Raw genomic sequence first — 57,671 nt, 5'->3', positions numbered from 1 at the left:
TTTACCCTGCTACTGACCGCCGACAGCCAGAGTGCCGAACGGCTGGAACAGGAGCTGAGTTTCTTCGCCCCGGATTTGCCTGTCCTGCATTTCCCTGACTGGGAAACCCTGCCCTACGACCTGTTCTCGCCACATCAGGACATCATCTCTCAGCGCATCTCCAGCCTGTATCGGTTGCCAGAACTGAGTCATGGTGTGTTGGTCGTGCCGATCACCACGGCCCTGCACCGCCTGGCGCCGACCAAATTCCTGCTCGGCAGCAGCCTGGTGCTGGATGTCGGCCAGAAGCTCGACGTCGAGCAAATGCGCACCCGACTTGAGGCCAGCGGCTATCGTTACGTCGATACAGTCTATGAGCACGGCGAATTCACCGTGCGCGGCTCGCTGATCGATCTGTTCCCGATGGGCAGCAAACTGCCCTTCCGCATCGATCTGTTCGACGACGAAATCGAAACCCTGCGTACCTTCGATCCGGAAAACCAGCGTTCCATCGACAAGGTGGACACTGTTCGCCTGCTGCCGGCACGGGAATTCCCGCTGCAAAAGGACGCAGTCACCCGCTTCAAGGCGCGCTTTCGCGAGCGTTTCGATGTCGATTTCCGTCGCTGCCCGATCTTTCAGGATTTGAGCAGCGGGATTACACCGGCCGGTATCGAGTACTACTTGCCACTGTTCTTCGATGAAACCTCCACCCTGTTCGATTACCTGCCCCAGGACACGCAAGTGTTCTCTTTGCCGGGCATCGAACAGGCGGCGGAAAATTTCTGGAACGACGTGCGCAATCGTTACGAAGAGCGCCGCGTCGACCCATCCCGTCCTTTATTGCCACCGGCCGAGCTGTTCTTGCCCGTGGAAGACTGCTTTGCCCGCCTCAAGAGCTGGCCCCGCGTGGTTGCCAGTCAACAGGACGTGGAAACCGGTGTCGGTCGCGAGCGCTTCCCGGCCCAGTCGCTGCCGAACCTGGCCATCGAAGCCAAGGCCACTCAGCCGTTGGCGGCGCTGGCCGGTTTCCTCGACGAATTCCCTGGCCGCGTGCTGTTTACCGCCGAGTCCGCGGGCCGTCGTGAAGTGCTGCTGGAATTGCTGGAACGCCTGAAGCTGCGGCCGAAAACCGTCGACAGCTGGCCAGACTTTGTTGCGAGCAAGGAGCGCTTGGCGATCACCATCGCACCGCTCGACGAAGGTCTGTTGCTGGACGACCCAGCCCTGGCCCTGGTCGCTGAAAGCCCGTTGTTCGGGCAGCGCGTGATGCAGCGCCGTCGCCGCGAGAAACGCGCCGACGCCAATAACGATGCGGTGATCAAGAACCTCACCGAGCTGCGCGAAAACGCGCCGGTGGTGCACATCGATCATGGTGTCGGCCGCTATCTGGGGCTGACGATCCTGGAAATCGACAATCAAGCCGCCGAATTCCTGACCCTTGAATATGCCGAGAACGCCAAGCTGTACGTTCCGGTAGCCAACCTGCATTTGATCGCCCGCTACACCGGCAGCGACGATGCCCTGGCGCCGCTGCACCGCCTCGGTTCCGAGACCTGGCAGAAAGCCAAACGCAAAGCCGCCGAACAGGTGCGCGACGTGGCCGCCGAGTTGCTCGACATCTATGCCCGCCGCGCCGCTCGCGAGGGTTATGCCTTCGCCGACCCGAAAGCCGATTACGCGACCTTCAGCGCCGGTTTCCCGTTCGAAGAAACCCCGGACCAGCAAACCACCATCGAAGCGGTGCGCGCCGACATGCTCGCGCCGAAACCGATGGATCGACTGGTCTGCGGCGACGTCGGTTTCGGCAAGACCGAAGTGGCGATGCGTGCGGCGTTCATTGCGGTGCATGGCGGTCGTCAGGTGGCGATTCTGGTGCCGACCACCCTGCTCGCCCAGCAACACTACAACAGCTTCCGCGACCGCTTCGCCGACTGGCCGGTGAGCGTGGAAGTGATGAGCCGCTTCAAGTCGACCAAAGAAGTGAACGCTGCGGTCGCGGACCTGGCCGAAGGCAAGATCGACATCGTCATCGGCACACACAAGCTGCTGCAAGACGACGTGAAGATCAAGAACCTCGGGCTGGTGATCATCGATGAAGAGCACCGTTTCGGTGTCCGTCAGAAAGAACAGCTCAAAGCACTGCGCAGTGAAGTCGACATCCTGACGCTGACCGCTACGCCGATTCCGCGCACGCTGAACATGGCGGTGTCGGGCATGCGTGATCTGTCGATCATCGCCACGCCACCGGCCCGTCGCCTGTCGGTGCGCACGTTCGTCATGGAGCAGAACAAGAGCACGGTCAAAGAAGCCCTGCTGCGTGAGTTACTGCGTGGCGGTCAGGTCTACTACCTGCACAACGACGTGAAGACCATCGAGAAATGCGCCGCCGACCTCGCCGAACTGGTGCCGGAAGCACGGATCGGCATCGGCCACGGGCAGATGCGTGAACGCGATCTCGAACAAGTGATGAGCGACTTCTACCACAAGCGCTTCAACGTACTGATCGCCTCGACCATCATCGAGACCGGCATCGACGTGCCGAGCGCCAACACCATCATCATCGAGCGTGCCGACAAGTTCGGTCTGGCTCAGCTGCACCAATTGCGCGGCCGCGTCGGTCGCAGCCACCACCAGGCGTATGCTTACCTGCTGACACCGCCGCGCCAGCAAATCACTCCCGACGCGGAAAAGCGCCTCGAAGCGATTGCCAATACCCAGGACCTCGGCGCGGGCTTCGTACTCGCCACCAACGACCTGGAAATCCGTGGTGCCGGCGAACTACTGGGCGACGGTCAGAGCGGGCAGATCCAGGCCGTCGGTTTCACGCTGTACATGGAAATGCTCGAGCGTGCGGTGAAGTCGATCCGCAAGGGCGAACAGCCGAACCTCGATCAGCCACTGGGTGGCGGCCCCGAAGTCAATCTGCGTGTGCCGGCGTTGATTCCAGAGGACTACCTGCCGGACGTGCATGCTCGACTGATACTCTACAAACGCATTGCCTCGGCCACCGATGAGGAAGGCCTCAAGGACCTGCAAGTGGAGATGATCGACCGTTTCGGTCTGCTGCCGGAGCCGACCAAGAACCTGGTGCGGATCACGGCGTTGAAATTGCAGGCCGAACAACTGGGCATCAAGAAAGTCGACGGCGGCCCGCAAGGCGGTCGTATCGAGTTCGCGGCACAGACACCGGTCGACCCGCTGACACTGATCAAACTGATCCAGAGCCAGCCCAAACGCTACAAATTCGAAGGCGCCACGATGTTCAAATTCCAGGTGCCGATGGAAAGCCCGCAAGAGCGTTTTAATACTGTAGAGGCGCTGTTCGAGCGCCTCATTCCGACCACTGCTTAAGGACGCCGCATGCGCCTGTTTCGCTCACTGACCTTGTTGATGTCGTTGTTTTCGCCGTTCGCCTCGACGGCGTTTGCTGATGATCTGTATCAGGTTGAAATGATTCTGGTGCGGCAAAACGCCGTGCCCGCCATCGTCAGTCGCGCCGCGCCGGAAGACTGGGATGCCGGCGCCCAGCGCATCAACCCCGACAGCTTTCGCACGCCAAGCCTTAATCCCGAAGTGGAAAAACTCACCGCCAGCAACGAATACACGGTGTTGCTGCACAAGGCCTGGCAACAGAACCTCGGCGAAGAAGCCAGCAAAGTGGCGATCAGCGAGGGCAAGGAACAGTTTGGCCAGTTCCCGATCGAAGGCACTCTGAGTCTGAAACTGGGGCGCTTCACCGACGTCGACGCCGACTTCTGGGTTAATCAGATTGACGCCAACGGCCTGGTCACCGCCAGCGAACGCCTGAAGCAGGACAGCCACACCAAAAATGGCCAGTTGAACTTCCTCGACAACGGCCACCTCGGCCTGCTGATCAAGATCACCTCCCTGACAGCGCCCGCACCACGGGAAGCTCCAGAAGTCGTTCCGGACTAATTGACGTGCCCCCGACCCTGAGCAAACCCCTGGCAACATCCTGGGTCAGCCGATTCAAGGAACAGAGCCTGGAGCGTGGCCGTCGCTACGCGCTGGAGAACCGCGTCAGGATCGTCGAAGTCGGCGACGCCACCATCACCGCCAGTTGCGAAGGCTCTGGCGGTAACGTTTACCGTCAGACCATTCGCCTGCGCGAGTCGGCCAAAGGCACCTTGCTGATGATCGACGCCACGTGCACCTGCCCGGTTCATAGCAACTGCAAACATTGCGCGGCGGTGTTGCTGCAAGTGCAGGAAACCCTCGCTTATCCGGCGGCCGCCAAAGACGCTGAACTGCTGGAAAAACTTCAGGCCGTACTGGAAAACCGTAGCCCGAAAGCGCCGCCGCAAATCCTGGTGGACAACGTGCAACCGGTGCCGCGCCTGTGGCTGGCGAGCATCGAGTTCAGCGCCTTCGAACCGCGCAACGGCAAGATGCAGCGGTACATCCAGCATCGCGCGGCGCTGTCCTTCAGCTATCTGGATGAATACGTCAGCGGACAGAAAAACACTGACATCCTGATCCGCCAGGAGACGCAGACGTTGCGGATAAAACGTCACCCGGAAGTCGAACAGGCCTACAGGGAACAGCTGCGAATCCTCGGTTTCAAGATCGCCACCCGACAAAGCAAGGCCTTGCCCGAAAGTGCCGGCGAACTCTATGAGATGGTCAACGACAGCGCCTGGCTGACCTTCACCCTCAACGAGCTGCCGAAGCTGCGCACCCAGGGCTGGGAGTTGCAGATCGACGAGGATTTCGGCTTCGACCTGACTGCTGTGGACGACTGGTACGCCACTGTCGAGCAGGCACCTGAGCGCGACTGGTTCGACCTGGAATTGGGGATCATCGTCAACGGCGAACGGCTGAGCCTGTTGCCGATCCTGTTGAACCTGATGCGCTCCCACACCGAGATCCTCAACCCGGAACGGCTCGCCCGACGTCGCGATGACGAATTGATTCTGGTGAATATCCCGCAGCGCCGCAGCACCGACCAAGGCCCGTTGCAGGTCGCCCTGCCCTTCGGCCGCTTGAAACCGGTGCTGGCCACCCTCGGCGAGTTTTATCTGCAAGAACCCGGCGAAACCACGCTGCGCCTGAGCAAGGCCGACGCCACGCGACTGAATCCGCTGGAAGGCCTGCCGTTGCTCTGGGAAGGTGGCGAGCAGATCCGCACCTTTGCCCAACGCCTGCGCGACATCAAGGAACATACCGCGGTGGCACCCGAAGGCTTGAATGCCACCTTGCGCCCGTATCAGCTGGAAGGCCTGAGCTGGATGCAGTCGTTGCGGCAACTGGAAGTCGGCGGGATTCTCGCGGATGACATGGGTCTGGGCAAAACCCTACAGACCCTGGCACACATTCTCAGCGAGAAGAACGCCGGGCGCCTCGATCGGCCGTGCATGGTGGTCATGCCCACCAGCCTGATCCCCAACTGGCTCGACGAAGCCGCGCACTTCACCCCACAGCTCAAAGTGCTGGCGCTGTACGGTGCCAGTCGCAAAAAGCATTTCGAGCACCTGGCCGATTACGACCTGATTCTGACCACCTATGCGCTGCTGCCCAAGGATGTCGAGCGCCTGGCCGCGCAACCGTTTCATGTATTGGTGCTGGATGAAGCCCAGTACATCAAGAATCCCAACAGCAAGGCCGCCCATGCAGCCCGTGAGCTGAATGCTCGCCAGCGTCTGTGCCTGAGCGGCACCCCGCTGGAAAACCATCTGGGCGAGTTGTGGTCACTGTTCCACTTCCTGCTGCCCGGCTGGCTCGGTGACGTGAAAAGCTTCAACCGCGATTACCGCGTACCAATAGAAAAGCGTGCCAGCGAAGTAAGACTCCAGCACCTCAACGGTCGGATAAAACCGTTCCTGCTGCGCAGGACCAAGGAACAGGTGGCCACCGAACTGCCGCCGAAAACCGAGATCATCCATTGGGTCGAACTCAACGAAGCCCAGCGCGACGTATACGAAACCATGCGCCTGGCCATGGACAAGAAAGTCCGCGACGAAATCACCCGCAAGGGCGTGGCGCGTAGCCAGATCATCATTCTTGAAGCCCTGCTGAAGCTGCGTCAGGTGTGCTGTGATTTACGCCTGGTCAACGATGCTGCCCTGCCCGCGCGCGGCAGCACCTCCGGCAAGCTCGATAGCCTGATGGAAATGCTGGAGGAGTTGTTCGAAGAAGGTCGGCGGATTCTGCTGTTTTCGCAGTTCACCTCAATGTTGTCGTTGATCGAGGACGAGCTGAAAAAACGCGGCGTGGCGTATGCGATCCTGACCGGACAAACCCGCGACCGACGCACGCCGGTGAAGGAATTCCAGAGCGGCAAGCGTCAGATCTTTCTGATCAGCCTGAAGGCTGGCGGCGTAGGACTGAACCTGACCGAAGCGGATACGGTGATTCACTATGACCCCTGGTGGAACCCGGCGACAGAAAACCAGGCGACGGATCGTGCCTATCGCATTGGTCAGGAGAAGCCGGTATTCGTCTACAAGATGATTGCCAGGGGCACGGTGGAAGAGAAGATTCAGCATCTGCAGAAGGAAAAATCCGACCTGGCCGCAGGCGTGCTGGATGGGCGCAAGACCGGGGACTGGAAGTTGCAGAGCGATGATATCGAGGCGCTGTTTGCGCCGTTGCCGGAAAAAATTGATAGGTAGCGGCGATAGGTAGGTCGCCTTCGCGGGCAAGCCTCGCTCCTACAGACTTGAGTCGTTCGCATTGTCGGCGAACGACCAAAATCCGTAGGAGCGAGGCTTGCCCGCGAAGGGGTCGGTTCGGTTTAACGATCGATCAGCTCTTGAGCACCCGCGCCAACGTCGACCTCACCTTGCCCATCCCGTCACGCAATGCCTGCTCGATCTCGGCCATGGTAATCACCGCCGTCGACTTGCCCGCCGCCGGGTTCACCACCAGCGCCAGACAGGCGTAATCCAGTTCCAACTCACGTGCCAATGCTGCTTCAGGCATGCCAGTCATGCCGACGATGTCACAACCATCACGTTCCAGCCGTGCAATTTCAGCCACTGTTTCCAGACGCGGGCCCTGGGTGCAGGCGTACACGCCATGGCTGCTATAGCCAACCCCTTCAGCCGCCAACGCCGCGATCAATTGCTGACGCAGGGGTTCGCTGTAGGGATAGCTGAAGTCGATGTGCGTGACCTGTTCCAGGTCATCGGCGAAATAGGTGTGTTCGCGGCCGCTGGTGTAGTCGATCAGTTGATGTGGCACGCAGAGATGTCCGGTGCCCATCGCAGTATGAATCCCGCCCACGGCGTTGACCGCGAGAATCGCTTCGGCACCGGCCTGCTTCAAGGCCCACAGGTTGGCGCGGTAGTTCACCTGATGCGGCGGGAAACGGTGTGGATGCCCATGACGCGCGAGAAACAGCACTTCCTTGCCAGCGTACTCACCGATCTGCACTTCGGCCGAAGGCGTACCGTAAGGAGTGTCCACCGCCAATGACTGACGAATGCTCAGACCTTCGAGTTGTGTCAGGCCGGTGCCGCCGATAATCGCGTAAACCGTCATCACGAAAATCCTTAATCAATCAACTGAGCTTCTCTGAGCGCGCCGATGGCCGCTAGCCAGCGCGGGTCTTGACGGTATTCGGTGCTGGCGTACGCCTGCCCGCGCATCCGCGCAATACGCGCCGAAGGTTTGACCTTCAAACGCTGGGCGGCGCTCAAGGCCAGCTCGGCAGCTGCGCGATCGTTGCACACCAGGCCCATGTCGCAACCGGCGGTCAATGCCGCTTCGATGCGACTGGCAGCATCGCCAACCACGTGGGCACCGGCCATCGACAGGTCATCACTGAAGATCACCCCATCGAACTGCAGCTCGCCGCGCAGGATGTCCTGCAACCAGCGACGGGAGAAACCTGCAGGCTGGGAATCGACTTGTGGATAAATTACGTGGGCCGGCATGACGGCGGCCAGTTGCTTGCTCAATCGTGCAAACGGCACAAGATCGTTGGCGCGGATTTCGTCGAGGCTGCGCTCGTCGTTGGGAATCGCGACGTGGGAATCGGCTTCGGCCCAGCCATGCCCCGGGAAATGCTTGCCGGTGGCGGCCATTCCCGCGCTATTCATGCCACGGATAAATGCACCGGCGAGCAAGGCAGCACGCTCGGGATCACCTTCGAACGAACGGGTGCCGACCACCGCACTGCGCTGGTAATCCAGGTCCAGCACCGGGGCGAAGCTCAAGTCGAGACCGACCGCGAGCACTTCAGTCGCCATGATCCAGCCACACTGCTCGGCCAGCTCCTCGGCATTCGGGTTATCGGCGATGGCACGCATGGCTGGCAATCGCACGAAGCCTTGGCGCAGCCGCTGAACCCGACCGCCCTCTTGATCCACCGCCAGCAGCAGATCGGGACGAATGGCGCGGATCGAAGCGCTCAATTCGCGCACTTGACGCGGATGCTCGATGTTGCGGGCAAAAATGATCAGGCCGCCCACTTCGGGCTGGCGCAACAATTGGCGATCTTCAGCCGTCAGCCAGGTACCGGCGACGTCCACCATCAACGAGCCTTGCAGGCCAGCAGTCATAGAGATTCCTTGATTACGATAAACCCGACTCGCACGAATTCGCCGCCATGGGCTGTGCCCGGCGGGTCGGCGATTTCAATGAGGAGCGGGTTCAGAACGAGAGTCGGCATGGGCGGCTAGCTTAGCGGATGTCAGCTGCCGCGCCCACCCGTGTGCGGTTAAACCTTGGCGGCGACCGGAGCCGATTTGCTGCGTGGACGCAACTGCGCGGTGGCCATGGCAGTGTCGGTGACGCCGGTTTCGGCCCGCATGCCTGCGGCCAGGAACGGCACCATCAGACGCATCACTTGTTCGATGGAGGTGTTGACGCCGAAGTCGGTCTCGGCAATCGCACGCAAGGCCTTGATCCCCGACATGCTGAACGCCGCGGCACCCAGCATGAAGTGCACACGCCAGAACAGTTCGATCGGGGGAATGCGCGGCGCGGCCTCGTTGACCAGCATCATGTAGCGGCGGAACACCTTGCCGTACATATCTTCCAGATAACGACGCAAGTGCCCTTGGCTCTGACTGAACGCCAGCCCCAGCAAACGCATGAAAATGGACAGGTCATTGCCGCTGCGTGGTTGCACCACCAAGGCTTGCTCGACAAGAATTTCCAGCAGCTCTTCAAGGGTCGGCTTGTTCTCGGGCTTGGCCTGGCGGCGCTCCAGCTCTTTATCAAGACTGAGACAGAATGGTCCGAGAAAACGCGAGAAGACCGCCTGAATCAGCGCCTTCTTCGACCCGAAGTGATAATTCACCGCCGCCAGATTGACACCGGCCTTGCTGGTGATCAGACGCAATGAGGTTTCAGCAAAACCTTTTTCCGCGAACAACTGCTCGGCAGCATCGAGAATGCGTTCAACGGTTTCCGACTGGGCCATGGCTACTCCGCCTGACAAACACTTGTTTGAAACATACGTTTCAGCCCTGGCCTTGTCAAGTCTGGCGGTTCGTTTTGGGAATGGTCGGTCAGGTATTTAACCATACAACAGTGCCGCTTCAATCGGCGAGCGAAATGACCGTCCAGCGCCGGGCAAAAAAAGGGGCATTGCCAAGACCGGTTCACTGTATATAATCCCAGTCACTGTATAAAAAGACAGAGCGATCAATATGCTAAAGCTGACGCCACGCCAAGCAGAGATTCTGGCCTTCATCAAACGTTGCCTCGAAGACAACGGCTACCCGCCGACCCGCGCGGAAATCGCTCAGGAACTGGGGTTCAAGTCGCCCAATGCGGCGGAAGAACACCTCAAGGCGCTGGCCCGCAAGGGAGCGATCGAGATGACCCCGGGCGCCTCCCGCGGCATCCGCATCCCTGGCTTCGAAGCCAAGGCCGACGAGTCCAGCTTGCCGATCATTGGCCGGGTGGCTGCCGGTGCGCCGATCCTCGCCCAGCAGCACATCGAGGAATCCTGCAACATCAACCCTTCGTTCTTCCATCCTCGCGCGGACTATCTGCTGCGGGTCCATGGCATGAGCATGAAGGACGTCGGCATTTTCGACGGCGACCTGCTGGCCGTCCACACCACCCGTGAAGCCCGTAACGGTCAGATCGTGGTGGCGCGGATCGGCGACGAAGTGACCGTCAAGCGCTTCAAGCGCGACGGCAGCAAGGTTTGGTTGATTGCCGAAAACCCTGAATTCGCCCCTATCGAAGTCAACCTGAAAGATCAGGAACTGGTTATCGAAGGCTTGAGTGTCGGCGTGATTCGCCGCTAAAGGAGGCTTTATGCAGTTCCCACATACCTCACAGCAAGCCCAACTGCCGTTGTTCGAGGCGTTCATGGCGCAGCCATTGGCGCCGATCCTGAAAGACGTGGTCGAGTCGCCCTGGAGCGCCGAGCCCGAAGTCTTCAGCGAGCTATCACTGCGCGGCGCGGCCGGGAACTGCCTGAACCTTTTGGCACCGATTCTCAGGGAACTGAGTCAGGATCAGGATGCACGCTGGCTGACACTGATCGCCCCACCCGCCAGCCTGACACAAGCCTGGTTACGGGACGCCGGCCTGAACCGTGAACGCATTCTGCTCCTGCAACCGCGCGGCACGCAGAGCGCTCAGCAGTTGACTTGCGAAGCCTTGCGACTTGGCCGCAGCCATACGGTCGTCAGTTGGCTTAACCCGCTAAGCACATCGTCGCGGCAACAGCTAATCAGTGCCGCCCGTATCGGGGATGCGCAAAGTCTGAATATTCGACTGGGTTAACTGACAAACACGGTGCGCGCTGAACAGCGCAGGGCTTCTCCAGGGATAGAGAAGCCGATCTGTAGAGGTATCCGAAGAATCCGACGGGCGGGATCAATGAAGAACCCGTGACCCCTCTTCCTTATCAAATTCGCCTTCAACCAGGCGTCCTGCCATCTGAACACCGACGCTCAACATCGCCTTGGCGACTTCCACATGCTGGCCTTGCAGGAAAACCTTGGCATCCTCGGAGAAATCCAAAGTAACCAGAGAACCCTCGTCCTCAGCCCTGCGCAGCTCGATTCGGCCGTCTGGTAACTCGACAATTTCTAGAAAGGACGTTGGCATAAAGGTCTGTTCTCCACGAAAGGCGGGGATTATATAGGCATCAGCCAAGCTTCGCTCGGGATCTTGACCAGATGCCATCACGAAGAGAAATTTCTGACAACACGCTTCCTTGAGCGGACCCTTCCCTAAACACTCAATCTTTCAGCACTCGTTCAACCCTTCGCGAAACCGAATAGCCAAGCCTTTGAGGTTCTGACGCCAGCTCTCCAGCTCTTGCCGACTCAGCTCTTCCGGCGCCTCCTCTTCATCCAGATTAACGGCCAGAATGAGCGGCTGCGTCACATCACCCTTGGGCTTGTGCGGCGCGCGAGGCGGCTGAAACAGTGCGGCATGGGCCGACAGCAGCTTGGCCAGCCAGGTTTCAGGGTTTTGCGCCAATTCAACCATCTCGGCCATTTCCGGTATAGCGATGGTTTCCAGCACTTCGCGGATCAGCAGCATCTCTGCCCGCGGCGCATTGGCCTGAGGCAGGCGATAGAAACCGGCGATTTCATGGCACAGCCCCAACAGCGCACCGTACAGGTGAAACAACGCTGATTCGCGCCCGGCCTGAATCAGCGCGAGGGAGTTCATCGCCCGCCCCTCTTCGGCTTTGGCGAGCGCTTCCAGCGACAGGCCGGCGAAATAAATTTTCTGGTTGGTACGGGTATAGAGTTCGTGGGCCATGACGGCAGCCTCCACAACGAAATAATTGCTTCACGCAGGTCAGACAGTGTCGTGGATCACCTGAGCTTCCCGCAAGCCCAAAACAAAAGGCCGCATGAAAACCCGAGGGTTGTCATGCGGCCTTTTGTGTACAGCCTTTTAAGCCTTGGCTGCTGGACGCTTGTCTTCAACCGTCCACTTGCCGCCATCGTAGTACGCCTTCCAGCCAGTCGGCTTACCGTCGACTTCTGTCTGCACGTACTGCTCTTTGGTCTTGCGGCTATAACGGATCACTGCCGGGAGACCGTCCGGGTCTTTCTTTGGCGCTTCGCAGAGGAAGTGGTACTTCGGATCGATCTCATCCTTGTGCGGCACGATCTCCATGACCAATGGAGCACGGGTCTCGCGGTTTTTCGGGAACTGGCTGGCCGCCAGGAACAAGCCGGAAGCACCGTCGCGCAAGATATAGGTGTCGTTGACCTTTTCGCATTTGAGCTCAGGCATCTTCACCGGATCCATCTTCGGCGGCGCCGCGTCACCGCTTTTCAGCAGCTTGCGGGTGTTCTTGCAGGTGGCGTTGGTGCAACCGAAGAACTTGCCGAAACGGCCGGTCTTGAGCTGCATCTCGCTGCCGCACTTGTCGCACTCCAGGCTCGGACCTTCGTAGCCCTTGATGCGATAGGTGCCCTCTTCGATTTCGTAGCCAGAACAATCCGGGTTGTTACCGCAGATGTGCAGCTTGCGCTTCTCGTCGAGCAGGTAGGCGTCCATGGCCGTGCTGCAGATCGGGCAGCGATGCTTGCCACGCAGGACCAGCGACTCGGACTCACCCTCGTCGTCCGCGGCGATTTCATCGCCCGGCACCAGGTTGACGGTGGCTTTGCAGCGCTCTTTCGGCGGCAGGCTGTAGCCCGAGCAACCGAGGAATACGCCTGTCGAAGCAGTACGGATCTGCATCGGACGACCGCACAACACGCACGGAATGTCAGTCATTACCGGCTGGTTGGCGCGCATGCCGCCTTCGGCGCTTTCAGCCACTTCGAGTTTCTTCTTGAAGTCGCCGTAGAACTCGTCGAGGACGTTTTTCCAGTCGCGTTCGCCCTGAGCCACGTCATCGAGGTTCTCTTCCATGCCGGCGGTGAAGCCGTAGTCCATGAGATTGGAGAAGCTCTCGGCCAGACGCTCGGTGACGATGTCGCCCATCTTTTCCGAATAGAAACGACGGTTGTGCAGCGCCACGTAGCCGCGGTCCTGGATGGTCGAAATGATCGCCGCGTAGGTCGAAGGACGACCGATGCCGCGCTTTTCCATTTCTTTAACCAGACTCGCTTCCGAGTAACGCGCCGGTGGCTTGGTGAAGTGCTGGGTCGGATCAAGCTTGATCAGCTTCATCGCGTCGCCCTGGGCCATGTCCGGCAGCACGTCGTCATCGCCAGGCTTGGCAATTTGCGGCATGACGCGGGTGTAACCGTCGAACTTCAGGATGCGGCCCTTGGCACGCAGCTCGAAGTCGCCGGCACCGACGGTGACCGTGGTCGACAGGTATTGCGCCGGCAGCATCTGGCAGGCCAGGAACTGGCGCCAGATCAGCTCGTAAAGCCGCTCGGCATCACGCTCCATGCCCGACAGCTTGCTTGGCTCGGTATTGGCGTCGGACGGACGAATCGCTTCGTGAGCCTCTTGTGCGCCTTCCTTGCTGCTGTAGACGTTCGGGTTTTCCGGCAGGTACTTCTTGCCGAACTCACCTTCAATATAAGTACGCGCCATCGCCACGGCATCGACCGAGAGGTTGGTGGAGTCGGTACGCATATAGGTGATGTAGCCGGCTTCGTACAAACGCTGGGCCATCATCATGGTTTTCTTCACACCAAAGCCCAGGCGGTTACTTGCGGCCTGCTGCAGGGTGGAAGTGATGAACGGTGCCGACGGCTTGCTGCTGGTCGGTTTGTCCTCGCGCTTGACGATGCTGTAGCTGGAAGCCTTGAGCTTTTCCAGCGCGGCCATGGCCTGGGCTTCGTTGAGCGGCTTGAAGGCTTCGCCTTTCTCGCGGGCCACGTCGAAACGCACAGTCGCGCCCTTGGCGGTGCCGAGGTCGGCATGAACTTCCCAGTACTCTTCCGGGTTGAACGCGCGGATTTCACGCTCACGCTCGACCACCAGCTTCACGGCAACCGATTGCACGCGACCGGCGGACAGGCCGCGGGCGACCTTGGCCCACAGCAGTGGCGAAACCATATAACCCACCACGCGGTCGAGGAAGCGACGCGCTTGCTGGGCGTTTACACGGTCAATATCCAACTCGCCCGGCTTGGAGAAGGCTTCCTGGATGGCTTTCTTGGTGATTTCGTTGAACACCACGCGCTTGTAGCGGCTGTCGTCCCCACCGATGGCTTCGCGCAGGTGCCAGGCAATGGCTTCCCCCTCACGATCCAAGTCGGTTGCGAGATAGATGGTGTCAGCATCTTTGGCGAGCCGGCGCAGCTCTTCAATGACTTTTTCCTTGCCCGGGAGGATCTCATACTTGGCTTTCCAGCCATGATCGGGATCGACACCCATGCGCGAGACCAGCTGCTTGCGCGCTTTCTCTTTCGGCGTGAGCACCGGACCTTCACCTGCGGCGGCCTTGCCGCGCTTGGCGGCTGGCTCTTTGCTGGCGCTAGCCGAACCGCTGGTGGGCAGGTCTCGGATATGGCCGATACTCGACTTCACCACGTATTGGTTACCCAGATACTTGTTGATGGTCTTGGCCTTAGCCGGGGATTCCACAATGACCAGCGATTTGCCCATGGATCAGAAAATTCCTGAATTCTAGAAGTGAAAGGCGGTTGGCGCCTGACGCGGCACCGCTATATATAGTGGCTACAAGGTGAGGTCAAGCGCAGGGTTCTGCGCGCACTCCCCTTATGACTGCGGAAAAACGCTCGGTTCGGCTTGCACCAAAGCAAAGCGTGGCACCTGTTCGCCGTCAACCTCGACCGACTCCAGGAACATGCTCAAGGGGCGCACCCAAAAGCCGTAATCGCCATACAGGGCTTGGTAGAAGACCACTTCTTCTTCGGTTTCCGAATGCCGCGCAACAGCGAATACACGGTACTGCGGACCTTTGTAATGTTCGTAGAGCCCAGGTTGTATCGGCATGGTTTGGCCCTCACTCAAATTTTTTCAAAATAAAAACAAAATAAATCCGGAAAAACAAAAACCGGGGCACTTGGCCCCGGCTTCCATCAGCGAAACGCTTAAACGCGTTCGAAGACGGTGGAGATGCCTTGGCCAAGACCAATGCACATGGTGGCTACCCCGAAGGTGCCGCCATTCTGCTTCATCACGTTCAGCAAAGTGCCGGAGATACGGGCACCGGAGCAACCGAACGGGTGACCCAGGGCGATTGCGCCGCCGTGCAGGTTAACCTTCTCGTTCATCTTGTCGAGCACTTTCAAATCTTTCAGCACTGGCAGCGCCTGTGCGGCGAAAGCTTCGTTGAGCTCAAAGAAGTCGATATCGTTGATACCAAGACCCGCGCGCTTCAGTGCTTTCTGCGTTGCCGGTACTGGACCATAGCCCATGATCGCCGGGTCCACACCCGCCACTGCCATCGAACGAATCACCGCCATCGGCTGGATGCCCAGGTCCTGGGCACGCTGCGCCGACATCACGATCATGCACGAAGCACCGTCGGTGATCTGCGACGAAGTACCGGCTGTCACGGTGCCGCCCTTCGGGTTAAACGCTGGCTTCAGAGCCGCCAGGCTTTCCAGGGTAGTTTCCGGACGAATGGTTTCGTCGTAGTCGAACAGTTTCAGGAAACCGTTCTCGTCGTAGCCCTGCATCGGGATGATTTCGTCTTTGAACTTGCCTTCCAGAGTCGCCTTGTGGGCGAGCTGGTGGGAGCGCACGCCAAAGGCGTCCTGTTGTTCGCGAGTAATGCCGTGCATTTTGCCGAGCATTTCCGCGGTCAGGCCCATCATGCCCGAGGCTTTCGCCGCATACAGGGACATGTGCGGGTTCGGATCGACACCGTGCATCATGCTCACGTGCCCCATATGCTCGACGCCACCAACCACGAACACGTCACCGTTACCGGTCATGATCGCTTGCGCAGCGGTGTGCAGGGCACTCATCGACGAACCACACAGACGGCTGACGGTCTGGCCGGCCGCGGTGTGCGGGATCTGCGTCATCAAGGACGCCATGCGAGCGATGTTCCAGCCCTGCTCCAGGGTCTGGTTCACACAGCCCCAGATCACGTCTTCAACTTCGCTCGGGTCGACCTTGACGTTGCGTTCCAGCAATTTGCTGATCAGGTGCGCCGACATGTCTTCGGCACGGGTGTTGCGGTGCATGCCGCCCTTGGAGCGGCCCATCGGCGTACGACCGAAGTCGACAATCACGACGTCTCTAGGATTCAAGCTCATATACTTTCACTCTCGCTCTAGTGTGGGCGCTTAACCGAAGAAGCTCTGACCGTTTTTGGCCATTGCACGCAGCTTCGTGGTCGGGTGGTACAGCGCGCCCAAATCAGCGTACTGGTCAGCCAGGGCAACGAACTCTGCAACACCGATCGAGTCGATGTAGCGCAGCGCACCGCCACGGAATGGAGGGAAACCAATACCGTAGACCAGACCCATGTCGGCTTCGGCGGCGGTTTCGACGATGCCGTCTTCCAGGCAACGCACGGTTTCCAGGCACAGCGGGATCATCATCCAGTTGATGATGTCTTCGTCGGTGACGTCGCGCTGTTCGAACACGATTGGCTTGAGCACTTCCAGTACCGAAGGATCGGCGACTTTCTTCTGCTTGCCGCGCTTGTCGGTCTCGTAGGCGTAGAAACCCTTGCCATTCTTCTGGCCCAGGCGCTTGGCTTCGTAGAGCACGTCGACGGCCGAACGGCGATCGTCCTGCATGCGGTCCGGGAAGCCTTCAGCCATGACGTCACGACCGTGGTGACCGGTGTCGATGCCGACCACGTCCATCAGGTACGCCGGGCCCATCGGCCAGCCGAATTTTTCCATGACCTTGTCGATGCGGACGAAGTCCACGCCGGCGCTGACCAGTTTGGCGAAACCGCCGAAGTACGGGAACAGCACGCGATTGACCAGGAAGCCCGGGCAGTCGTTGACGACAATCGGGTTCTTGCCCATTTTCTTGGCGTAGGCAACGGTGGTGGCAACGGCCACTTCGCTGGACTTCTCGCCACGAATCACTTCAACCAGCGGCATCATGTGTACCGGGTTGAAGAAGTGCATGCCGACGAAGTTTTCCGGACGCTTGAGGGCTTTGGCCAGCAAGGTGATGGAAATGGTCGAGGTGTTGGACGCGAGGATGGTGTCCTCTTTGACCTTGCCTTCGACTTCGGCCAGAACGGCTTGCTTGACCTTCGGGTTCTCGACAACGGCTTCGACGACCAGGTCGACGTGGCCGAAATCACCGTAGGACAGGGTCGGACGAATGCCATTGAGCACTTCGGCCATTTTCGCCGGAGTCATGCGACCTTTATCAACGCGGCCCACCAGCAGCTTGGCGGCTTCGGCCAGGCCTTGCTCGATGCCGTGCTCGTTGATGTCTTTCATCAGGATCGGCGTACCTTTGGAGGCCGACTGATAGGCGATACCGCCACCCATGATGCCGGCGCCCAATACGGCGGCCTGCTTCACCTCTTTGGCGATTTCGTCGTAGGCCTTGGCCTTTTTCTTCAGCTCCTGATCGTTCAGGAACAGACCGATCAAGCTCTGCGCGGCAGAGGTCTTGGCCAGTTTGACGAAACCGGTGGCTTCGACTTCCAGTGCCTTGTCGCGACCGAAGTTCGCGGCTTTCTGGATAGTCTTGATCGCTTCAACCGGTGCCGGGTAGTTCGGGCCCGCTTGACCGGCCACGAAACCCTTGGCGGTTTCGAACGACATCATTTGTTCGATGGCGTTGAGCTTGAGCTTTTCGAGTTTCGGCTGACGCTTGGCCTTGTAGTCAAATTCACCGGAAATGGCGCCCTTGACCAGGTTCAGAGCCGCTTCCAGCAGTTTCTCCGGGGCGACCACGGCGTCGACAGCACCGACTTTCAGCGCGTCTTCAGCGCGGTTTTCCTTACCGGCAGCAATCCACTCGATGGCGTTGTCGGCACCGATGATACGCGGCAAACGCACGGTACCGCCGAAGCCTGGGTAGATGCCCAGCTTGACTTCCGGCAGACCGATTTTGGCGGTATTGGCCATGACGCGGAAATCTGCCGCCAGGCACATTTCCAGACCGCCACCCAGTGCGATGCCATTGATAGCGGCGACAGTCGGGACGTTGAGGTCTTCGAAATCGCTGAAAATCTTGTTGGCTTCGAGGTTACCAGCGACAAGCTCTGCATCCGGCAGCTTGAAGTTGTCGACGAATTCGGTGATGTCGGCGCCGACGATGAATACGTCCTTGCCACTGCTGACGATCACACCCTTGATCGAAGCATCTGCCTTGATGGTGTCTACGGCCTGACGCAGTTCGTTCAGGGTAAGACGGTTGAACTTGTTGACGGACTCACCCTTGAGGTCGAATTTCAATTCGACGATGCCACTTTCAAGAGCCTTAACCGTGATGGCTTTACCTTCGTAAATCATCAACTGATCTCCACGATATGGAAGCTGAACAGTACACGTCGGACGCAGGCGACTGGCTCGGCAAGGACGCTTATCGTCGATGCTACGCCAATTCACCCGGCACACCCGCCAACGCGATAGTCGGGATTCTGTAGGAGCGCTCTGTAATACAAACGCTCAATTCATACGCCCGTTTGATTTGGGTATGTCACCTTCACGGAATTTCCGGCAATTGTCAATCGCCCAAAATGCTGGTTGAAACGCGACTTTCCGGTCACTTCCGTACCACGAAGCCCTGCAACACGCTCATGCATGTGGGGCCATTCATAGAATCAATAGTTAGAAAAGTCGCCCTAATTACCGGCAGCCTGTGTTTAACAAGCTACGCTGGCGGTACCCTGAAGAAAAAATTTGAACGCTTTGACGAATGCCCAGCGTAAGATCAGCCACACAGAATTACCGGCCTGCCTGGCCAACCTCAGCCCGATGATGATATCGGGCTTTTTATTGCCTGCCTGTCAGGCGCTGGCGCTTGCTTTTGTAGGAGCTGCCGCAGGTGCGATCTTTTGATCTTTTGATCTTTTGATCTTTTGATCTTTTTCAAAGGCAAGATCAAAAGATCGCAGCCTGCGGCAGCTCCTACGGGATCGGGCTCAGGCGAGTGCTTTCAGCGTGGCATCGATCTGCTGCAGAACCTCGGCCTCGCCCTTCTCGCCCCAATACAGTGCAATCATTTGCTTGTCTGCTTCGACCTTGTAGACGTTGGCAGGCAATTTCTCGAAATGATTCAGCAGCATTCCATCCTCACAGACCTCCTGCCACTGATTGACCCACACGCCCGGCGCCTTCTGCCAGTAACTCCAGCACGCCGGTCGCGTGCCACGGCGCGGCCGATGGTACTGGGCGCAAGGGCTCGGCGGCTCCTCGCTCAGCCAGTGCGGCCATTCCTGGGGCGCCAGTTGCATGGCCAGGCCAATGCGCCGCGCCTCCATGCGCAGGGCCATGCGCCCGCTCTGGGTGCGAGAGGGTCGCAACCAGGCCAGCGGGCTCAAGACCACCAGCAGGATTGACACCACTATCCAGACCGTCATATCTGTACTCCCGATTCTTGATGAGCCCATTGAGTCACTTTGAAACCAATGCGCTTGAAACCAGCCATACTTACCAATATTGCAATCCTCAGGAGGAGCACCTCATGCCCTACAACCACATTCTGGTCGCTGTAGATCTAACCGAAGAGTGCGATCCTGTAATCCACCGAGCTCGCGAACTCTCTGTGAGCAATGGCGCGAAGCTGTCCCTGGTGCATATCGTCGAACCGATGGCCATGGCCTTTGGCGGCGACGTGCCGATGGACCTTTCCCAGTTGCAACAGCAACAATTCGATCAGGCCAAAGAGCGCCTTGAGCGATTGATCGTGAAATACCCGGAACTCTCCAAGGAATACAGTCACTTGACCTACGGCCAGCCGCGCCAGGAGATTCACCACCTCGCCAAGGAGCAAACGTGCGACCTGATCGTGGTGGGCAGTCATGGCCGACATGGCCTGGCACTGTTGCTCGGCTCCACCGCCAATGACGTACTGCACGGCGCGCCTTGTGATGTGCTTGCGGTACGCCTGATCAAAAGCTGATAACACGGAACAATGTGGGAGCGGGCTTGCTCGCGAAAGCGGCGTGACAGTCGACATCTTTATTGAATGTTAAGCAGCTTTCGCGAGCAAGCCCGCTCCCACAGTGAATCCATGTCGGCGAGTAGATCGTTTTCCATACGAAAAGCCCGGCGCTCATCACTGAACGCCGGGCTTTTTTATCGCCGGATCAATCAGGCATCCAGCTCGGCCCAGCGCTCGACCATCACGTCGAGTTCAGCCTGCAACTGCTCCAGCTGAGCGATCACCGCCGCAGTCTCGGCAGCAGGGCGCTGATAGAAACCGGCATCCGCCATCTGCGCTTCAACCACCACGATCTGCTGCTCCATGGCTTCGATCTGACTCGGCAACATTTCCAGCTCACGCTGCAACTTGTAGCTGAGCTTCTTCTTTGCCACCGGCGCCTCTACTGCCGCAGCGACTGGCGCTGGTTCAGCAGTGACGACAGCCGAATTCAGGTCGGCCTTGCCGGACTTGCTCTCGGTCACGCCCAACAGGCGCGGCGAGCCGCCCTGACGCAGCCAGTCCTGATAACCACCGACGTATTCGCGAACCTTGCCTTCACCTTCGAAGACCAGGGTGCTGGTGACCACGTTGTCGAGGAATGCCCGGTCGTGGCTGACCATCAGCACAGTACCGTTGAAGGTCAGCAGAACCTCTTCCAGCAGCTCGAGGGTTTCCACGTCCAGGTCGTTGGTCGGCTCGTCGAGTACCAGCAGGTTCGCCGGCTTGCTGAACAGCTTGGCCAGCAACAGACGGGCACGCTCACCACCGGACAGCGCCTTGACCGGCGTGCGGGCACGCTGCGGGCTGAACAGGAAGTCGCCGAGGTAGCTCAGCACGTGACGGCTCTGACCGTCGATATCGATGAAGTCGCGACCTTCGGCCACGTTGTCGATCACGGTCTTTTCCAGGTCCAGCTGATGGCGCAACTGGTCGAAGTAGGCCACGTCGATGCGCGTGCCCTCTTCCACTTTGCCGCTGGTCGGTTGCAGACCGCTGAGCATCAGTTTCAGCAGCGTGGTCTTGCCGGTACCGTTGGCGCCAAGCAGACCGATACGGTCGCCGCGCGTCAGGACCATCGAGAAATCCTTGATCAGGAACGGGCCACCCGGGTGAGCGAAGCTCACGTTCTCGAGGACCATCACCTGCTTGCCGGACTTGTCAGCAGTGTCCAGCTGAATGTTGGCCTTGCCGGTGCGCTCACGACGCTCGCTACGCTCAACGCGCAATGCTTTCAATGCGCGAACACGGCCTTCGTTACGGGTGCGGCGAGCCTTGATGCCCTGACGGATCCAGACTTCTTCCTGGGCCAGTTTCTTGTCGAACAGCGCATTGGCGGTTTCTTCAGCCGCCAGAGTCGCCTCTTTGTGCACGAGGAAACTGGCGTAGTCGCCGTTCCAGTCGATCAGACCGCCACGATCCAGTTCCAGGATGCGGGTCGCGAGGTTTTGCAGGAAGGAACGGTCGTGCGTGATGAACAGCACGGCGCCCTGGAAATCCTTCAGCGCTTCTTCGAGCCAGGCAATGGCACCGATGTCCAAGTGGTTGGTCGGTTCGTCGAGCAGCAGCAGATCCGGCTCGGAAACCAGGGCCTGAGCCAGCAGGACGCGGCGACGCCAGCCGCCGGACAATTCGGCGAGGGTCTTGTCGGCCGGCAGTTGCAAGCGGCTCAAGGTGCTGTCGACCAGTTGCTGCAAACGCCAGCCGTCGCGGGCCTCGAGGTCGTGCTGGACATGCATCAGCTTGTCCAGATCGGCGTCGGTGACGATGTTCTGGCTCAGGTGGTGATACTGCGCGAGCAGCTCGCCAACACCGTCCAGGCCTTCGGCAACCACGTCGAACACGGTCCGCTCGTCGGCTACCGGCAATTCTTGCGGCAATTCGCCAATTTTCAGGCCAGGTGCGCGCCAAACAGAGCCCTCATCAGGCTTCTGGTCGCCCTTGACGAGCTTCATCATGCTGGACTTGCCAGTGCCGTTGCGGCCGATGATGCACACCCGCTCACCACGGGCGATCTGCCAGGACACCTTGTCCAACAACGGCATAGCGCCGAAAGCAAGGGACACATCGCTGAATTTGAGCAGGGTCATGAGCTTCTCCAAAAACCGGGCGCGCATTCTACCTGACTTGAGGCTTCAGAAGGCCGGCAATTTCAATGTCGAAGCACTCTGCACAACAATTGTTGCGAACTTGTGCCGACAGCTCGGCAAAGCTTTCGCCCGCTGCTGGCAAAAGGCTAAGCTACAGACAATTCAGTGCCGCTCTTGCCGGCACTTGTCATGATTTCTCTGCCCGGACGTCTCATGCGCAGTCGCCTTTTCAATCTTTTTTCGTGTTTGCTTCTTACAGCCGCTGCCGCTCAATCCGCCCAGGCGGTGGACCTGTCCACCCAACGCCAGTACTACGATGAAGCCAAGCGCGCCTTGGCCAAAGGCGATTCCGGCCCTTATTTCCGTTACAGCCAGGCTCTGAGCGATTATCCGCTGGAGCCCTATCTGGCTTATGACGAACTGACCGCGCGCCTGAAAACCGCGAGCAATGCCGAAATCGAGAAATTCCTCGCCGAACACGGTGACCTGCCCCAAGCCAACTGGATGAAATTGCGCTGGCTGCGCTGGCTGACCGAACGCGGCGATTGGGCAACCTTCGTTAAATATTATGACCCCAAGCTCAATTTCACCGAGCTGGACTGCCTGAACGCGCAGTACCAGATCAGCCATAACCGCAAGGCTGAAGGCTACGCCAACGCCGATAAACTCTGGCTGACCGGCAAAACCCAACCCGACGCTTGCGATGCTGTGTTCGGCATGTGGGCCGCCGATGGTCAACTGACTGAACAGAAACGCTGGGAACGCACCAAGCTCGCCGCCCAGGCACGCAACTATCCGCTGGCCAACAGCCTGATCAATGGCCTGACGACACTTGCCCCGCGCGGTCGACTGCTGGTGGATGTGGCGCAGAAACCCGAGCTGCTCAATCAGCCGTCGCGCTTCACCCCGGCGGATGAACCGATGTCCGACATCGTCAGCCTCGGCCTGCGCCGCCTGGCCCGTCAGGACCCGGACAAGGCCATGGACCTGCTCGACGGTTACGCCAGCAGCATGCACTTCTCCCGCGACGAAAAAGTCGCGATTGCCCGGGAAATCGGGCTGACCCTCGCTCGCCGTTTCGACAGCCGCGCGCTGGACGTAATGACCAAATACGACCCGGAACTGCGGGACAACACCGTTTCCGAATGGCGTTTGCGCCTGCTGTTGCGCCTGGCCCGTTGGGACGATGCCTATGAGCTGACCCGTCGCCTGCCTCAGGACCTGGCCACCACCAACCGTTGGCGTTACTGGCAGGCTCGCAGCCTGGAGCTGGCGCAACCACAGAATCCGCAAGCGCAGACGCTTTACAAGGGCCTGGCTCGTGAGCGCGACTTCTACGGTTTCCTGGCGGCCGATCGCTCGCAGTCCCCTTATTCGCTGAGCAACAAACCGCTGGTGCTCAGTCAGGCGCTGATCAACAAGGTGCGCAATACCCCGGGCGTGCGACGCGCCCTGGAATTCCATGCCCGCGGGCAGATCGTCGACGGTCGTCGCGAGTGGTACCACGTCAGCCGGCACTTCAGCCGTGACGAAATGGTCGCCCAGGCGAAACTGGCTTACGACCTGAAATGGTATTTCCCGGCAATCCGCACCATCAGTCAGGCGAAGTACTGGGACGACCTGGATATTCGCTTCCCGATGGCCCACCGCGAAACCCTGGTCCGTGAAGCCAAGGTCCGTGGCCTGCATTCGAGTTGGGTATTCGCGATCACCCGCCAGGAAAGCGCCTTCATGGCCGATGCACGCTCCGGCGTCGGTGCCAGCGGCCTGATGCAACTGATGCCCGGTACCGCCAAGGAAACCGCACGCAAGTTCAGCATTCCCCTCGCTTCGCCGCAGCAAGTATTCGATCCGGACAAGAACATTCAGCTCGGTGCCGCTTACCTGAGCCAGGTCCACAGCCAGTTCAACGGCAACCGCGTCCTCGCCTCCGCCGCCTACAACGCCGGCCCCGGCCGCGTACGTCAATGGCTGCGTGGCGCCGACCACCTGAGCTTCGATGTGTGGGTGGAAAGCATCCCGTTCGACGAAACCCGGCAGTACGTGCAAAACGTGCTGTCATACTCGGTGATCTACGGCCAGAAGCTCAACTCACCACAACCGTTGGTGGATTGGCATGAACGGTATTTCGACGATCAATAAGCGGTAATACCGGATATGTAGGAGCCATGTAGGAGCTCCTACACAGATCTTGATCGTGCCGCGATCTGCTTGCCAAGTTCGGTCAAACGATACCGTTGAGCCGGACTATTGGGCGACTCGGGGTTTGTCATTTCAATCAAATCCGCAGCCAATGCCGGTTTGAGATAGTTAGCCCGGAAAGTCGCCTTGTGAGCCAATCCGACCTCTCCCATCAACTCATTGACCTTTAACGGACCGGTTCCATGGAGAGCCGAAAGCAGTTTCGCTACTTGGTCGGTTACTTGGTCGGTTACTTGGTCGGTTACTGGTTCGCTCCGGGCTGCCTCTTCAAGCGCAAGGCTCAGCGCTTGCAGCATGAACTCGACAAAAGGTGTTGATTCGGCCAATTGGTCGGCGGCCGATAATGCTGCGTAATAATCGTCCTGCTGCTCTCGAATTACCGCTTCGACCGGCAGGTAAGCCAGCACCGGTCGCCATTGACTGAGTATCAAGGTCTGCCAAAGGCGGCCCATACGCCCATTACCGTCGGCGAAAGGATGGATGAACTCAAACTCGTAGTGGAAAACACAGCTAGTGATCAGCGGATGCCAGTCCGAAGCTGCGAGCCATGCCAGCAAATCATCCATCAAATGCCCAACGCGACTCGGTGGCGGCGCCATATGAACCAATTTCTCGCCACGGTAGATGCCCACCCCGGCTCGACGAAGCTGCCCACAGTCATCAATCAATCCCCGCATCAGCAACTCATGCGCCTGGAGCAGGTCGGATCGGCTGCTCGGCTGCCACTGCGGCATGGATTCATAGGCTGTAAAGGCGTTACGTACTTCCTGGATTTCTCGTGGCAGGCCAAGCACTCGCTGCCCTGCCAGAACGGCGGTCACCTGCTCAATGCTCAGGGTGTTGTTCTCGATCGCCAAAGAAGCCTGAATCGTACGAATTCGATTGCTACGGCGCAGTTGAGGCGTCTGCCGACGATTATCCATCGCCGAAAGCTGACCAATCTGCTCACTGATTTCGGCGATCAAGGCCAATATTCTTGTGGTCAGGGTCAACGGTGGTTGATAACGGCTCATATCCTTATCCAGGCTCGCAACTGAGGCCGACATAATGCCCGAACGCGGCCACATTTATTTAAACCTCGCGGCCATTTTCGATCTTTGATGGAATCGAAAAGATCGTCCGAACCAACAGTGCCTACGCTCGCAGATCGGTTTCAACTTTGCCGTCATTGAACTGCAACGCCGCCAGCCGTGCATACAGTGCATTACTCGCAATCAACTCCTGGTGCGTCCCCACTGCCACCAGCTTTCCTTGGTCCATCACCGCGATCCTGTCAGCGTTTTTCACTGTGGCTAACCGATGGGCGATGACCAGTGTGGTGCGATTTTTCATCAGGCTGGGCAGGGCTTGCTGGATCAGGTGCTCGCTCTGGGCGTCGAGGGCGCTGGTGGCTTCGTCCAGCAGCAGGATTGGTGCGTCCACCAGCAGCGCCCGGGCGATGGCCAGGCGCTGACGTTGCCCGCCGGATAAACCGAGACCAGCGTCGCCGAGGTGAGTCTGGTAGCCGTTGGGCATTTGCTCGATGAAGTCGTGGGCGTAGGCGATTTTCGCGGCCTCCTGGACTTGGGCCAACGTCGCTGTCGGGTGACCGTAGCGAATGTTCTCTTCAATGCTGCCGAAGAACAGCGCCGGGGTTTGCGAGACGAGGGCGAAGCAGCGACGCAGGTCCAGAGGATCGAGTTGGGTCAGCGGCACACCGTCCAGCAGGATGTGTCCTTCGATGGGGTCGTAAAAGCGCAACAGCAGGTCATACACCGTCGACTTGCCAGCACCGGACGGTCCGACCAATGCAAGGGTTTCGCCGGCGTTGATCGTCAGATTCAGACCATCGACGGCATAGCTTTGCGGACGCGACGGGTAGGAAAAGCGCACATCGTGCAGCACCAGATCGCCCTTTACCCGTTCAGGCAAAGTCACCAGGCCCTGGGTCGGTGGCTGGATGATGTTTTCCGAACGCAATAACTCGGCAATCCGCTCCGCCGCCCCCGCTGCTCGCTGCAGTTCACCGATCACTTCACTCAATGTACCGAAGGCACCACCGACGATCAGGCTGTAAAAGACGAACGCCGCCAGCTCACCCGCGGAAATCCGCCCAGCGATGACATCCATGCCGCCGACCCAGAGCATCACCCCGACTGCGCCCAACACCAGCAGGATCACCAGGGTAATCAACCAGGCTCGCTGGAAGATGCGCTTGCGGGCAGTGTTGAAAGCCTCTTCCACGGTCGTGGCAAAGCGTTGCTCGTCCTGAACCTGATGGTTGTAGGCCTGCACGGTTTTGATCTGACTCAGGGTTTCGGAGACATAGCTGCCGATATCGGCAATCCGGTCCTGGCTCAGACGCGACAGGGTGCGCACCCGGCGACCAAAAATCAGGATCGGCGCGACCACCAGCGGCAACGCGACCACCACGATGCTGGTGAGTTTGGGGTTGGTGATAAACAGCAAGACAATCCCGCCGATCACCATCAGCCCATTACGCAGGAACAGCGACAGCGAAGAGCCGATTACCGATTGCAGTAGCGTGGTGTCGGCGGTCAGGCGCGACTGGATTTCGGAGCTGCGGTTGTCTTCATAGAACCCCGGATGCAGGTAGACCAGATGGTTGAACACCCGTCGGCGGATGTCGGCGACAACGCGCTCGCCGATCCACGACACCAGGTAAAACCGTGCAAAGGTGCCAATCGCCAGACCGACCACCAGCAGCATGAACACGCCGATGGACCGGTTGAGCAAATGCGGCGACTGGGTCATGAAACCCTGGTCCACCAACAGGCGAATCCCCTGCCCCATGGACAAGGTGATGCCGGCAGTGACGATCAACGCCAGCAAGGCCCCCAAGGCCGGCCAGCGATAAGGCGCGAGGAAACGGCTGGCCAGACGAATGGCGCGGCGGTGACGGGAAGAGAGCATGAAGATCATCCGATGGCGCAACCAATGGCTTTAACTCGACCAAGCCTACACCGCCCAACGGGATTGAACGCGGTAAATCATAATGAGTCAGGTTAATTATGACCGCCAAGACTAGTGGCTAGAGATTATTGGTCTAAAGTCCGGGTGGAAACGTCAGGGTATTTCTGATGGACTGAAGATGCCGACCTGAAAGATCGCAGGGAGTTGTCACAGCCCGGTCACCTGGCGGTTCTACAGTAAGCACACAACCTGATGAGGAGACAGGCCATGTCCTTGCAAAACAGCAGCGATGACAAGATTCCAGTGATCCGCACGCAGCCAGACCAGTCTCTGGGTTGCTCGATTATTGATAAGGATGGGCACGAAGTACCGATCACTGAAAACATGATCCAGGACGCTTGCCGCGAACTGGAGAAGCGATTGGTCAAGCCTGCCGAACAAAAGTGATGTAGCCACCGTCTTCTTGACCCGGCCTTGTTGGCCGGGTTTTTTATGGGTGTTTATCCAGAATAGCGGTGCGCCCCATCGCGAGCAGGCTCGCTCCCACATTTAAACTCAGTCGTATAGAAAACCTATATTCACTGAAGATCTATTGTGGGAGCGAGCCTGCTCGCGATTGGGCCACCTCGATTTTCAGACAGCCGAAGCCCCCAACGCCGCCACGATCTGCTGCAACGCCGGCGAATCCCCCTCGATCCGCACCTTCAACCCATCGATCTCACGCCGCAGCGGGTAATGCTTGCGCAGTGCATCGAACGCCGCACGCTGCTCGCTCACGCTACCTACAAGGCTGCGGCGGAAATTCGCATCGTCACGGCGCGGGTCGTACACGCCACGGCACAACATCGCCAGAGCCCAGGCTGGATCGCTGTCGGCGTTCAACGTCACCGCCGACAACCACGGTGCCGGCAGCAAATCGTTCAGGCGGACCTGTTCCGGTTGCCCAAGGAATTCACAAAGCGCCTGATAGATCTGCGCCGTCCCGCGCTGTCTGCCGTCGAGGCTGTAACCGGCAATGTGTGGCGTCGCCAGCACACACAACTCGGCCAGTGCCACATCGACCTCGGGCTCCCCCTCCCAGACATCCAGCACCGCTTGCAGGTCTTCACGTTGCAGCAGCACCTGGCGCAGAGCGGCATTGTCGATGACCGGGCCACGACTGGCGTTGATCAGCCAGCTGCCTGGCTTGAGTTGGTTCAAGCGGTTTTTATCGAACAGATGCCAGGTCGACTGAGGGCCTTGCTTGTCTAGCGGGGTGTGCAGACTGATGACGTCGCATTGCTCGATGATCTGCTCGAGGCTGACGTAATCGCCCCCTTCGGCCGCTTGCCTTGGGGGATCGCAGACCCGCACGTTCCAGCCCAGGCCTTGCAAAACCTTGACCAGCCGCCCGCCCACTTCACCGGCGCCGACCACACCGTAGGTGCGTTGAGTCAGGTCGGCACCTTCGATTTCGGCCAGGGTCAGCAGGCTGCCCAGCACGTAATCGACCACACCCCGGGCATTGCAGCCTGGGGCGCTGGACCAGGTAATGCCGGCCTGTTGAAAGTAATCCAGATCCAGGTGATCAGTGCCGATGGTGCAAGTGCCGACAAAGCGCACCTTGCTACCTTCGAGCAATGCGCGGTTGACGTTGGTCACCGACCGCACCAACAGCACATCGGCCTGCTCGACAGTGGCGCGGTCGATGGCACGTCCCGGTACCCGGCGGATTTCACCGAAACCTGCGAAGAAGGCATCGAGCAGCGGGATATTTTCGTCGGCAACAATCAGCATGGCAGGCTCCTTTGGCGGATCGGCAGTTTAGGCGCAGATGACCGTGATGGGCCAGCAGGCATTGTTCATCTTAAATGTGAAGGGACCACTCATCCTGTGGGAGCGGGCTTGCTCGCGAAAGCGGCGTGTCAGGCAACATTGATGTCAACTGACACTCCGCCTTCGCGAGCAAGCCCGCTCCCACAGGGAATATCGCAACGTCCGAAAACCATTTACAAATCCCTAACACAGGATTTTTCCTGACCACTGCGTCAAGGCGTAGAATGCGCCGCCTTGCGCATCAAAACCTTTTGGACGTTTCGCCTTGAATTCCGTGACTGACCGCCCGACCGCTTTTTCCCTCAATCGCCCGGCCCGGGTTCGCCTGGAGCTGAAAAACCTGCTCGGCCTGGCGTTGCCGATCATGATCGCGCAACTGGCGACCACCGCGATGGGCTTCGTCGATGCGGTGATGGCCGGTCGTGTCGGGCCTCGAGATCTGGCGGCCGTCGCGCTGGGTAACTCGATCTGGGTGCCGGTGTTTCTGCTGATGACCGGCACACTGCTGGCCACTACCCCGAAAGTCGCCCAGCGCTTCGGTGCCGGCACGCACAGCGAGATTGGCCCGATCGTGCGTCAGGCGTTGTGGCTGGCGCTGGTGGTGGGTTTGATGGCGACCGGCATGCTGTTCAGCGCCGAACCGATCCTGCACATCATGAAGGTCGACCCCGAGCTGATCGGCCCCTGCATGCAGTATCTGCACGGCATCGCCAGCGGCCTGCCCGCCGTCGCGCTCTATCACGTGCTGCGCTGTTTCAGTGATGGCCTGGGTCGCACCCGCCCGGCCATGGTCCTTGGCCTGTGTGGGCTGGCGCTGAATATTCCACTCAATTACATCTTCATCTACGGCCACTTTGGTGTGCCGGCCATGGGCGGGGTCGGTTGCGGCTGGGCCACGGCGATCGTGATGTGGGTGATGGCGTTGGGCATGGCCGGCTGGGAGCGCTGGGCGCCGGCCTATCAGTCGAGCCAGTTGTTCAGCCGTTTCGACTGGCCGCAGTGGTCGGTGATCAAGCGTCTGCTGGGCATCGGCCTGCCAATCGGTATCGCGGTGTTCGCCGAGTCGAGCATCTTCGCCGTGATCGCCCTGCTGATCGGCAGCCTCGGCGCCACCGTGGTCGCCGGGCACCAGATAGCGCTGAACTTCAGCTCGCTGGTGTTCATGATCCCCTACTCCCTCGGCATGGCCGTGACCGTGCGTGTCGGCCAGGCACTGGGCCGTGAGGAACCACGCGAAGCCCGCTTCGCCGCCGGTGTCGGCATGGGCACTGCCCTGGCTTATGCGTGCCTGTCGGCGAGCATGATGTTGTTGCTGCGCGAACCCATCGCTGCGATTTACACCGCCGACCCGACGGTGATTCAGGTGGCCGCGATGCTGATCGTGTATTCGGCGCTGTTCCAGTTTTCCGATGCGATCCAAGTGACGGCGGCAGGCGCACTGCGTGGCTATCAGGACACGCGGGTGACGATGATCCTGACGCTGTTCGCGTATTGGGGGATTGGTTTGCCGGTGGGTTACGCCTTGGGCCTGACCGACTGGTTCGGTGCGCCGAGCGGCCCGAGCGGGCTGTGGCAGGGTCTGATCGTAGGCTTGAGTTGCGCGGCGCTGATGCTGTCGATCCGCCTGACGCGCAGTGCACGCAAGCGGATCCGCATCAGTCGTTCGGCGGGTTAAGCGAGCGCAAAAAAGGGCCTGCAGACGCAGGTGATGAACACCGCAGGCCCTGTGGGAGCGAGCCTGCTCGCGATAGCGGTGGGTCAGCCAACATTGATGTTGACCGTACCGCCGTCATCGCGAGCAGGCTCGCTCCCACAAGTTGCACCTCTTAACTGACTGCCATAGTGCATAGACAGGCTCTTTTTTTGGCCCGTTAAGCGAGTTTCTTGCGGATCCAGTAGAGGTAGGTGCCTGCCTCTTCGTGCTGCGCGACCAGTTCGTGGTCGAGAAACACGCAAAACTTGGGGATGTCGCGACGGGTCGACGGGTCGGTGGCGATCACCTTCAGCAGGCCGCCAGGCACCAGGTCACGGATGTGCTGGTGCAGCATCATCACCGGTTCCGGGCAATTGAGGCCAGTGGCGTCGAGGGTGCCGTCTACCGGCGTATCGATCATTTCACTCATGGTTCACTCCTGAAACTTGCCGGCATTGTCGCGCATTGCCGGGTGTTCGGTCATCTATGGCAGAACGCCGCCGCCCCTGTAGGAGCGAGGCTTGCCCGCGAAGGCCGCGCTGCGGTGTATCTATGGGACCGCGCTGCAGCCTTCGCGGGCAAGCCTCGCTCCTACAGGGGGGTGGTGTAGCTTAACGGGACTTGGGTTTCTTTACGTCGAGCCGGCGAAGGTGGCAGGTCACTTCCTCACGGTCGTGATACAGCTGCTTGCAGCCGATCTCGACCCGAATGCCCCGCGCCTTGAACCCGTCGGCGATACGTTCCAGCAAGCGCTTCACTTCGGCATAACGCTGTTTCATCGGCAGCTTGAGGTTAACCACCGCTTCCCGGCAATGCCCCTCGCCAATCCACTCTTCCAACATCGCCGCGTTGCGCGCCGGCTTCTCGACGATATCGCAGACCATCCAGTCCACCGGTTGCTTGGGCTTGAAGGTGAAACCGTCAGCCATCAAATGCTGCACCAAACCGGTGTCCATCAGGCTTTCGGCCATCGGGCCGTTGTCGATGGCGGTCACCAGCATGCCGCGGTTGACCAGTTGCCAGGTCCAGCCGCCGGGGGCGGCGCCGAGGTCGACACCAGTCATGTCGCTGTGCAGGCGCTCGTCCCACTGATCCCGCGGGATGAAATGGTGCCAGGCCTCTTCCAGCTTGAGGGTCGAACGGCTCGGCGCTTCACGCGGGAATTTCAGGCGTGGAATGCCCATCGGCCACATCGCCGAATTGTTCGATTCCGCCAGGCCCATGAATACTTCGCGACCACTCTTGAAGGTCAGCAGCAGCCGTGGCTTGTGGGCATCTTCCACCAGTTTGCCGGCCGCCATCAGCGCCTTGCGCAGGTGGCCTTCGAATCTCTTGCAGAAGTTCGACAGTTCCTTGCCATCGTTGGTGTCGACCATTTCCAGCCACAGGCTGCCGCACAGAGGGAAATCCGCCATGTGCGCGAGGATCACACTGATGCGGTCGGTTTCCGGCAGATCGATGAAGATCCCGCGAGCCCACTGGCGAGGGAAGATCAGATCGGCGAAGCGCTGGCCACGCATCAGGCGCTCGGCGCCGTCTTCTTCGGTGCAGATAAATTCGGCGCAGGCGCTGGCGGTCTTGGCCTTGGCATAACCGGCCACGTTCAGCCGCGCGGCATGTTCGGATATCTCGGAACAGACTTCGCCTTCGAAGCCCGGCCGGCAATGCATAAAGAGGGTGTTCATTCTTACTCCTGGGCAGTTGGCGAAGAATTCAGCCACTGCGCGATGCCCAGACTTGCGTTGAAGCAAAGCCTGTCACGAAAACCGGCGCATGATAGCCGAGATCGGAACCTTGGACTTGCCCGTAGAGTCCAGTTATTAGCCTTAACGTATAAACAGGGCTAGGTTTAGAGCTCTGTCCTTCCCGTCAGTCCGTAGCCGTGCGGATTTAAAGGAGTCATTTCAATGCCGTCCCTCGATAGCCTGAAAACCCTTAAAACCTTACAAGTCGACGACAAGACCTATCACTATTTCAGCCTGCCCGAAGCCGCCAAAAGCCTGGGCGATCTGGACAAGCTGCCGATGTCGTTGAAAGTATTGCTGGAAAACCTGCTGCGCTGGGAGGACGAAAAAACCGTCACCGGCGCTGATCTCAAGGCGATTGCCGCCTGGCTCAAGGAGCGTCGCTCCGATCGCGAAATCCAGTACCGCCCGGCTCGGGTATTGATGCAGGACTTTACCGGCGTCCCCGCCGTGGTCGACCTGGCTGCCATGCGCGCCGCCATGGCCAAGGCCGGCGGCGACCCGCAACGAATCAATCCGCTGTCGCCGGTGGACCTGGTGATCGACCACTCGGTGATGGTCGACAAGTACGCCAGTGCAAGCGCCTTCGGACAGAACGTCGACATCGAAATGCAGCGCAACCACGAGCGTTATGCCTTCCTGCGCTGGGGTCAGAGCGCCTTTAACAATTTCAGTGTGGTGCCACCGGGCACCGGCATCTGCCATCAGGTCAACCTCGAGTACCTGGGGCGCACGGTCTGGACCAAAGACGAGGACGGTCGCACCTATGCGTTCCCGGACACCTTGGTTGGCACCGACTCTCACACCACCATGATCAACGGCCTCGGCGTGCTCGGCTGGGGTGTGGGCGGGATCGAAGCGGAAGCAGCGATGCTCGGCCAACCGGTGTCGATGCTGATTCCCGAAGTGATCGGCTTCAAACTCACCGGCAAGCTAAAGGAAGGCATCACCGCCACCGACCTGGTGCTGACCGTTACCCAGATGCTGCGCAAGAAAGGTGTGGTCGGCAAATTCGTCGAGTTCTACGGCGACGGCCTCGCCGACCTGCCGCTGGCCGACCGCGCGACCATCGCCAACATGGCCCCGGAGTATGGCGCCACCTGCGGCTTCTTCCCCGTGGACGAGGTGACACTGGAATATTTGCGCCTGTCCGGCCGCACCCCGCAAACCGTGAAACTGGTGGAGGCCTACAGCAAGATCCAGGGCCTGTGGCGCCTGCCCGGCAAGGAGCCGCAGTTCACCGACAGCCTGGCCTTGGACATGGGTAGCGTCGAAGCCAGCCTCGCCGGGCCAAAACGCCCGCAGGACCGCGTCTCGCTACCGAATGTCGCGCAAGCGTTCACTGACTTTCTCGGCCTGCAATTCAAACCGCCCAGCAAGGAAGAAGGTCGCCTCGAAAGTGAGGGTGGCGGTGGCGTCGCGGTGGGCAACGCCGATCTGATCGGCGAAGCGGATTACCACCACGAAGGGAGTACTTATCGGCTGAAAAACGGTGCGGTGGTGATCGCCGCCATCACCTCCTGCACCAACACCTCCAACCCCAGCGTGATGATGGCGGCCGGGCTGGTGGCGAAAAAAGCCGTGGAGAAAGGCCTGAAGCGCAAACCGTGGGTCAAGAGCTCGCTGGCCCCAGGCTCGAAAGTGGTCACCGACTACTACAAGGCAGCGGGCCTGACCCAATACCTTGATGAACTCGGTTTTGCGCTAGTCGGTTATGGCTGTACCACCTGCATCGGCAACTCCGGACCGTTGCCGGAGCCGATCGAAAAAGCCATTCAGAAAGCCGACCTGACGGTTGCCTCGGTGCTCTCGGGCAACCGCAACTTTGAAGGTCGCGTGCATCCGCTGGTGAAAACCAACTGGCTGGCCTCCCCGCCTCTGGTCGTCGCCTATGCGTTGGCCGGGACGGTGCGCATCGACATCAGCAGCGAGCCATTGGGCAACGACAAGGACGGTCACCCGGTTTATCTGCGAGATATTTGGCCAAGCACCAAAGAAATCGCCGACGCGGTGACTCAGGTGAACACCGCCATGTTCCACAAGGAGTACGCCGAAGTGTTTGCCGGCGACGAGCAGTGGCAGGCGATCGAAGTGCCGCAGGCGGCGACTTATGTCTGGAACAACGATTCGACGTATATCCAGCATCCGCCATTCTTCGATGACATCAGTGGCCCCGCGCCGGTGGTCAAGGACGTCGAAGGGGCGAAAGTCCTCGCACTGCTTGGTGATTCGGTGACCACCGACCACATCTCCCCGGCCGGCAACATCAAGGCCGACAGCCCTGCCGGCCATTACTTGCGCGAGCAAGGGGTGGAACCGCGGGACTTCAACTCCTACGGCTCCCGTCGCGGCAACCATCAAGTGATGATGCGCGGCACCTTCGCCAACATCCGGATTCGCAACGAGATGCTCGGCGGCGAAGAAGGCGGCAACACGATTTATATTCCGACCGGAGAGAAGCTGCCGATCTACGACGCGGCCATGCGGTACCAGGCGTCGGGGACACCGCTGGTGGTGATCGCCGGGCAAGAATACGGCACCGGTTCGAGCCGCGACTGGGCGGCCAAGGGCACCAATCTGCTGGGGGTAAAAGCAGTCATCGCGGAAAGCTTCGAACGGATTCACCGTTCCAACCTGGTGGGTATGGGCGTATTGCCGTTGCAGTTCAAACTGGATCAGAACCGCAAGAGCCTGAACCTGACCGGCAAGGAAACCCTGGACATCCTTGGCCTAACGGGCGTCGAACTGACTCCGCGCATGAACCTGACACTGGTCGTCACCCGTGAAGATGGCAGCACGGAAAAGGTCGAGGTGTTGTGCCGGATCGATACGCTCAACGAGGTGGAATACTTCAAGGCTGGGGGGATTTTGCATTATGTGTTGCGGCAATTGATTGCCTCGTAACAGCCTGCTGACAACGACACCGCCTTCGGGCGGTGTTTTTGTTTATGCGGTGTACGTCTCTATAATCGCGTGCCCATTAGTTTTGTGTCGGTCACAGGACAAATGTGCGGGCCTGTGGCGACGGGGCTTGCCCCCGTTGGGCTGCGAAGCAGTCCCAAAATCTCTGATGTACCAAAGATTTTGTGAGTGCTACGCACTCAAACGGGGGCAAGCCCCCTCGCCACAGGGCTCCCACAGGGAACGAAGCAATCCGCAAAATTTCGGACACAAGGACTTCAAATGATCGCTCTGCCATGGACTTATCTGGCACTTCTCTCCATTGGCTACAGCCTGGCGTTGATCTACGGCCATCTCGGTTGGCTGTCCTCTATCTCTTTTGCGTTGCTGCTGTTCGCCGGTTTCGCCGTTCGCCAGCAACAGGTTCCCGTTGGCCGCTACCTCGGCCACGGTCTGTTCATCATCCTGGCGGTGGCACTGGCAATGCACTGGCTTCCCGGTTTCTTCAACGGTCGCGCCATTGATCCCCAGCGTTTCACCGACGATGCCGTGCCGTTTGCCATGTACCTGAATCAGGACAAACCGCTGATTGGTTTCTGGCTGTTGCTGGTTTGTCCATGGATTGTCGGCCGGCGCTCGCTGCGGCTGTCCGTTTATGCCACCGCCCTAGCCCTGACCGTGAGCGCCATGCTGGCCTTGGGTGGCGCACTGTTGCTGGGCGTGATCAGTTGGGCACCGAAGTGGCCGGATCAAGCCTGGTTGTGGCTGCTGAACAATCTGTTGCTGGTGACGCTGGTGGAAGAAGCGCTGTTTCGCGGCTACATCCAGGGCGGCCTGAGCCGGCAGTTCAAACACCTGCCTTATGGCGAAAATCTCGCGTTGTTGCTCGCATCAATGCTGTTCGGCCTCGTTCATCTGGGCGCTGGCTGGCAATGGGTGTTGCTGGCGGGCCTCGCGGGTGTCGGTTATGGCCTGGCCTATCGTTTTGGCGGGTTGGGCGCGGCTATCGCCACCCACTTTGGTTTAAATCTGCTGCATTTCGGGCTGTTCACTTATCCGATGCTCGCCGGCTGACGCAACAGTCGTTTTGCGACGCGTCACTGACTTATGAAAAAAACATCTCAATAAATACCTGACGATGCCGACAACCTGTCAAAGCCTTGCGGATTGAAAAAGCCATGCGTAACAACCAGCCCATTACACAACGCGAACGGACCTTCCCGGCTCAGCAACGGTTGATTTCCACCACCGATGCCAAGGGCGTGATCACCTACTGCAACGACGCTTTCGTCGAAATCAGCGGGTTTTCTCGTGAGGAATTGATCCGTGCGCCGCATAACCTGGTCCGTCACCCCGACGTCCCGGCGGCGGTGTTCGCGCACATGTGGGGCACACTGAAACAAGGCTTGCCATGGATGGGCATTGTCAAGAATCGCTGCAAGACCGGTGACCACTACTGGGTTAACGCCTATGTCACACCGGTGTTCGACGGCAATCAGGTGATCGGTTACGAGTCGGTGCGGGTCAAACCCACCGCCGAACAGATCCGCCGCGCCGAAGCGCTCTACCAACGCATCAACCAGGGCAAGTCGGCGGTTCCCTCTACAGACAAATGGCTGCCGGTGCTTCAGGACTGGCTGCCGTTCATTCTGGTCAGCCAGCTGAGTTTCATGATCGGCGCCACCCTGACGTCCCAATGGGGCTTCGCCCTCGCCGCCGGCCTTTCGGTGCCGTTGGGCTTAATGGGCTTGAGCTGGCAACAGCGCGGTATCAAGCGTTTGCTGCGCCTGGCCGAACAGACCACGTCCGACCCGTTGATCGCGCAGATGTACACCGACAGCCGTGGCGCCCAGGCACGCCTGGAGATGTCGATCCTCAGTCAGGAAGCACGCCTGAAAACCTGTTTGACCCGCTTGCAGGACACTGCCGAGCACCTGACCGAACAAGCGAAACAGTCCGACGCCCTGGCCCACAACAGCTCCACCGGCCTGGAACGTCAACGCGTCGAAACCGAGCAAGTGGCAACCGCTGTGAATCAGATGGCCGCCACCACTCAGGAAGTCGCCAGCCATGTGCAGCGCACCGCCGACGCCACCCAGGAAGCCAATCGCCTGACCGGTCGCGGTCGCGACATCGCCGGGGAAACCCGCGAAGCCATTCAGCGCCTGTCGGTCGTCGTCGGTGAAACCGGCCTGACCGTGACTCAACTGGCCAAGGACAGCGACGAAATTGGCGGCGTGGTCGACGTGATCAAAGGCATCGCCGACCAGACCAACCTGTTGGCCTTGAACGCTGCGATTGAAGCCGCGCGTGCCGGCGAGATGGGCCGTGGTTTTGCGGTGGTGGCCGACGAAGTTCGGCAACTGGCACAACGCACCAGCGAATCCACCGGGCAAATTCACGCATTGATCGCCAAGCTGCAGCAAACCGCCAGCACCGCGGTGCAAACCATGGAAGCCGGGCACCGTCAGGCCGAAGAAGGCGTGGCGCGGGTATTGGAAGCAGACCAGGCGCTGGTGGGCATCAGCGAAGCGGTGGCCAACATCACCGACATGACCACCCAGATCGCTGCCGCCACCGAAGAGCAAAGTGCCGTTGCCGAAGAAATCAGCCGCAACATCAGCAACATCTCACAACTGGCTGACCAGACCTCGGAACAGGCACAGCACTCGGCGCTGTTGAGTGAAGAACTGACCAAGACCGCGAATACCCAGTATTCGTTGGTGGAGCGGTTTAATCGCTGATTGCTGCTGGAAAGACAAAAACCCGGACGGTGAAAACTTCCGGGTTTTTTATTGCCTGGCAGATCGCTTTCGCGGGCAAGCCTCGCTCCTACAGGTAATCAGTGCCCACATGATCGACGCATGACCCGTAGGAGCGAGGCTTGCCCGCGAAGAGGCCCTGACTGCAGGCGAAAATTTCACTGAAGAAACGCAGCCACCTTCCCCGCCGCAGCCGCCAAATGCTGCTCATGACTAAACCCCGAAGCCTTCAACGGCTTCAAATCATGATCCCCTGCCGCCAGCCAGAACACCTCGATACTCGGCGCCAACGTGTAAGCCTCGACGGCCTCACGATTGCCCAACGCATCCCGCTCCCCCTGCACGATCAACGTGCGAGCCTTCAGCGCCGCCAGGTGCTCGACTCGCGGCTTCTGCGGTTTGCCCACCGCATAAAACGGATACCCCAGGCACACCAACGCATCCGCGCCCAACTCATCGGCCAGCAGACTGGCCATCCGCCCGCCCATGGACTTGCCACCTATGGCCAGGCGCCCAGCGACATGGCGTCGCACTACGGCATACACCTCACGCCAGCACTCCTGCAATTTGGGCGCCGGGTTCGGGGGACGTTTACCGCCATCGATACGCCGCTGTGCCATGTAGGGAAACTCGAAACGCAACACGTTGACGCCAAGCGCGGCAAGGCGCGCAGCCATGTCGCTCATCCAGCCGCTGTCCATCGGCGCACCGGCGCCGTGAGCGAGAATCAGCGTCGCCGAGGCCGGCGTCGTGGCGGCATTCCACAACCATCCGTGATCCCGCACACACTGCGCCCATTGATCCCCGTCAATACTGGCCTTGTGCTCTTTGTCCATGCTTGCCTCGCTTTTAGTCTGCCTATAACTCCAGGCGAAGGGAACGTTGCCTTGCGGCTTACTCGCAAAGGCAGGCCCTCACTTCGGCTGAACCGTGGATGGGGAACCATGAACACTTCTATCAGTACCGCCTACAACTACAAGGTGGTCCGCCAATTCGCCATTATGACGGTGGTGTGGGGCATCGTCGGCATGGGGCTCGGGGTTTTTCTCGCCGCCCAATTGGTCTGGCCTGAACTCAACTTCAACCTGCCGTGGACCAGCTTCGGCCGTCTGCGCCCGCTGCACACTAACGCGGTGATCTTCGCTTTCGGCGGTTGCGCCCTGTTCGCCAGTTCGTTCTATTCGGTACAACGCACCTGCCAGACCCGACTGTTTGCGCCGAAAATCGCCGCGTTCTGTTTCTGGGGCTGGCAACTGGTGATCTTGCTGGCGGCCATCAGCCTGCCGCTGGGTTACACCAGTTCCAAGGAATACGCCGAGCTGGAATGGCCGATCGATATCCTGATCACCATCGTCTGGGTGGCCTACGCCGTGGTGTTCTTCGGCACGATCATGCAGCGCAAGACCAAACACATCTATGTCGGCAACTGGTTCTTCGGTGGCTTCATCATCACCGTGGCGATCCTGCACATCGTCAACAACCTGGAATTGCCAGTGAGTTTCACCAAGTCCTACTCGCTGTACGCCGGTGCGACTGATGCCATGGTGCAGTGGTGGTACGGACACAACGCCGTAGGCTTTTTCCTCACCGCCGGTTTCCTCGGGATGATGTACTACTTCGTGCCGAAACAGGCCGAGCGCCCGGTGTATTCCTATCGCTTGTCGATCGTGCACTTCTGGGCGCTGATCACCCTGTACATCTGGGCCGGTCCGCACCACTTGCACTACACCGCGCTGCCGGACTGGGCGCAATCATTGGGCATGGTGATGTCGCTGATCCTGCTGGCGCCGAGCTGGGGCGGGATGATCAACGGCATGATGACCCTGTCGGGCGCCTGGCATAAGTTGCGCAGCGACCCGATCCTGCGTTTCCTCGTGGTGTCGCTGGCGTTCTACGGCATGTCGACCTTCGAAGGCCCGATGATGGCGATCAAAACGGTCAACGCCCTCTCCCACTACACCGACTGGACCATCGGCCACGTTCACGCCGGCGCGCTCGGCTGGGTGGCGATGATTTCCATCGGTGCGCTGTACCACATGATCCCGAAAGTCTTCGGCCGTGCGCAGATGCACAGCATCGGCCTGATCAACGCGCACTTCTGGCTCGCGACCATCGGCACCGTGCTGTACATCGCGTCCATGTGGGTCAACGGCATTGCCCAAGGCCTGATGTGGCGCGCCGTCAACGAGGACGGAACGCTGACCTATTCCTTCGTTGAAACCCTGGTGGCCAGCCACCCAGGCTTCGTCGTGCGCCTGGTAGGCGGTGCGATCTTCTTCAGCGGCATGTTGCTGATGGCCTACAACACCTGGCGCACCGTGCGGGCCTCGCAGCCTGCCGAAGCCGCCGCTGCCGCGCAGATCGCCTGAGGAGGCCGCCATGAAACACGAAACAATCGAGAAAAACGTCGGCCTGCTGATGTTGCTGATGGTGCTCGCCGTGAGCATCGGTGGCCTGACCCAGATCGTCCCGCTGTTCTTTCAGGACGTGACCAATAAACCGGTGGAAGGCATGAAGCCCTACACCGCGTTGCAACTGGAAGGTCGTGACATTTACATCCGCGAAGGCTGCGTCGGTTGCCACTCGCAAATGATCCGCCCGTTCCGCGCCGAGACCGAGCGCTACGGGCACTACTCGGTGGCCGGTGAAAGCGTCTGGGATCACCCGTTCCTGTGGGGCTCCAAGCGCACCGGGCCGGACCTGGCACGCGTTGGCGGTCGCTACTCCGAAGACTGGCACCGCGCGCACTTGTACAACCCGCGCAACGTGGTGCCGGAATCGAAGATGCCGGCCTATCCATGGCTGGTGGCCAATCAGGTCGACAGCAGCCACACCGAAACCAAGATCCGCGCCATGCGCACCCTCGGTGTGCCGTACACCGACGAAGACATCGCAGGCTCAGTCGCCTCGCTCCAGGGCAAGACCGAAATGGACGCGCTGGTCGCTTACCTGCAAGTGCTTGGCACATCCATCAAGAGCAAGAGGTGAGCCATGGTCGTTGAAATGAGCAGTGGAATGATCCGCGGCCTGGGCACGGTCGTGGTGTTCGTGGCCTTCGTCGGCCTGACCCTGTGGGTGTTCAACAGCAAGCGCAACCCGGAATTCGCCGAAGCGCGCCTGCTGCCGTTCGCCGACGAGCCGCAATCCGAAAACAGCACCCAACAAGAATCCGCCACAAGGAGTACCCGGTCATGACCACCTTCTGGAGTACGTGGATCTGCGTACTGACCATCGGCAGCCTGATCGGCCTGACCTGGCTGCTGATTGGTACGCGCCGAGGGGAAACCAAGGGCAGCACCGACCAGACCATGGGCCACAGCTTCGACGGCATCGAGGAATACGACAACCCGCTGCCGCAGTGGTGGTTCATGCTGTTCGCCGGCACGTTGGTGTTTGCCGTCGGCTACCTGATCCTTTACCCGGGCCTGGGCAACTGGAAAGGCATCTTGCCCGGTTATGAGGACGGCTGGACCGGTGTCCACGAATGGGAAAAGGAGATGAACAAGGCTGACGCGAAGTTCGGGCCGATCTTCGCCAAATTTGCTGCCATGCCGGTCGAAGAAGTGGCCAAGGACCCGCAAGCGCTGAAAATGGGCGGCCGTCTGTTTGCGTCCAATTGCTCGGTGTGCCACGGCTCGGATGCCAAGGGCGCGTTCGGCTTCCCTAACCTGGCCGACAGCAATTGGCGCTGGGGCGGCGATGCCGAAATGATCAAAACGACAATCATGGGCGGTCGCATGGCTGCAATGCCGGCCTGGGGAGAAATCCTCGGCGACGCCGGCGTGAAGAACGTCGCCGCCTATGTGCGTCATGAACTGGCCGGCCTGCCTTTGCCTGCCGACAACGGTGCCGACCTGCATGCCGGACAGCAGGCGTTCAGCGCTATGTGCGTAGCCTGTCATGGAGCAAACGGCCAGGGCACTGAAGCCATGGGAGCGCCGAACCTGACGCAACCGGCTGGATTCATCTACGGTACAAGCCTGGCGCAACTGCAACAAACCATTCGACATGGCCGCCAGGGCCATATGCCGGCGCAGAATGAACTGCTCGGCAACGATAAAGTGCAATTGTTGGCCGCTTATGTGTACAGCCTGTCCCACGGCTTGAATACAGAGCGTTTGCAGGCTGAAGGCAAAAACGAATAATTCTCGACCGCTCTGCTGCCGCATTCTTCCGGATGCGGCAGTTCCCTGCCCCTTTGCGACGCATTGTCGCACCCTTCCTTGGTCTTCCTTTCGGTTCGCCGGATTCGGGTCTAAGCTTCCCTGCGATGCGGACTGGCCAGCGCCGGTTCCAGGTCGATTCAACCCGATGTGTTCGACGAGTTTGCTCGATGACAGGCCGCAAAGGCTGGTAGACACCGGCTATCGTCCCCATTGCCCTCTGTTACCCGATCGTCGTGATTGAACATACCCCGTTACAACTGACCTGAACCCCTCGCCTCTTTGATCCGTTGCGACATTTTGTCCGAGGGCAATTTTGTCCTTACGCGGCGCATGGAAAGGCCGCAGAATCAGCTTTTGAAAGCATTGACCTACGTCATGGCGCGTTGCAATGACCCCCCGCTTTCTACATACTTGCGGCCGATTTTTACTCCTAATAAAACACCCAAACCGTGGAACCTTAGAATGAGCACAGCAATCAGTCCGACTGCTTATAACTATAAGGTAGTCCGCCAGTTCGCCATCATGACGGTGGTCTGGGGGATCCTTGGCATGGGGCTCGGTGTCTTCATCGCCTCGCAACTGGTCTGGCCGGAGTTGAACTTCGGTCTGGCATGGACGAGCTTTGGACGCCTGCGCCCGCTGCACACCAACCTGGTGATTTTCGCCTTCGGTGGTTGTGCTCTGTTTGCCACTTCCTATTATGTCGTGCAGCGAACCTGCCAAACGCGACTGATTTCCGACAGCCTCGCGGCCTTCACCTTCTGGGGTTGGCAAGCGGTGATCGTCGGCGCGATCGTTACCTTGCCGATGGGTTTCACGACCACCAAGGAATACGCGGAACTGGAATGGCCCCTGGCTATTCTGCTGGCCATCGTCTGGGTCACCTACGGTCTGGTGTTCTTCGGCACCATCGTCAAGCGCAAGACCAAGCACATCTATGTCGGTAACTGGTTCTACGGTGCCTTCATCGTCGTGACCGCGATGCTGCACATCGTCAACCACGCGTCCCTGCCGGTCAGTTTCTTCAAGTCCTACTCGGCTTACTCGGGTGCGACCGATGCGATGATCCAGTGGTGGTACGGCCACAACGCGGTAGGTTTCTTCCTGACCACCGGCTTCCTGGGGATGATGTACTACTTCGTTCCGAAGCAGGCCGAGCGTCCGATCTACTCCTATCGTCTGTCGATCGTGCACTTCTGGGCGCTGATCACCCTGTACATCTGGGCCGGTCCGCACCACCTGCACTACACCGCATTGCCGGACTGGGCTCAGTCCCTGGGCATGGCGATGTCGATCATCCTGCTGGCACCCAGCTGGGGCGGCATGATCAACGGCATGATGACCCTGTCGGGCGCCTGGCATAAGCTGCGCACCGACCCGATCCTGCGTTTCCTCGTGGTATCGCTGGCGTTCTACGGCATGTCGACCTTCGAAGGCCCGATGATGGCCATCAAGACCGTCAACTCGCTGTCGCACTACACCGACTGGACCATCGGCCACGTACACGCCGGCGCGTTGGGCTGGGTAGCGATGATTTCGATCGGCGCGATCTACCACATGATCCCGAAACTGTTCGGTCGTACGCAGATGCACAGCATCGGCCTGATCAACACGCACTTCTGGCTCGCGACCATCGGTACTGTGCTGTACATCGCCTCGATGTGGGTCAACGGCATCACCCAGGGTCTGATGTGGCGTGCAATCAACGACGACGGCACCCTCACCTACTCGTTCGTTGAAGCGCTGCAAGCCAGCCACCCGGGTTTCATCGTTCGCGCCCTGGGCGGTGCGTTCTTCGCCAGCGGCATGCTGTTCATGGCCTACAACGTATGGCGTACCGTACGTGCCTCGAACCCGGCTGAAGCCAAAGCTGCTGAACAGATTGCTGTAGTTGGAGCTCACTGATGAAGCATGAAGCAGTCGAGAAGAATATTGGCCTGCTGGCCTTCTTCATGGTTATCGCCGTCAGCGTCGGCGGCCTGACTCAAATCGTTCCGCTGTTTTTCCAGGACGTCACCAACAAGCCGGTCGAAGGCATGAAGCCTCGCACCGCCCTTGAGCTGGAAGGCCGCGACGTGTACATCGCCAACGGTTGTGTCGGCTGCCACTCGCAGATGATCCGCCCGTTCCGTGCTGAAACCGAACGTTACGGCCACTACTCGGTCGCCGGTGAAAGCGTTTGGGACCACCCGTTCCTGTGGGGTTCCAAGCGTACCGGTCCGGACCTGGCCCGTGTCGGCGGTCGTTACTCCGATGACTGGCAGCGTGCGCACTTGTACAACCCGCGCAACGTAGTGCCTGAGTCGAAAATGCCGGCCTATCCGTTCCTCGTGGAAAACAAGCTCGACGGCAAAGACACCGCCAAAAAAATGGAAGTCTTGCGCACGCTCGGCGTCCCTTACACCGACGAAGACATCGCCGGCGCCAAGGATGCTGTGAAGGGCAAAACCGAAATGGACGCGCTGGTGGCCTATCTGCAAGGCCTGGGCACCATCATCAAAAGCAAACGGTGATTTAGATGGATATCGGGATGATTCGTGGCCTGGGCACCGTTGTTGTGATGGTGGCCTTCATCGGTCTGGCGCTGTGGGTGTTCAGCCCCAAGCGCAAGTCGGAGTTTGAAGACGCGACCTTGCTGCCTTTCGCGGATGATCCCGAAGCCATCAAGCACGTCGAGCAAGCTTCTAGGAGTAACAAAGAATGACTACGTTCTGGAGTCTGTACGTCACAGTCCTCAGTCTCGGCACCATCTTCGCCCTGACCTGGCTGCTGCTGTCCACCCGCAAGGGCCAGCGCAGCGAATCCACCGATGAAACGGTCGGCCACTCCTTCGACGGGATCGAGGAGTATGACAACCCACTGCCGAAATGGTGGTTCATGCTGTTCGTGGGCACCATCATCTTCGCCCTCGGCTATCTGGTGCTGTACCCGGGCCTGGGTAACTGGAAAGGCCTGCTGCCAGGTTACAACTACCTCGATAACGAGAAGCAGACCGCGTTCGCCAACGGCCAGACTGGCTGGACCGGCGTTCACGAATGGGAAAAGGAAATGCTCAGGTCGGACGCCAAGTTCGGCCCGATCTTCGCCAAGTTTGCTTCCATGCCGATCGAAGAAGTCGCCAAAGACCCACAAGCCCTGAAGATGGGTGGCCGCCTGTTCGCCTCCAACTGCTCGGTCTGCCACGGTTCCGACGCCAAAGGCGCCTACGGCTTCCCTAACCTGACCGACGCCGACTGGCGCTGGGGTGGTGATGCGCAAACCATCAAGACCACCATCATGGGCGGTCGTCACGCCGTGATGCCGGCCTGGGCTGCGGTTATCGGCGAACAAGGTGTCAGCGATGTTGCCGCTTACGTGCTGACCAACCTCGATGGCCGCAAGCTGCCGGAAGGCGCCAAGGCTGACCCGGTTGCCGGCCAGAAACTGTTCGCTGCCAACTGCGTGGCATGCCACGGTCCGGCAGGCAAAGGTACGCCAGCGATGGGCGCACCTGACCTGACCCACCCGGCGGCGTTCATCTACGGATCGAGCTTCGCTCAACTGCAGCAGACCATCCGTTACGGCCGTCAGGGCCAGATGCCTGCGCAAGAACAGCTGCAAGGCAACGACAAGGTTCACCTGCTGGCCGCTTACGTCTACAGCCTGTCTCACGGTGAGAAGGCAGCGGACGCGAACGCCCAGTAAGGCAAACGCCTGATACAAAAAAGCCCCGCCAATGAAAATTGGCGGGGCTTTTTTGTATCAGCAATGTGCTCATAACTTGAGACAAATGCTTAATAGACTCGAATTTCAGTGCCCTGTAGCGTTCATTCCCTCCCTGACGACCAACGTCAGGGCCAACTTTCATGGAAGAACCACATGTCAAAGAATGACGACAACAGCATGCCACTTCATCAGCCCTCCCCCAGCCTGCATGACGACATTGAACCAGCGCTTCAGGACGCTGCAGACGTTAAACCTGAAGATTCAGCGACAGGTCCAGGCGCGCAAAATACCCGAATCAGGTCTTTCGCCGACATAACTGACCTGGAAGACGCAGATGGCGTGGATAGAAAACGTGATACCGGCAGTGGACTGGATAGCCTGGGAGGCGGCAGGCTGCCCTGATTCCCGGCACAGCCCATCAAACATTTACTGACGCTACAAAAACGGCCTCTCATCTGAGAGGGGCCGTTTGCATTCGAGCCGGCGGGGTTAAAGGTCGCGATCTCCGAAGCGGGTGATCAGGCAAGGCTGGGTTGAGCACAATAATTTCAACTTGCTGGATCACGAGCTTGGTAGTAACGTTTCTACATCGGCATTTTCAGGAGCCCACGCATGATGGCCATCACTACCATTTCCAGCCGTGAATTCAACCAGGACACAAGTAGTGCCAAAAAAGCCACGCGTAATGGGCCGGTTATCATCACCGACCGTGGCAAGCCTGCACACGTACTGCTAAGCATTGAGGAGTACCAAAAATTGACTGGCATAAACGCAAACATCGTCGACCTGTTGGTGATGCCAGAAGCGGCAGACATCGAATTCGAAACCGAGCGTACCGTGATCATTCATCGACCCGTGGATCTGTCCTGATGTTCTTACTCGACACCAACGTGATTTCTGAACTGCGCAAACCCCAGGCTGATGCGAATGTCGTCGCATGGGCCAAAAGTGTCATCGCGCCACGCCTGTTTATTTCGGCCATTACCTTGAAGGAACTGGAGACAGGGGTTCTTCGAATGGAGCGTCGTGATCCTGTTCAGGGGAAGGTATTGCGCACCTGGCTGAAGCGCCACGTTATACCGGCCTTCGATGCCAGAATCTTGCCGGTCGATGCCGCCGTGGCACTACGCTGTGCCAGCTTGCATGTTCCGGATCTTGCCAATGAAAGCGACGCCCTGATCGCGGCGACTGCATTGGTTCATGGCCTTACGGTGGTCACCCGAAACATCAGCGATTTTCAATCCAGCGGTGTTGCACTGGTCAATCCGTGGGACGAATGAGTTCGCCGCCCTGCAAAACCGTCCATAATTCACAAGTCAATTGATTCAAGTCATTACACCATCAATTGATTTCCCCCAACGCGACCAAAGGTCGCACCCTTGCGCTAGAGCTACAGGCGTATCATTGCGCCACTGCAACACCTCTTTTTGACCGCGGTCGGCACGTACTGACCGGGGCATTTTTCCACTGCCGTGGGATGCAATGATGAGCAATCAGATTCCGGTACACGACGTTACTCCGCCTGCCAAGAACGCGAACAACAGCGTCGACCTCTATGCCTCTCGAGAAAAGATCTACACCCGAGCCTTCACCGGCCTGTTTCGCAACCTGCGGATGATCGGCGGTGCCGGACTGTTTCTGCTGTATTTCGGCACGGTATGGCTGAACTGGGGCGGTCATCAGGCCGTCTGGTGGAACCTGCCGGAGCGTAAATTCTTCATTTTTGGCGCGACCTTCTGGCCTCAGGATTTCATCCTGCTCTCGGGCATTTTGATCGTCAGTGCCTTTGGACTGTTCTTCATCACCGTGTATGCCGGTCGGATCTGGTGCGGCTACACCTGCCCGCAAAGCGTCTGGACCTGGATCTTCATGTGGTGCGAAAAAGTCACCGAAGGCGACCGCAACCAACGCATCAAGCTCGACAAGGCGTCGATGAGCGCCAACAAGTTCCTGCGCAAATTCAGCAAGCACACGATGTGGCTGCTGATCGGTTTCGTGACCGGCATGACCTTCGTCGGTTACTTCTCGCCGATTCGCGAACTGGTGCTCGATTTCTTCACGGGCCAGGCCGATGGCTGGTCGTATTTCTGGGTCGGTTTCTTCACCCTCGCCACTTACGGCAACGCCGGCTGGTTGCGTGAGCAGGTGTGCATTTACATGTGCCCTTACGCACGCTTCCAGAGCGTGATGTTCGACAAGGACACGCTGATCGTCTCCTACGACCCGCGCCGTGGCGAAAGCCGTGGCCCGCGCAAGAAAGGCATCGACTACAAGGCTCAGGGCCTGGGCGATTGCATCGACTGCACCATGTGCGTCCAGGTCTGCCCCACCGGGATCGACATTCGCGACGGCCTGCAAGTCGAATGCATCGGCTGCGCGGCATGCATCGACGCCTGCGACAGCATCATGGACAAGATGGATTACCCGCGCGGCCTGATCAGCTACACCACCGAGCACAACCTGTCGGGGCAAAAAACCCATAAACTGCGTCCGCGCCTGATCGGCTATGCCACGGTACTGCTGGCGATGATCGCGTTGCTGATGACCGCGTTCTTCATGCGTTCGCTGGTCGGTTTCGATGTCAGCAAAGACCGCGTGCTGTACCGCGAGAACGCCGAAGGCCGGATCGAAAACGTCTACAGCCTGAAGATCATGAACAAGGACCAGCGCGACCACACGTACTTGCTGGAAGCCACCGGCCTGCCGGACCTCAAGTTGCAAGGCAAGCGCGAGATCAAAGTCGCCGCCGGGGAAATTTTCAGTCAGCCGGTCGAACTGTCCAGCGCACCGGAACAACTGCCGTCGAGCACCAACGAGGTGAAATTCATCCTCAAGGATGCCGATGACGCCAACGTCCACGTTGAAGCCAAGAGCCGATTCATCGGCCCACAAATTCGTTGAGAGAAGTGATCATGCCCGCAGCAACTGCCGCAAGTCCCTGGTACAAGCACCTTTGGCCGTGGATCATCATCGCCATCCTGGCTTGTTCGGTGACCTTGACCCTGTCGATGGTGACCATCGCGGTGAACAACCCCGACAACCTGGTCAACGACAACTATTACGAGGCTGGCAAGGGCATCAACCGTTCACTGGACCGCGAACTGCTGGCCCAGACCCTGCAACTGCGAGCCAGTGTGCATCTGGATGACGTGACCGGCGAAGTCGACCTGCGCCTGAGCGGCAACAGCACGCCTGCAACCCTTGAGCTGAACCTGATTTCGCCAACCCAACCAGAGAAGGATCGCAAGATCACCCTGGCCCGCAGCGAAACCGAACAGGGCCGCTACATCGGCCAGTTGAGCGACAAGATCGAAGGTCGTCGCTTTGTCGAATTGCTGGGCGTGCAGGATGACAAGATCTGGCGCATGTTCGAAGAAGAACAGGTCAGCCATGCCAAGGATCTGCTGCTGGGCGATGAGCCGCTGCAAGGCGCGGAAGACCTGAAAAAATAAAAACCTGCGCTTCGCGCATCGCGAGCAGGCTCGCTCCCACAGTGGATCTGCGGCGCACATGAATCTTGTGCACGACATCGATCAAATGTGGGAGCGAGCCTGCTCGCGATGAGGCCCTCCCGGACGATATAGATTCCAGCTCATGAGTACTCCAACCCCCTGCTACCACTGCGCCCTGCCCGTCCCGGCCGGTAGCCGCTTCACGGCCGCCGTCCTCGGGGATACCCGAGAGTTCTGCTGCCCGGGTTGCCAGGCAGTGGCCGAGGCCATCGTGGCCGGCGGGCTGGAAAGCTATTACCAGCATCGCAGCGAAGCCTCGGCCAACCCCGAAGCTTTGCCGGTACAGTTGGTGGATGAGCTGGCGCTCTACGACCGCGCCGACGTGCAGCAACCCTTTGTCCGCCACGAAGGCGAACTCGCCGAAACCACCCTGCTGATGGAAGGCATCAGTTGCGCCGCCTGCGGCTGGCTGATCGAGAAACACCTGCGCGCCTTGCCAGCGGTGGCCGAAGCACGCCTGAACCTGTCCAACCATCGCCTGCATGTGCGCTGGGCCGACGCGCAATTACCACTGAGCCAGGTGCTCAGCGAATTGCGCCACATCGGTTACGCCGCCCACCCCTATCAGGCCGACCGCGCCAGTGAACAACTGGCCAGCGAAAACCGTCTGGCGCTGCGTCAACTCGGTGTCGCCGGGCTGCTGTGGTTCCAGGCGATGATGGCAACGATGGCCACCTGGCCGGAATTCAACATTGACCTCAGCCCCGAGCTGCACACCATCCTGCGCTGGGTCGCGCTGTTTCTGACCACGCCGATCGTGTTTTACAGCTGCGCGCCGTTTTTCAAAGGGGCGATGCGCGATCTGCGCACCCGTCACCTGACCATGGACGTCTCGGTGTCGCTGGCGATCGGCAGTGCCTATATCGCCGGGATCTGGACCTCGATCACCGGGGTTGGCGAACTGTATTTCGATGCGGTGGGGATGTTCGCGCTGTTCCTGCTGGCCGGGCGTTATCTGGAACGTCGTGCCCGGGAGCGCACCGCCGCCGCGACCGCTCAGCTGGTCAATCTGTTGCCCGCCTCCTGCCTGCGGCTGAGCGCCGACGGCCAGAGCGAACGGATTCTGCTCAGCGAGTTACGCGTAGGCGATCAGGTGCTGGTGCATCCCGGTGCGATCCTGCCGGCCGATGGCAAAATCCTTGATGGTCAGTCGAGCATCGACGAATCCCTGCTGACCGGCGAATACCTGCCACAACCACGGACCCCGGGCGATGCCGTCACCGCCGGCACCTTGAACGTTGAAGGTGCGCTGACCGTGGAAGTCCTGGCGCTGGGCCAGGACACACGACTGTCGGCCATCGTCCGCCTGCTGGATCGCGCCCAGGCCGAAAAGCCACGACTGGCGGAAATCGCCGACCGCGCCGCCCAATGGTTTTTGCTGTTGTCGCTCATCGCGGTGGCTGCCATTGGCCTGCTGTGGTGGGAACTGGATTCTTCGCGAGCGTTCTGGATCGTCCTGGCGATGCTGGTTGCCACGTGCCCGTGCGCCTTGTCGCTGGCCACGCCAACCGCCCTGACCGCCGCCACCGGCACGCTGCACAAGCTCGGTCTTTTGTTGACCCGCGGCCATGTGCTGGAAGGCCTGAACCAGATCGACACGGTGATTTTCGACAAGACCGGCACCCTCACTGAAGGTCGCCTGGTCTTGCGTTCGATCCGGCCTCTTGGGGCTCTGACCAGCGATCAATGCCTGAGCCTCGCCGCCGCCCTGGAAAACCGCTCCGAGCACCCGATTGCCCGGGCTTTTGGTCGCGCACCGCTGGCCGCCGAAGAAGTCCACAGCACGCCGGGCCTGGGCCTGGAGGGGGTGGTCGGCGCCCAACGCCTGCGCATTGGCCAACCGGGGTTTGTCTGCGAACTCAGCGGCACTCAAACGCCAGTAATGCCCGGTGAGCCCGGCCAATGGCTGTTGCTCGGCGACAGCCAAGGGCCGCTGGCGTGGTTCGTGCTCGACGACCGGCTGCGCAGCGATGCGTCCGCCCTGCTGGCGGCCTGCAAGGCTCGCGGTTGGCGCACCTTGCTGCTGTCCGGCGACAGCTCGCCGATGGTCGCCAGCGTCGCTGCCGAATTGGGCATCGACGAGGCCCGTGGCGGTTTGCGTCCGGACGATAAATTGCAGGTGCTGCAACAACTGCACAAGGAAGGCCGCAAGGTGTTGATGCTCGGTGACGGGGTCAACGATGTGCCGGTGCTGGCCGCCGCCGACATCAGCGTGGCGATGGGTTCGGCCACCGATCTGGCGAAAACCAGTGCCGACGCGGTGCTGCTGTCGAACCGCCTCGACGCCCTGGTGCAAGCCTTCAGCCTGGCCCGTCGCACCCGTCGGGTCATCATCGAGAACTTGCTGTGGGCGGCGCTGTACAATGGCCTCATGTTGCCGTTCGCCGCCCTCGGCTGGATCACTCCGGTATGGGCGGCGGTTGGCATGTCGATCAGTTCGTTGACCGTGGTGCTCAATGCCCTGCGCCTGACTCGTATGCCGAGCTCGCAGCCTGCGAGCACCACGCCAGAAACCCGCCCGCTGCCGGCCTGAGCCGCGCGGGCATGGAGTCCAGATGCCAGCTCTCTACGTGATGATCCCGGCCGCGCTGCTGATCGTGGCCATCGCTATCTATATCTTCTTCTGGGCGGTCGACAGCGGCCAGTACGACGACCTCGACGGCCCGGCCCACAGCATCCTGTTCGACGATCAGGACCCGAACCACAAGGCAGCGGTCGACGAGGCCAGCGGCCATCCGGCCAAACCGGACGACAAGGCGCCGCCCCATGCTTGAGTTGGCGCCACTGCTGGTGTCTGCGCTGATCCTCGGCCTGCTCGGTGGCGGGCATTGCCTGGGCATGTGCGGCGGATTGATGGGCGCGCTGACCCTGGCGATCCCCAAGGAACAACGCAGCCGACGCTTTCGATTGTTGCTGGCTTACAACCTGGGGCGAATTCTCAGCTACGCCGCTGCCGGCCTGCTGATCGGCCTGGCCGGCTGGGCCGTGGCCAATAGCCCGGCGGCGATGTTTATGCGCATCCTCGCCGGGCTTCTGCTGATCGCCATGGGCCTGTACCTGGCCGGCTGGTGGAGCGGCCTGACCCGCATCGAAAGCCTCGGCCGTGGCCTGTGGCGGCATATCCAGCCGGTGGCCAACAAACTGTTGCCAGTGTCGAACCTGCCCCGCGCCCTGCTGCTCGGCGCACTGTGGGGCTGGCTACCGTGCGGGCTGGTTTACAGCACGTTGCTGTGGTCGGCGAGCCAGGGTAATGCACTGGACAGTGCATTGCTGATGCTGGCATTCGGTTTAGGCACCTGGCCGGTGCTGCTCGCCACAGGGCTGGCAGCCGAGCGAGTCACGGCGTTGTTGCGCAAACGCAGCGTACGCATGACCGGTGGCTTGCTGGTGATGGTATTCGGCATCTGGACCATGCCGGGGCCGCATCAGCATTGGCTGATGGGGCATTAGACCTGTGGCGAGGGGGCTTGCCCCCGTTGGGTTGCGAAGCGACCCCAAAAACACTGCACCGCACCTTTTTAGAACGACCGTGTCCCCCGACTCTACGACTGCTTCGCAGCCGAACGGGGGCAAGCCCCCTCGCCACAAAAGCTATCGCTGTCGCCAATCACTGTTGATGCAAATCAAGATGCCTTTGCGCACTTCTCCCTAGACTCGCCCACACTGCCAGCCTATCCGGGGGAATGCCCGCATGCTCGACGCCATTCGTTGGGACACAGATCTGATCCGCCGTTATGACCTGGCGGGACCGCGCTATACCTCGTACCCGACCGCCGTGCAATTCGACAGCCAGGTCGGCACCTTCGACCTGTTTCATGCCCTTCGCGACAGCCGCAAGGCCCTGCGGCCGCTGTCGCTGTATGTGCACGTGCCGTTCTGCGCGAACATTTGCTACTACTGCGCCTGCAACAAAGTCATCACCAAGGACCGTGGCCGCGCCCTGCCCTATTTGCGGCGCCTGGAACAGGAAATCCAGCTGATTGCCTGCCACCTCGACCCGACGCAAAAAGTCGAGCAACTGCATTTCGGCGGCGGCACACCGACCTTTCTCAGCCACGACGAACTGCGCCAGTTGATGGCTCAGCTGCGCAAACATTTCAATCTGCTGGACGACGATTCCGGCGACTACGGCATCGAGATAGACCCTCGCGAGGCCGACTGGTCGACCATGGGCCTGCTTCGGGAGTTGGGCTTCAACCGGGTCAGTATCGGCCTGCAAGACCTCGACCCGGCGGTACAACGTGCGGTCAATCGCCTGCAAAGCCTGGAAGAAACCCGTGCGGTTATCGATGCCGCCCGAACCCTGCAATTTCGCTCGATCAACATCGATCTGATCTACGGCCTGCCGAAGCAGACGCCCGAGAACTTCGCCCGCACCGTCGACGAAGTCATCAGCCTGCAACCGGACCGGCTCTCGGTGTTCAACTACGCCCATCTGCCGGAACGCTTCATGCCGCAACGACGGATCAACGACAACGATCTACCGGCACCGGCACAGAAGCTGGAAATGCTCCAGCGCACCATCGAACAACTGACGGCCGCCGGTTACCGCTACATCGGCATGGACCATTTCGCCCTGCCCGATGATGAATTGGCGATTGCTCAGGAAGAATCGACCCTGCAACGTAACTTCCAGGGCTACACCACCCACGGTCATTGCGATTTGATCGGCCTGGGGGTATCGGCCATCAGCCAGATCGGCGATTTGTACTGCCAGAACAGCAGCGACCTGAACCAGTACCAGAATGCGCTGGCCAGCGCACAGCTGGCCACCAGTCGCGGGCTGCTGTGCAACACCGATGACCACCTGCGAGGTGCGGTCATCCAGCAACTGATCTGCCATTTCAGCCTGGAATTCGCCCGGATCGAACAAGCTTTCAACATCGACTTTCAGGGTTACTTCGGCGAACTCTGGCCACAGTTGCAGGGAATGGCGGACGACGGACTGATCGAACTTGATAACGAACGGATTACCGTACTGCCCGCCGGACGATTACTGGTGCGTTCGGTGTGCATGGTGTTCGACGCGTACCTGGAACAGCAAAATCGCCAGCGTTTTTCACGGGTTATCTAGCCATCAGCTCATGGCCAGTCTGCGAAACGCTGATTTTACGACCCTGCGACAAAATCGCCGCGTGCCTGAATGTCCTCCCGTGGGTTACCCTTACGTCTTATGTGTGTTTTCCCACAAGGATTGAAGAAATGTCCGAGCCAGTAAAGCTGCGCGCTCATAGCCAGGCCCATTGCAAGGATTGCAGCCTGGCCCCCCTCTGCCTGCCACTTTCTTTGAATCTGGAAGACATGGATGCGCTGGACGATATCGTCAAACGTGGTCGCCCGCTGAAAAAAGGCGAGTTCCTGTTTCGCCAGGGCGACACGTTCGATTCCGTTTATGCAGTACGCTCCGGCGCCCTGAAGACTTTCAGCCTGAGCGATGGCGGCGAAGAGCAACTCACTGGCTTTCATTTGCCGAGTGAACTGGTCGGCCTGTCGGGCATGGACACTGAAAAGCACCCGGTCTCGGCGCAAGCCCTGGAAACCACCTCGGTGTGCGAAATTCCTTTCGATCGTCTCGACGAACTGGCCCTGCAACTGCCACAACTGCGCCGTCAGTTGATGCGGGTGATGAGCCGCGAGATTCGCGACGATCAGCAAATGATGTTACTGCTGTCGAAGAAAACCGCCGACGAGCGCATCGCCACGTTCCTGGTCAACCTGTCGGCCCGTTTCCGCGCCCGGGGCTTCTCGGCCAACCAGTTCCGGTTGAGCATGTCGCGCAACGAGATCGGCAATTATCTGGGTCTGGCGGTGGAAACCGTGTCCCGGGTGTTCACCCGTTTCCAGCAAAACGAACTGATCGCCGCCGAAGGCAAGGAAATCCACATCCTCGATCCGATCGAGCTCTGCGCCCTGGCCGGCGGTTCGCTCGAAGGCTGATAGCAACGATTGCGGCTGAGCGAAACGGTTCAGCCGCCGTTATACTGCGACGTTTGCAGCCCGCCAGGACACTTCGACGATGGTCTTCGACTCCTTCGACATCAAATCCCTGATCCGCCCCGTGATCGACTTCCCCAAGCCGGGCGTGATCTTTCGCGATATCACTCCGTTGTTCCAGTCACCCACGGCCCTGCGCCTGGTGATGGACAGCTTTGCCCATCGTTACGTCGAGGCCGACTTCACCCACATCGGCGCCATGGACGCCCGTGGCTTCCTGATCGGTTCGATCCTGGCCTATCAGTTGAACAAACCGCTGGTGCTGTTCCGCAAGCAGGGCAAATTGCCGGCCGACGTGCTGGCCGAGGGTTATCAGACCGAGTACGGCGAAGCCTTTCTCGAAGTCCATGCCGACAGCCTGTGTGAGGGTGATGCGGTGGTGATGTTCGATGACCTGATCGCCACTGGCGGCACGCTGATTGCGGCGGCCAACCTGATTCGGCGCATGGGTGCGCGGGTGCATGAAGCGGCGGCGATCATTGACTTGCCGGAGCTGGGTGGTTCGCAGCGGCTGGAAGACATGGGGATTCCTACTTTCTGTCTGACGCAGTTTGCGTTGAGCGATAAGTAAGGCGGCGCCTGCACCGACGCCTTCGCGAGCAAGCCCGCTCCCACAGTTAATCTCTGTCATGCACAAAACTTGCGTACACAGAAAATCCCCTGTGGGAGCGAGCCTGCTCGCGATGGCGTCAGCCGCAACACCGCAAAAACTCAAAGCCCCATCTGCTTGCTGATGATCTCGTTCATCACTTCCCGCGTCCCGCCACCAATCGACAGAATCCGGTTATCGCGGTACAGCCGCTCCACCAGACTTTCACGCATGTAACCCAGACCGCCCAGAATCTGCACCGCATCGGTCGTGATGCGATCAGCCGTGTCGGTAGCAAAATTCTTGGCCATGGAAATCTCCTTGATCACGCTCTGCCCGGCGGCCATTTTCGCCGCCTGGCGGTAGGTGAACTCCCGTGACACCTCCAGCGCCGTGGCCATTTCCGCGAGACGGTGCTTGAGCACCTGGAACTTGCCGATGGATTTGCCGAAGGCTTCACGCTGACGAGCCCACTTCAGGCTCTCCTCCAGCGCCAACTGCGCGGTCATGTTGGCCATCAGTGCCAGGGCCAGGCGTTCACTCTGGAAGTTGCCCATGATGCAGGCGAAGCCCATGTTTTCGGCCCCGATCAGATAGCTAACCGGCACCCGGCAATCATCGAAAAACAGTTCGGCGGTGTCCGACGCCCACCAGCCCATTTTCTTCAACTGACGACCGACGGTGAACCCGGGCGTGCCCTTCTCGATCAGCAGCAAACTGATACCGCCAAATCCCGGCTCGCCGGTGCGCACCGCAACGGTGTAGAAATCCGCCCGAACGCCGCTGGTAATGAAGGTTTTGCTGCCGCTGACCCGGTAAAAGTCGCCGTCGCGCACGGCGCGGGTTTGCAGGTTGGCGACGTCGGAGCCACCGCTGGGCTCGGTGACGGCCAGGGCGCTGATCTTCTCGCCGGCCAGCACCTGAGGCACAACGCGATCGCGGACTTCGGGCCTGGCCCATTTGAGGATCGGTGGCAGACCAATGTCCAGCGAGCCCAGCCCCGCGACCAGACCACCGGAACCGCAGCGCATGAGTTCTTCACTGGCGGCGATCTTGGCGAACACATCGCCTTCGTGACTGCCGCCCAACGCTTCGGGATAACCAATGCCCAGAATCCCCGCCGCGCCGGCCTTGAGGTAGAGCTCACGAGGGAAGCTTTCGGCCTCTTCCCACTGGTCGATGTCCGGAAGAATCTCGCGTTCGACGAAACGTCTGACGCTGTCGCGGACCAATTGGTGGCTGGGGTCGAAGTATTCCTGAAAGGCAGGCATCGGCGAACTCCACTGAAGGTTCAGCGAAGTTAACCGAGCGCTTGCTTGGTTTTCAATAGCGTTGTGAAATCAGATGGACCGAGGTGCATTCTTCGCGGGTAAGCCTTGTTCCTACGGTTTTGCGTCGTGCAAATATTCGCGAACAACCGATACCCGTAGGAGCGAGGCTTGCCCGCGAAGGGGCCTGTTCAGACGCTACAAGGTAATCGGCTTACGCCCGGCAAACGAATGTGCCAACGTCCCGCCATCCACCAATTCCAGCTCACCGCCCAACGGCACGCCATGAGCGATGCGTGAAGCGATCAGGCCTTTGTTGCTGAGCAACTGGGCGATGTAATGCGCTGTGGCCTCACCTTCCACCGTCGGGTTGGTGGCGAGGATGACCTCAGTGAACGTGCCCGCCTCTTCGATCCGCGCCATCAG

51 protein-coding genes (2 of these 51 cut by a window edge) are annotated in these 57,671 nt (G+C 59.7%); 32 read left to right on the top strand and 19 right to left on the bottom strand.

Translation table 11 applies throughout. From position 1 onward, the window contains the following. The 3 genes in view from mfd to PMI30_RS23495 are tightly spaced (at most 9 nt apart) and all read left to right on the top strand, a layout consistent with a single transcriptional unit that may run on beyond the window. Window positions 1-3,333: the 3' portion of a transcription-repair coupling factor gene (gene mfd / locus PMI30_RS23485; RefSeq protein WP_007907758.1), read on the top strand. The gene continues 117 nt to the left of window position 1, outside the view; only the last 3,333 of its 3,450 coding nucleotides appear in the window; its start codon lies off the left edge, out of view; it ends in the stop codon at window positions 3,331-3,333. A gap of 9 nt (window positions 3,334-3,342) precedes the next feature. Continuing rightward, window positions 3,343-3,918, top strand: a complete 576-nt coding sequence (locus tag PMI30_RS23490; protein ID WP_008007094.1) for a CsiV family protein — start codon at window positions 3,343-3,345, stop codon at window positions 3,916-3,918. Window positions 3,919-3,923: 5 nt separating this feature from the next. Beyond that, entirely contained in the window at window positions 3,924-6,614 is a 2,691-nt protein-coding gene (locus PMI30_RS23495; RefSeq protein WP_008007092.1) for a DEAD/DEAH box helicase, read from the top strand. A 133-nt stretch (window positions 6,615-6,747) separates the two neighbouring features. Here the strand turns inward: PMI30_RS23495 and PMI30_RS23500 are convergent, their stop codons facing one another. The 3 genes from PMI30_RS23500 to PMI30_RS23510 form a co-directional block, all read right to left on the bottom strand. Continuing rightward, on the bottom strand, window positions 6,748-7,485 hold the full coding sequence (locus PMI30_RS23500; protein WP_008007090.1) for an S-methyl-5'-thioinosine phosphorylase: 738 nt from the start codon (window positions 7,483-7,485) through the stop codon (window positions 6,748-6,750). 11 nt (window positions 7,486-7,496) lie between these two features. Further along, window positions 7,497-8,495 (bottom strand): beta-N-acetylhexosaminidase, encoded by a 999-nt coding sequence (gene nagZ, locus PMI30_RS23505; protein ID WP_177318835.1) that lies wholly within the window; start codon window positions 8,493-8,495, stop codon window positions 7,497-7,499. A 170-nt stretch (window positions 8,496-8,665) separates the two neighbouring features. Next, window positions 8,666-9,373, bottom strand: a complete 708-nt coding sequence (locus tag PMI30_RS23510; protein WP_007907768.1) for a TetR/AcrR family transcriptional regulator — start codon at window positions 9,371-9,373, stop codon at window positions 8,666-8,668. Between the two features lie 229 nt (window positions 9,374-9,602). Here PMI30_RS23510 and lexA point away from each other — a divergent pair, with 229 nt between their 5' ends. Continuing rightward, complete coding sequence (gene lexA, locus PMI30_RS23515; protein WP_007907770.1) at window positions 9,603-10,211, top strand: transcriptional repressor LexA; 609 nt, start codon at window positions 9,603-9,605, stop codon at window positions 10,209-10,211. Window positions 10,212-10,221: 10 nt separating this feature from the next. After that, the gene (sulA, locus tag PMI30_RS23520; protein WP_008007086.1) at window positions 10,222-10,695 is read left to right on the top strand and encodes an SOS-induced cell division inhibitor SulA; all 474 of its coding nucleotides are present in this window, start codon (window positions 10,222-10,224) and stop codon (window positions 10,693-10,695) included. 93 nt (window positions 10,696-10,788) lie between these two features. Here the strand turns inward: sulA and PMI30_RS23525 are convergent, their stop codons facing one another. The 6 genes from PMI30_RS23525 to fadB form a co-directional block, all read right to left on the bottom strand. Further along, window positions 10,789-11,022, bottom strand: a complete 234-nt coding sequence (locus PMI30_RS23525; RefSeq protein WP_008007084.1) for a hypothetical protein — start codon at window positions 11,020-11,022, stop codon at window positions 10,789-10,791. A 141-nt stretch (window positions 11,023-11,163) separates the two neighbouring features. After that, window positions 11,164-11,688, bottom strand: a complete 525-nt coding sequence (locus PMI30_RS23530; protein ID WP_008007082.1) for a DUF6586 family protein — start codon at window positions 11,686-11,688, stop codon at window positions 11,164-11,166. Window positions 11,689-11,826: 138 nt separating this feature from the next. Next, on the bottom strand, window positions 11,827-14,454 hold the full coding sequence (gene topA / locus PMI30_RS23535; protein WP_008007080.1) for a type I DNA topoisomerase: 2,628 nt from the start codon (window positions 14,452-14,454) through the stop codon (window positions 11,827-11,829). A 114-nt stretch (window positions 14,455-14,568) separates the two neighbouring features. After that, window positions 14,569-14,805, bottom strand: a complete 237-nt coding sequence (locus tag PMI30_RS23540) for a DUF1653 domain-containing protein (protein ID WP_008007078.1) — start codon at window positions 14,803-14,805, stop codon at window positions 14,569-14,571. 98 nt (window positions 14,806-14,903) lie between these two features. Next, on the bottom strand, window positions 14,904-16,079 hold the full coding sequence (gene fadA, locus PMI30_RS23545) for an acetyl-CoA C-acyltransferase FadA (protein WP_008007076.1): 1,176 nt from the start codon (window positions 16,077-16,079) through the stop codon (window positions 14,904-14,906). A 30-nt stretch (window positions 16,080-16,109) separates the two neighbouring features. Further along, a complete protein-coding gene (fadB, locus tag PMI30_RS23550) occupies window positions 16,110-18,257 on the bottom strand; it encodes a fatty acid oxidation complex subunit alpha FadB (protein ID WP_008007074.1) in 2,148 nt (715 codons plus the stop codon). Between the two features lie 390 nt (window positions 18,258-18,647). On the opposite strand from fadB, the gene PMI30_RS31490 reads away from it, so the two are divergent. Continuing rightward, complete coding sequence (locus PMI30_RS31490; RefSeq protein WP_177318832.1) at window positions 18,648-18,806, top strand: hypothetical protein; 159 nt, start codon at window positions 18,648-18,650, stop codon at window positions 18,804-18,806. 83 nt (window positions 18,807-18,889) lie between these two features. On the opposite strand, the gene PMI30_RS23555 is transcribed toward PMI30_RS31490, so the two are convergent. Further along, a complete protein-coding gene (locus PMI30_RS23555; RefSeq protein ID WP_008007072.1) occupies window positions 18,890-19,327 on the bottom strand; it encodes a hypothetical protein in 438 nt (145 codons plus the stop codon). 104 nt (window positions 19,328-19,431) lie between these two features. On the opposite strand from PMI30_RS23555, the gene PMI30_RS23560 reads away from it, so the two are divergent. Continuing rightward, complete coding sequence (locus tag PMI30_RS23560) at window positions 19,432-19,869, top strand: universal stress protein (protein WP_007907790.1); 438 nt, start codon at window positions 19,432-19,434, stop codon at window positions 19,867-19,869. A 191-nt stretch (window positions 19,870-20,060) separates the two neighbouring features. Here the strand turns inward: PMI30_RS23560 and PMI30_RS23565 are convergent, their stop codons facing one another. Then, complete coding sequence (locus tag PMI30_RS23565) at window positions 20,061-21,980, bottom strand: ATP-binding cassette domain-containing protein (protein WP_008007071.1); 1,920 nt, start codon at window positions 21,978-21,980, stop codon at window positions 20,061-20,063. Window positions 21,981-22,193: 213 nt separating this feature from the next. Here PMI30_RS23565 and PMI30_RS23570 point away from each other — a divergent pair, with 213 nt between their 5' ends. Continuing rightward, window positions 22,194-24,122, top strand: coding sequence for a transglycosylase SLT domain-containing protein (locus PMI30_RS23570; protein ID WP_008007069.1), 1,929 nt, complete (start codon window positions 22,194-22,196; stop codon window positions 24,120-24,122). A 38-nt stretch (window positions 24,123-24,160) separates the two neighbouring features. Here the strand turns inward: PMI30_RS23570 and PMI30_RS23575 are convergent, their stop codons facing one another. Further along, complete coding sequence (locus tag PMI30_RS23575; protein ID WP_032834997.1) at window positions 24,161-25,195, bottom strand: Fic family protein; 1,035 nt, start codon at window positions 25,193-25,195, stop codon at window positions 24,161-24,163. Window positions 25,196-25,316: 121 nt separating this feature from the next. Beyond that, complete coding sequence (locus PMI30_RS23580) at window positions 25,317-27,104, bottom strand: ABC transporter transmembrane domain-containing protein (protein ID WP_162130600.1); 1,788 nt, start codon at window positions 27,102-27,104, stop codon at window positions 25,317-25,319. 258 nt (window positions 27,105-27,362) lie between these two features. Here PMI30_RS23580 and PMI30_RS23585 point away from each other — a divergent pair, with 258 nt between their 5' ends. Next, complete coding sequence (locus PMI30_RS23585; protein WP_008007064.1) at window positions 27,363-27,542, top strand: PA1571 family protein; 180 nt, start codon at window positions 27,363-27,365, stop codon at window positions 27,540-27,542. A 186-nt stretch (window positions 27,543-27,728) separates the two neighbouring features. Here the strand turns inward: PMI30_RS23585 and pdxB are convergent, their stop codons facing one another. Continuing rightward, on the bottom strand, window positions 27,729-28,871 hold the full coding sequence (gene pdxB, locus PMI30_RS23590) for a 4-phosphoerythronate dehydrogenase PdxB (protein WP_008007063.1): 1,143 nt from the start codon (window positions 28,869-28,871) through the stop codon (window positions 27,729-27,731). A 304-nt stretch (window positions 28,872-29,175) separates the two neighbouring features. Between pdxB and PMI30_RS23595 the strand changes: the two genes are divergently transcribed. Further along, window positions 29,176-30,585, top strand: coding sequence for an MATE family efflux transporter (locus PMI30_RS23595; protein WP_008007062.1), 1,410 nt, complete (start codon window positions 29,176-29,178; stop codon window positions 30,583-30,585). A gap of 196 nt (window positions 30,586-30,781) precedes the next feature. Here the strand turns inward: PMI30_RS23595 and tusA are convergent, their stop codons facing one another. Next, on the bottom strand, window positions 30,782-31,033 hold the full coding sequence (gene tusA, locus PMI30_RS23600; protein WP_007907805.1) for a sulfurtransferase TusA: 252 nt from the start codon (window positions 31,031-31,033) through the stop codon (window positions 30,782-30,784). 181 nt (window positions 31,034-31,214) lie between these two features. Further along, complete coding sequence (gene rlmM / locus PMI30_RS23605) at window positions 31,215-32,288, bottom strand: 23S rRNA (cytidine(2498)-2'-O)-methyltransferase RlmM (protein WP_008007061.1); 1,074 nt, start codon at window positions 32,286-32,288, stop codon at window positions 31,215-31,217. A gap of 222 nt (window positions 32,289-32,510) precedes the next feature. Between rlmM and acnA the strand changes: the two genes are divergently transcribed. The 3 genes from acnA to PMI30_RS23620 all read left to right on the top strand — a co-directional run bounded on the left by acnA (window position 32,511) and on the right by PMI30_RS23620 (window position 37,993). Beyond that, window positions 32,511-35,252 carry an aconitate hydratase AcnA gene (gene acnA, locus PMI30_RS23610; RefSeq protein WP_008007060.1) on the top strand — a complete coding sequence of 914 codons (2,742 nt, stop codon included), beginning with the start codon at window positions 32,511-32,513 and terminating at the stop codon, window positions 35,250-35,252. Between the two features lie 279 nt (window positions 35,253-35,531). Next, window positions 35,532-36,323 (top strand): CPBP family intramembrane glutamic endopeptidase, encoded by a 792-nt coding sequence (locus PMI30_RS23615; protein ID WP_008007059.1) that lies wholly within the window; start codon window positions 35,532-35,534, stop codon window positions 36,321-36,323. 104 nt (window positions 36,324-36,427) lie between these two features. Continuing rightward, window positions 36,428-37,993: a methyl-accepting chemotaxis protein gene (locus PMI30_RS23620; protein ID WP_008007058.1), complete on the top strand. Its 1,566-nt coding sequence runs from the start codon at window positions 36,428-36,430 to the stop codon at window positions 37,991-37,993. 176 nt (window positions 37,994-38,169) lie between these two features. Here PMI30_RS23620 and PMI30_RS23625 read toward each other — a convergent pair whose 3' ends face one another. Next, a complete protein-coding gene (locus PMI30_RS23625) occupies window positions 38,170-38,847 on the bottom strand; it encodes an alpha/beta family hydrolase (RefSeq protein WP_008007057.1) in 678 nt (225 codons plus the stop codon). Window positions 38,848-38,955: 108 nt separating this feature from the next. On the opposite strand from PMI30_RS23625, the gene ccoN (PMI30_RS23630) reads away from it, so the two are divergent. The 19 genes from ccoN (PMI30_RS23630) to PMI30_RS23720 all read left to right on the top strand — a co-directional run bounded on the left by ccoN (PMI30_RS23630) (window position 38,956) and on the right by PMI30_RS23720 (window position 55,959). After that, window positions 38,956-40,380 (top strand): cytochrome-c oxidase, cbb3-type subunit I, encoded by a 1,425-nt coding sequence (ccoN, locus tag PMI30_RS23630; protein ID WP_008007054.1) that lies wholly within the window; start codon window positions 38,956-38,958, stop codon window positions 40,378-40,380. 10 nt (window positions 40,381-40,390) lie between these two features. Further along, on the top strand, window positions 40,391-40,999 hold the full coding sequence (gene ccoO / locus PMI30_RS23635; protein WP_008007052.1) for a cytochrome-c oxidase, cbb3-type subunit II: 609 nt from the start codon (window positions 40,391-40,393) through the stop codon (window positions 40,997-40,999). A 3-nt stretch (window positions 41,000-41,002) separates the two neighbouring features. Further along, window positions 41,003-41,206, top strand: coding sequence for a cbb3-type cytochrome oxidase subunit 3 (locus tag PMI30_RS23640; RefSeq protein WP_007905441.1), 204 nt, complete (start codon window positions 41,003-41,005; stop codon window positions 41,204-41,206). After that, window positions 41,203-42,156, top strand: coding sequence for a cytochrome-c oxidase, cbb3-type subunit III (gene ccoP / locus PMI30_RS23645; protein WP_008007050.1), 954 nt, complete (start codon window positions 41,203-41,205; stop codon window positions 42,154-42,156). Before PMI30_RS23640 ends, ccoP (PMI30_RS23645) begins: the two co-directional genes overlap by 4 nt. 483 nt (window positions 42,157-42,639) lie before the next feature. Then, window positions 42,640-44,082, top strand: a complete 1,443-nt coding sequence (ccoN, locus tag PMI30_RS23650) for a cytochrome-c oxidase, cbb3-type subunit I (RefSeq protein WP_007905436.1) — start codon at window positions 42,640-42,642, stop codon at window positions 44,080-44,082. Further along, window positions 44,082-44,690 carry a cytochrome-c oxidase, cbb3-type subunit II gene (ccoO, locus tag PMI30_RS23655; RefSeq protein ID WP_007905434.1) on the top strand — a complete coding sequence of 203 codons (609 nt, stop codon included), beginning with the start codon at window positions 44,082-44,084 and terminating at the stop codon, window positions 44,688-44,690. Before ccoN (PMI30_RS23650) ends, ccoO (PMI30_RS23655) begins: the two co-directional genes overlap by 1 nt. Window positions 44,691-44,695: 5 nt before the next feature. Beyond that, window positions 44,696-44,881 carry a CcoQ/FixQ family Cbb3-type cytochrome c oxidase assembly chaperone gene (locus tag PMI30_RS23660; RefSeq protein ID WP_003175465.1) on the top strand — a complete coding sequence of 62 codons (186 nt, stop codon included), beginning with the start codon at window positions 44,696-44,698 and terminating at the stop codon, window positions 44,879-44,881. After that, complete coding sequence (ccoP, locus tag PMI30_RS23665) at window positions 44,878-45,861, top strand: cytochrome-c oxidase, cbb3-type subunit III (protein ID WP_008007047.1); 984 nt, start codon at window positions 44,878-44,880, stop codon at window positions 45,859-45,861. The genes PMI30_RS23660 and ccoP (PMI30_RS23665) overlap by 4 nt, the downstream gene beginning before the upstream one ends. 174 nt (window positions 45,862-46,035) lie before the next feature. Then, entirely contained in the window at window positions 46,036-46,284 is a 249-nt protein-coding gene (locus PMI30_RS23670; RefSeq protein WP_008007045.1) for a hypothetical protein, read from the top strand. Between the two features lie 213 nt (window positions 46,285-46,497). Continuing rightward, window positions 46,498-46,752 (top strand): type II toxin-antitoxin system Phd/YefM family antitoxin, encoded by a 255-nt coding sequence (locus tag PMI30_RS23675; RefSeq protein WP_032835014.1) that lies wholly within the window; start codon window positions 46,498-46,500, stop codon window positions 46,750-46,752. Then, a complete protein-coding gene (locus PMI30_RS23680) occupies window positions 46,752-47,162 on the top strand; it encodes a type II toxin-antitoxin system VapC family toxin (protein WP_008007043.1) in 411 nt (136 codons plus the stop codon). The genes PMI30_RS23675 and PMI30_RS23680 overlap by 1 nt, the downstream gene beginning before the upstream one ends. Before the next feature lie 205 nt (window positions 47,163-47,367). Continuing rightward, window positions 47,368-48,783, top strand: coding sequence for a cytochrome c oxidase accessory protein CcoG (ccoG, locus tag PMI30_RS23685; protein WP_008007041.1), 1,416 nt, complete (start codon window positions 47,368-47,370; stop codon window positions 48,781-48,783). 11 nt (window positions 48,784-48,794) lie between these two features. Further along, window positions 48,795-49,334 carry a FixH family protein gene (locus PMI30_RS23690; protein WP_008007039.1) on the top strand — a complete coding sequence of 180 codons (540 nt, stop codon included), beginning with the start codon at window positions 48,795-48,797 and terminating at the stop codon, window positions 49,332-49,334. Window positions 49,335-49,476: 142 nt separating this feature from the next. After that, on the top strand, window positions 49,477-51,927 hold the full coding sequence (locus tag PMI30_RS23695; RefSeq protein WP_008007038.1) for a heavy metal translocating P-type ATPase: 2,451 nt from the start codon (window positions 49,477-49,479) through the stop codon (window positions 51,925-51,927). A gap of 22 nt (window positions 51,928-51,949) precedes the next feature. Then, window positions 51,950-52,168, top strand: a complete 219-nt coding sequence (gene ccoS / locus PMI30_RS23700) for a cbb3-type cytochrome oxidase assembly protein CcoS (protein WP_007905420.1) — start codon at window positions 51,950-51,952, stop codon at window positions 52,166-52,168. After that, window positions 52,161-52,844 carry a sulfite exporter TauE/SafE family protein gene (locus PMI30_RS23705; RefSeq protein ID WP_008007036.1) on the top strand — a complete coding sequence of 228 codons (684 nt, stop codon included), beginning with the start codon at window positions 52,161-52,163 and terminating at the stop codon, window positions 52,842-52,844. Before ccoS ends, PMI30_RS23705 begins: the two co-directional genes overlap by 8 nt. 241 nt (window positions 52,845-53,085) lie before the next feature. Then, window positions 53,086-54,468, top strand: a complete 1,383-nt coding sequence (hemN, locus tag PMI30_RS23710) for an oxygen-independent coproporphyrinogen III oxidase (RefSeq protein WP_008007034.1) — start codon at window positions 53,086-53,088, stop codon at window positions 54,466-54,468. Window positions 54,469-54,596: 128 nt separating this feature from the next. Further along, the gene (gene fnr / locus PMI30_RS23715) at window positions 54,597-55,331 is read left to right on the top strand and encodes a fumarate/nitrate reduction transcriptional regulator Fnr (RefSeq protein ID WP_008007032.1); all 735 of its coding nucleotides are present in this window, start codon (window positions 54,597-54,599) and stop codon (window positions 55,329-55,331) included. Between the two features lie 79 nt (window positions 55,332-55,410). Beyond that, complete coding sequence (locus tag PMI30_RS23720; RefSeq protein ID WP_008007029.1) at window positions 55,411-55,959, top strand: adenine phosphoribosyltransferase; 549 nt, start codon at window positions 55,411-55,413, stop codon at window positions 55,957-55,959. Between the two features lie 140 nt (window positions 55,960-56,099). On the opposite strand, the gene PMI30_RS23725 is transcribed toward PMI30_RS23720, so the two are convergent. Beyond that, window positions 56,100-57,248, bottom strand: coding sequence for an acyl-CoA dehydrogenase family protein (locus PMI30_RS23725; RefSeq protein ID WP_008007027.1), 1,149 nt, complete (start codon window positions 57,246-57,248; stop codon window positions 56,100-56,102). Window positions 57,249-57,443: 195 nt separating this feature from the next. Further along, window positions 57,444-57,671, bottom strand: partial view of a recombination mediator RecR gene (gene recR, locus PMI30_RS23730; protein ID WP_008007025.1) — the end only. The gene runs 375 nt beyond the window's last position; the window shows 228 of its 603 coding nt (coding positions 376-603); its start codon lies beyond the right edge, outside the window; it ends in the stop codon at window positions 57,444-57,446.

Origin of the sequence: Pseudomonas sp. GM50 (assembly GCF_000282375.1) — a bacterium.
Lineage (GTDB): Bacteria > Pseudomonadota > Gammaproteobacteria > Pseudomonadales > Pseudomonadaceae > Aquipseudomonas.
Note: the sequence above shows the minus strand (reverse complement) of the source record. Positions and strands in the feature narration are given on the sequence as shown.

What these genes read in the sequence shown, in the direction of transcription:
- ccoO (WP_008007052.1), top strand. Translation starts at nt 40,391, where the DNA reads ATGAAACACGAAACAATCGAGAAAAACGTCGGCCTGCTGATGTTGCTG.
- pdxB (WP_008007063.1), bottom strand. Translation starts at nt 28,871, where the DNA reads ATGCTGATTGTTGCCGACGAAAATATCCCGCTGCTCGATGCCTTCTTC.
- PMI30_RS23570 (WP_008007069.1), top strand. Translation starts at nt 22,194, where the DNA reads ATGCGCAGTCGCCTTTTCAATCTTTTTTCGTGTTTGCTTCTTACAGCC.
- ccoS (WP_007905420.1), top strand. Translation starts at nt 51,950, where the DNA reads ATGCCAGCTCTCTACGTGATGATCCCGGCCGCGCTGCTGATCGTGGCC.
- PMI30_RS23560 (WP_007907790.1), top strand. Translation starts at nt 19,432, where the DNA reads ATGCCCTACAACCACATTCTGGTCGCTGTAGATCTAACCGAAGAGTGC.
- fadA (WP_008007076.1), bottom strand. Translation starts at nt 16,079, where the DNA reads ATGAGCTTGAATCCTAGAGACGTCGTGATTGTCGACTTCGGTCGTACG.
- PMI30_RS23625 (WP_008007057.1), bottom strand. Translation starts at nt 38,847, where the DNA reads ATGGACAAAGAGCACAAGGCCAGTATTGACGGGGATCAATGGGCGCAG.
- tusA (WP_007907805.1), bottom strand. Translation starts at nt 31,033, where the DNA reads ATGAGTGAAATGATCGATACGCCGGTAGACGGCACCCTCGACGCCACT.
- PMI30_RS23530 (WP_008007082.1), bottom strand. Translation starts at nt 11,688, where the DNA reads ATGGCCCACGAACTCTATACCCGTACCAACCAGAAAATTTATTTCGCC.
- PMI30_RS23725 (WP_008007027.1), bottom strand. Translation starts at nt 57,248, where the DNA reads ATGCCTGCCTTTCAGGAATACTTCGACCCCAGCCACCAATTGGTCCGC.
- PMI30_RS23690 (WP_008007039.1), top strand. Translation starts at nt 48,795, where the DNA reads ATGCCCGCAGCAACTGCCGCAAGTCCCTGGTACAAGCACCTTTGGCCG.
- fnr (WP_008007032.1), top strand. Translation starts at nt 54,597, where the DNA reads ATGTCCGAGCCAGTAAAGCTGCGCGCTCATAGCCAGGCCCATTGCAAG.
- PMI30_RS23555 (WP_008007072.1), bottom strand. Translation starts at nt 19,327, where the DNA reads ATGACGGTCTGGATAGTGGTGTCAATCCTGCTGGTGGTCTTGAGCCCG.
- PMI30_RS23575 (WP_032834997.1), bottom strand. Translation starts at nt 25,195, where the DNA reads ATGAGCCGTTATCAACCACCGTTGACCCTGACCACAAGAATATTGGCC.
- PMI30_RS23640 (WP_007905441.1), top strand. Translation starts at nt 41,003, where the DNA reads ATGGTCGTTGAAATGAGCAGTGGAATGATCCGCGGCCTGGGCACGGTC.
- ccoG (WP_008007041.1), top strand. Translation starts at nt 47,368, where the DNA reads ATGAGCAATCAGATTCCGGTACACGACGTTACTCCGCCTGCCAAGAAC.
- PMI30_RS23580 (WP_162130600.1), bottom strand. Translation starts at nt 27,104, where the DNA reads ATGATCTTCATGCTCTCTTCCCGTCACCGCCGCGCCATTCGTCTGGCC.
- sulA (WP_008007086.1), top strand. Translation starts at nt 10,222, where the DNA reads ATGCAGTTCCCACATACCTCACAGCAAGCCCAACTGCCGTTGTTCGAG.
- PMI30_RS23720 (WP_008007029.1), top strand. Translation starts at nt 55,411, where the DNA reads ATGGTCTTCGACTCCTTCGACATCAAATCCCTGATCCGCCCCGTGATC.
- PMI30_RS23500 (WP_008007090.1), bottom strand. Translation starts at nt 7,485, where the DNA reads ATGACGGTTTACGCGATTATCGGCGGCACCGGCCTGACACAACTCGAA.
- ccoN (WP_008007054.1), top strand. Translation starts at nt 38,956, where the DNA reads ATGAACACTTCTATCAGTACCGCCTACAACTACAAGGTGGTCCGCCAA.
- PMI30_RS23670 (WP_008007045.1), top strand. Translation starts at nt 46,036, where the DNA reads ATGTCAAAGAATGACGACAACAGCATGCCACTTCATCAGCCCTCCCCC.
- PMI30_RS23620 (WP_008007058.1), top strand. Translation starts at nt 36,428, where the DNA reads ATGCGTAACAACCAGCCCATTACACAACGCGAACGGACCTTCCCGGCT.
- lexA (WP_007907770.1), top strand. Translation starts at nt 9,603, where the DNA reads ATGCTAAAGCTGACGCCACGCCAAGCAGAGATTCTGGCCTTCATCAAA.
- PMI30_RS23675 (WP_032835014.1), top strand. Translation starts at nt 46,498, where the DNA reads ATGGCCATCACTACCATTTCCAGCCGTGAATTCAACCAGGACACAAGT.
- PMI30_RS23615 (WP_008007059.1), top strand. Translation starts at nt 35,532, where the DNA reads ATGATCGCTCTGCCATGGACTTATCTGGCACTTCTCTCCATTGGCTAC.
- PMI30_RS23695 (WP_008007038.1), top strand. Translation starts at nt 49,477, where the DNA reads ATGAGTACTCCAACCCCCTGCTACCACTGCGCCCTGCCCGTCCCGGCC.
- ccoP (WP_008007050.1), top strand. Translation starts at nt 41,203, where the DNA reads ATGACCACCTTCTGGAGTACGTGGATCTGCGTACTGACCATCGGCAGC.
- ccoN (WP_007905436.1), top strand. Translation starts at nt 42,640, where the DNA reads ATGAGCACAGCAATCAGTCCGACTGCTTATAACTATAAGGTAGTCCGC.
- PMI30_RS23565 (WP_008007071.1), bottom strand. Translation starts at nt 21,980, where the DNA reads ATGACCCTGCTCAAATTCAGCGATGTGTCCCTTGCTTTCGGCGCTATG.
- ccoO (WP_007905434.1), top strand. Translation starts at nt 44,082, where the DNA reads ATGAAGCATGAAGCAGTCGAGAAGAATATTGGCCTGCTGGCCTTCTTC.
- PMI30_RS23585 (WP_008007064.1), top strand. Translation starts at nt 27,363, where the DNA reads ATGTCCTTGCAAAACAGCAGCGATGACAAGATTCCAGTGATCCGCACG.
- hemN (WP_008007034.1), top strand. Translation starts at nt 53,086, where the DNA reads ATGCTCGACGCCATTCGTTGGGACACAGATCTGATCCGCCGTTATGAC.
- PMI30_RS23540 (WP_008007078.1), bottom strand. Translation starts at nt 14,805, where the DNA reads ATGCCGATACAACCTGGGCTCTACGAACATTACAAAGGTCCGCAGTAC.
- topA (WP_008007080.1), bottom strand. Translation starts at nt 14,454, where the DNA reads ATGGGCAAATCGCTGGTCATTGTGGAATCCCCGGCTAAGGCCAAGACC.
- PMI30_RS23510 (WP_007907768.1), bottom strand. Translation starts at nt 9,373, where the DNA reads ATGGCCCAGTCGGAAACCGTTGAACGCATTCTCGATGCTGCCGAGCAG.
- ccoP (WP_008007047.1), top strand. Translation starts at nt 44,878, where the DNA reads ATGACTACGTTCTGGAGTCTGTACGTCACAGTCCTCAGTCTCGGCACC.
- PMI30_RS23705 (WP_008007036.1), top strand. Translation starts at nt 52,161, where the DNA reads ATGCTTGAGTTGGCGCCACTGCTGGTGTCTGCGCTGATCCTCGGCCTG.
- PMI30_RS23525 (WP_008007084.1), bottom strand. Translation starts at nt 11,022, where the DNA reads ATGCCAACGTCCTTTCTAGAAATTGTCGAGTTACCAGACGGCCGAATC.
- PMI30_RS23490 (WP_008007094.1), top strand. Translation starts at nt 3,343, where the DNA reads ATGCGCCTGTTTCGCTCACTGACCTTGTTGATGTCGTTGTTTTCGCCG.
- rlmM (WP_008007061.1), bottom strand. Translation starts at nt 32,288, where the DNA reads ATGAACACCCTCTTTATGCATTGCCGGCCGGGCTTCGAAGGCGAAGTC.
- PMI30_RS23660 (WP_003175465.1), top strand. Translation starts at nt 44,696, where the DNA reads ATGGATATCGGGATGATTCGTGGCCTGGGCACCGTTGTTGTGATGGTG.
- fadB (WP_008007074.1), bottom strand. Translation starts at nt 18,257, where the DNA reads ATGATTTACGAAGGTAAAGCCATCACGGTTAAGGCTCTTGAAAGTGGC.
- acnA (WP_008007060.1), top strand. Translation starts at nt 32,511, where the DNA reads ATGCCGTCCCTCGATAGCCTGAAAACCCTTAAAACCTTACAAGTCGAC.
- PMI30_RS23680 (WP_008007043.1), top strand. Translation starts at nt 46,752, where the DNA reads ATGTTCTTACTCGACACCAACGTGATTTCTGAACTGCGCAAACCCCAG.